The sequence below is a fragment of the Bradyrhizobium sp. CCBAU 11386 genome (genome assembly GCF_028128955.1).
In the GTDB taxonomy this organism is placed as follows: Bacteria; Pseudomonadota; Alphaproteobacteria; order Rhizobiales; family Xanthobacteraceae; genus Bradyrhizobium.
Window position 1 is genome coordinate 2,426 of the sequence record NZ_LBKA01000003.1, and the last position, 40,784, is coordinate 43,209.

A 40,784-nucleotide genomic window follows, 5' to 3' on the forward strand; every position below is an offset into this window, starting at 1 on the left:
GTACCTCTACGCAAACGCAACGGCACGAGCCGTCGAGGGAAACCTTGGCGGCTTTTTGCGTGTGGCCAGAGTAACCGGAGCGAGTTTGGAAANATACCTCTACGCAAACGCAACGGCACGAGCCGTCGAGGGAAACCTTGGCGGCTTTTTGCGTGTGGCCAGAGTAACCGGAGCGAGTTTGGAAATCGGTGATATCGTTGGGGTGTTGAAAGCGTGTGAGGCCGCCCAAGTGAGGCTGGTCTAGCTGGGAGGAAGGGCCATGGAATGGTTTAGCCGGAAAACATCGATAGTGGGTATCCAAATTTCCAATTGGATAGTCGTTCTGGTGGCTCTCGTCGTAATTTGGATTATCTATCGCTCTGCAACGTGACGGTGGCTGCTTCCCCCTACGCCGTTGCTCACGGCGCTCCAGCCATTTTGCGATTTCGCCATCGATGCAATGGATCACGCTGGCAAGGTGCGTGTCGGCGGGCTTGACGTTGCCGTAGCAGACGATGACGTCGACAGTCGGCAGCGTAGCCGACCGATGTCTGCCTTCGGGGGTAATACAGACATCCCATTTCAGGGGCGCCACGACCGTTTTTGACCCATCTGCGACATTGGGCAGCACTCAAGAAAGTGCACGACCTCACTTGATCGGCGGAATGGTTCGCCCAGGCGGCGATGTCCTGAGCCTACCCGCTAATGTTCAACTGCCGAACGGCGCTAAACCGGACGCCACGCGGATAGCCCAATTCGGTCGAGAATGACCCCGCCACTTCGAGCCGCCCTGAGGGGATCTTGGTGGTTGGGCGGGGTCAGGCAGTGTGGTCCGGTAACGAGACAAAGTTGCCGGATCGGGTGCCTGCCTCGGCTGGGATGAACAGGCCGCCGGCAGCCGCTTCAAAGATCGTCACCGCCACTACGTCGCCGACCCCGAATTTAATACTTGGCGCCGGTCGCCGGTCGGGAAACGTTGCAGAGATCGCGCTCGGTCCATATTCTTTCAACAAATCGAGTACGATCGGAGTGAGCTTGCGCAGTCAGCTTGAAACAGACGAGATGTATTGTAAGCGTAGTAGGATCGCGGGGTAAGCGGCGTTCGAGGAAGACGCCGCAAGCCCTTCTGTCTTTTGATTGAAACAAATTGCCCGACGCGCCGCCGCCAACCGAATGTCTAGTCGTTTCCTCGACCACCGTGATGCGGCCGGGAGCTCTGCATGAATGGGTTTGCTCACCGATTGCCTCTATTACTTGTGCTTCTGATTATCCAACTCCAGGTAGCGAGCGTCGGTGCCGAAACGTTGGATCAATCCGTACCGGCGCTCTCGATCTTAGAGCACCCATCGCCGCTAGATTTGCGGCTTTTCCGACCGCTATCTCGATCTGAAGAAAGCGCATTGGTGCCGCCTGATCACTTTAAAGAGTGTGATCTCTGTCCGGTGATGATTGTCGTTCCTGCCGGTCGGTTCACCATGGGCGCAAGCGCGGATGAAGCAGGAAGCACGGAGGACGAACGGCCGCAACACCAGGTGACATTTCCGAGTTTCTCGGTCGGACGTTTTCCCGTTTCTCTCGATGAGTGGAGCGCCTGCGTCATTGGGAAGGGCTGCAGCTTTCGACCGCCGGATCAGACCAGCCGCAGCGAATGGAAACCCGTCACCAATATTCAATGGGCCGAAGCCAAAGAGTACGTCGAATGGCTGTCGCTTGCGACCGGAAAGCCATATCGGTTGTTGAGCGAATCGGAGCGGGAGTACGTCGCGCGCGCCGGAACGACGACCGCTTTCTGGTGGGGCGATTCCTTCGCTATTGATCGGGTCGAAGAGCGCCAACTCGCCGGGGCGAACTCTCCGCCGCCAAGACCGTCGCTTCCTAATCCCTGGGGGATCTACGAAGTGCATGGTAACGTCTACGACTGGGTGGAGGATTGCTGGCACGACAATTACCAAGGCGCACCGGCGGACGGATCGGCGTGGATAGAAGGTGATTGCAGCCGACACGTCCTGCGCGGTGGCTCGCTCAGTCGAGCGGTGCAAACACGCCGAGCTGCGGCGCGCATTTGGTTCGGCTCATCGAATCGGATGCATTACATGAGTGTTCGTGTCGCAAGAACGCTACAGCGATAGGCAAGATGGGCCCGTCGACCACAAGCGCGGCTGCGTCAGTGCGGCGAGATGCAGACGACAGAGGTTTGACCGAAAACATGATCCGGCGAAAAGGCGAGGTGGTGGTCGACCCAGTGGCACGGAGACAACCTCGACTTCGGCGTCGGCTATTTCACCGTCGCGGTCGAACGCCCATAAGCACGAACAGCCTCGATAAACGCGTCCCAATCCTTTACGGAGGAGATCGTGGCTTCGATGTCATCCCACGTAAGGGTTGCCTCGGCGTCTAGCTCTGTCGCTCCGCGGTCCTGCAAATCCTCTTTTGCGGCCAGGCCGGCCAAGCGAGAGGCAACGAAGTCGCGATCGAGGTCGAGCAGACATAGGTTTTCCGAGACTGATGAAACCTGAGCGCCGCTCCGATCACGGATGTCGAGCAATCCGAGCTCCTCTCGTCTGACGGCCGCTGTCTCATCACACCAAATCTTTTCGGCCCGCTGCGCCAACTGGATGAGCCGAATGTAGAGGCTCGTAGGGATCCCGGACAGCTCCGCCTGGGTCTGCGCGATGGCATGGATTCGGTGAGACTGGAAATCGAGCACCTTACCCGATTGTACGTGGGAGCGATCCTTGCTTTCGTCAGTCGGCATCGTAGTCTCCGCGACGACCACTAATGTAACGGCAGTAAAAACAAGTCCAAAAATGCAACGATGGGCGAGCGCCAGCATTTCTACGCTTCGATTCCTCGGCCCAGAACACAGTTGTCCGAAATACCGCTCAGTTGGTGGAGAAGCAGTAAAACAATCCCGCTCCGCCGACGCGCTGCAAGTTCGCCAGGGAACAACCCGGCGTCTTGTGCGAATAGTTCCAGAAATTGGGACCCTGAGTGTTGCCGATCAGGTCATGGTGCCCGACGATCGCGCTACCCTGTCCGTCAGTGCTGCTGGTCCAGTTGCTGCAAGTTGCGTCGGCACCCGGAATGGCCGTGCCATCGTGTTGTGTGCCGGTGAGCATGTCATGTTGATTGGGGTTGTCGACGCGTCCCTTGACCACCATGCCCTTCTCGTCGAGGCCGGTCTCTTTGTTGATCTTGTTGTTGTCGCTGTGCAGGTCGGCCACGTTTGCCGCGATCTGGGTACCCTTGGCGTTGGACCAGGGACCGTTACCGATCCGATCCTTGGCATTGATAGCGCCCGGCCCCTGCGTCGAAAGATAGGCGTGCCATGTTTTGCCGCCCGCGCCTGCGGCCTGGGCGAGGGCCTGGCAATGTCGATCCGCCCCGTCGAGCCCACCGAGGTCGCCGCCCCTCCCAAGCCCGACACTGGTTATGAAGAAACCCATGCTGCTTTGCTGGGCTTCCGCCGGTCCCCGCACACTCAGCGTCAACAATACCATGGATGAGAGTAGAGCCAAATTCGCTATCTTGGTCATGCGGTTGGTCCTTGCCAGTGAGGACTCTCGTCCTCCACAATCACGCGCCGCTGCAACACTGCTCCAACCGGGTATCCCGGCATTCGCTAAAACCTATTATACGATCAGATTATCCATAATCACACTTCGTCTTTCACCCTAAAGTGGAGGAGAGGCCTATCGTCGTGGGCGGCGCGGCCGTAGCGCATGCCGGGATTTAAACGGACTAAAGTGACTGCCGCCCCTGGACAGGGTTTCGTGGGCGGCAACGCATTCAGAGCATTCCTGTCTCTCGCCAACACCTTACGCCATTCTAAAGCCCACCGAGGTCGCCTGTTGGCCCATCGCTTCAGTTGGCGCAGTGCAGCGTCATGTCTGAAGTTGGGGGTAGAGCGGACGTGGCTGGCCAACTGCAAGAATGTCGAGATTGACCCATTCCGGACATTGCGCGCGGTTTGAAATTTGCTCGACTGGATGCCCTCGAAATACATTGTCTCAGGCATTGTCAGTGCAACATGCGGCCTATTGTCGTGACTTCGATGATCGAGGCTGAGACTCATACGACACGCGCTCCATGCCGCAGGCACTCTGTTCAATCCTGTGGCCGAACGGTCCAGTCTGCCCTCAATGCGGTTCGATGGAAAGGATAATGCTAAGCAGCTTCTTTACAAAAGTGGACTCATTGACGGATAGTACCTCCCGGATTGTCAAGGAGGCACTGATGGCAACATGCGCGCGTATTCTCCCGTTCGTTCTGCTTACCGGCTTTCTGAGCGGCGTGGCACGCGCTGACGACAGAGCCGATGTGCTCGCGGCCAATCAGGCGGTGAGCGCAGCGTTCTCCACCCTAGACATAAAGGCGTTCGATCCGCTTTGGGCGCACAACGATAGCGTCACGATCATTCATCCTATCAGCAAGACGGTGTTGGTTGGATGGGATTCCGTGCGGAAAAGCTGGGCAGAGGGAACGCTGACTAGATACAAGGAAATCACGGTTACTATGGACGACCCAAGCATCAGCATAACGAACAACGTCGCGCGCGTTGTGGGGATCGAGAAAGTGCGTGGCACCCGTGCGAACGGCGATGCCGCTGAATTCTCAGCCCTGACAACAAACGTCTATGAGAAGCGCGATGGGCGCTGGCTCATGGTCCACCACCATGGGAGCCGAATGCCGCAGTGAGCGGAACGCTTGGTTCGCGAACAATAATCGCCATCCGCCGCCTGGCCGATTTGTCGATCCAAGCGCCAACCAAGTTTGAGTTGGTGATCAACCTCAAGACCGCCAAGGCTCTCGGCCTCACTGTGCCGCTGGCGCTGCTCACCAGCGCCGACGAGGTGATCGAATAGCGGCACTGTTTGTTGCGATGCATGAGTCTCTTGTTGGCCCAACTCGGACCTCCCGAGAGGTACGGTATTGCGCCGCTATCAGAGGCACAGCGGACCTCACGCGCCCGATTCCGGCGAGGGCCCATGAGCACACTTCCGAGGGCAAGCCTCGCCCCGCAAATCCGGTTTGCCGCGATTTACGCAAGCGGCTCGGCCGGGAGTAGCCGGCGGCCGACAAACTCACCAGTGGCCGTTTACAGCCGAGGCCGTTGGAGGTCCGCCTCGGTCAGCGTCAAGTCCGCCAGCCGCGATACCCTCAGGCCATGCTCGCCGCCGCCATTTTCCCGCATCACTGCCTTGCGCTCTCGGCCATGCGCCTCACGGAGCAAGGTCAGAAACCGCGCCCGATCGGCTCGCGAAAGCGCTCGCCATGCCTGCCACACCTGATCAAGATTGGTCATTGCCTCGGCCTACCTTGCGGATTCCGCTAGATAAGCCCGCCAAGCGAAATGGCAAACCGAAAATCGCAAATATGCGAAAGGGGCGCGGTCGCGCGTCCCCGCGCGGCCCTCCCCAATCGGTAGGACCCGGCGAAGATCAGAGCAGCAAGGCCGGGGGCTTTCCAATTGTGCGGCGCGGGGGGATTACTTGTAACGCTCGCTGCTCGGGTTTCGGGTGCACACTGGAACCATCACCGCACGGGCCCTGTGGCATTTATCGGTGTTGAGAACGCCGGTCGCGCTCCCGCCCAATCCTCGAACGGATGGAGCGGCGCATGCCAGAGCGTCGCCGTTTCATACAAGCCGAACCGCAGCCACTAGAGAAACGACTTGCGGAGGAAGCTGCACGTTTGCGCAAGGAAGCCCAAGGCACCCCGCCGGGCATTGAGCGCGAGCGCCTTATCCGCAGAGCCCGCCGAGCCGAGATAACCTCTCACCTAGAGGTGTGGCTGACCTCACCCGGTCAACAAGCACCAAAATAAGTTCAATAGAGATGGCCATCTAACCGCGCCCGCTGTGCTCGTAACAATACGGTCTTGTTTCAGCACCCGGAGTGCGCTTTAACCAGGTTGCATTTTGTGGCTGCTCTAACCTTGGATTGCCAGAGAAGGGCTAAATGTGCCGCTTATCCTCAACCTCTTGGTGCTGAGCGCAGGAATGGGAGCGGCGACCGCTTCTCTGAGGTTCCGCGCGCAGGCGCTTGTTCCGGTGTCATTGGCAATCGCGTTGGCTGCCGCGCTCGTGCTTCATTCTAACGGATTTGGCTTTCTTGCGTGGGCGTCCATAATTGTCGCTTGCCTTGTTATCGCGCAGCTTGCGTACGTTCTTGCGGCCTTCGTCGTCTACCGGGGGCAAGAGGAAATCGACGACGTCCCAGAACGTCCGCAACAAGAACGAGTAGCGCCAACGGAGCCCAGGAGATCGCACGGCGCACAATGAGCCACGGCAGCCCTCCGTAAGGACAACCGGGGCTTCACGCCGGGCGCGAGGCCCCGTGCGTCGTGGGTGTCGACAATGTAGGCCGACGACGGTTATCGGCTATTGCAAAAGCTCACTCTGGAGCCGGAAATGGTCAGCCGCATCACAGCGGCTTACGAGCAAGCACTTCATATCCTCTGCGTTGTGGACCGCGACGACCCCCTAACGGAAATGATCGCGAAGAAGATCATCAAGGTCGCGCAAACCGGTGTCCATGACCCCGCACAGATTTCGGCGTAAGCGATCAAGGAACTGGAAATGCGCTAGGGCCTTCGTCCTCACTTGAATCAACATCAGCAGGCTCTATGGGCCGCAGTTGAGGCTCAGGTGATAGGCCGTGGTGGTCTGTCGATGCTCGAACGGCTAACCGGAATTCCGGCCCAAACAATTTCTCGTCGAGCTCGCCAAAGCAAGTTGATCAAGAGTACAAAAAATAGAAGCCTTGCACGCGTCGCCAGCGTTCCGCAGAGTCGGACGCGCGACGATCTACATGATCCTCAAATTGCAGCCGCTCTCGAGCTTGTCGTCAAAGAGGAAATCGCTCGCCATCCGACAGGCCGAAAAAAATGTGTGCGCGGTAGCCTTAGGATGCTTTGCAGCGCGCTCAAGGAGCGAGGCTATTGCGTGGAACCGAATATAGTGACCAAGCTCCTGCAAAGGCTTGGCTACCGGCGCAAGACGACGAGGGGAAGAAAGCTGACTGAAATGCTCGATCCTGGCGTCGAGCCAGCTCTTCAGGGGCTGCTCTCCGAGGAAATCGCGGGCGATCCCATCCGCGAGTTTGCTTCGGCTAAGTCGGCCTCCGCCTCAACTTCCTTGCCGATTTCTAAGGCTTTCCCAGAAACCGGCAAGGTATCGAGGCGCCTCGCGAGCCGAGGGTTCCATTCTCTGCGTGGCAACCTTAGCGCATTCCGGCCTGATCGCTTTGGTTGAGTGATTTTTCGCAGCCGGGCTGTGCCTCGGCCGCGCAGCACTCGCGGTTCGCAGAATGAGCGGTTATGGAGTGAACGCTCATGGCGCTTGCCGCACCAATTCAGGCTGTTCATTGCCGATGCGGCTGGTGATTTCGGCTGCGCTGGCAATGGAAAGACGATGCCGGGCAGCCGTGGCCGCGTCGCCATAGATCACGCGTCCCACATGAAGGTTCTTGTTGGCCTCGTCATACAGCTCGTCGCGGTCTGGCTGGAACAGAGACGGGGCGAATCCGATCGCATAACCGCGCCCCCCGTCGCCATATTGCTGCCATTGAGGCGGGTGGTCGCGATGGCTGCTGAGGCTGAGAAGGTAGAATTCAAAGGGGCTGGCGAGGCCGCTGGTCTCGATCATGTCGTCGACGCAGGCACAGAAATTATCCATCAAGAAATCGCCGGTCTGGCCGACTTCCCGTAGCACCTGCCTGGCGACGCCAAGCGCATACTCGAATTCCCGCTTGTCGCTCTGCTGCAAATGGCTGAAGAACCATGGCCGCTGGCCGGTGAGGATGCCGCGCAGGCCTTCCTCGCGCGTGAAGTGGTACAACGGGCTGACGGGCGTACTATCGTTCAGCTCGACCAGCATCCTCTCCCGCGACCAGGCGGTAAACAGCCGCAGCGCCTCCAGCAACGCTGGCGGCAGAGACAGATCGTCAATCCCGGTCGTCGATCCTGATTGATCCTGTCGGCCAGTCCCGCGTTTGGGATGAATGGGTCAGGATGACCCACGAGGCGGTCTCCGAACTCAATACCAGGCTCAACGTTTTGAACGAAGTGCTGGAGAGGGTTTTCCCGTCTGCAACGCGCGACTGACAATAGGTAACGGCCCATTTCCACAGTTGGAAGCTTGCTGCTGAAAGCGATCGAAGCAAGCCAACCGATTAAGAGCCGGTCTTTTCGCTATCCCCGGTCTCGGATGCAGTATTTGCCGCCTGCGGTTCTAAGGGTTGGCTTGGCGCTGGTTTATCGAAGGGAAGCTGTAGCTGTTCCCGGTAAGGAAAGAGGGGAATGAGGCAGAGCCGGAAAATCAGCCAGCAGGCGTAGACGGCATCAGGGCCGTAAGGGTCCCCGTCATGCAGCAAGCCATGCGATAGCGCATGCCGAAGAGACGGGCCGGGCTTCTTGAGGAAGAAGCGTTCGATGTCGGCCGTGATGGCTGTACCGAAAATCGTGTCGAGTTCGTTCCTCATCTGCTCAAATAGGGAGGAGATCGTGCGATCCTGCTGCGTTTGGTTCGCATCGTCGAAGATCGTCACGTCATGCCCATGCGCCTTCAGGACATGGCGCAACGAATTCTCCAGCAGGGGCGTCAAGATGTATAGCGCGCTGACGAAGTCGCCCTGAAGGAAACGCAGGAAGCCGCGGCTGAACGTCCTGACCAGATCGTTTGGAACAAATGCGCTATGAACGAGAATTCGCGCGAAGATATCGTCCGATAAGAAATGATCGGCTCCGATTGCTTGGCGGGCGGTCTCAATCTTTCCAGCCGCGGCGACCTGCCGGCGAATGCGTTCGTCCTGCGCAATTTGATGTTGAATGGCACTTGCATCCCCCTCATCGCCGAAGCCGGCCCCCGCAGTCCGATGGACGACTTTGCCTTCGCTGTCATGATGGGAAGTACCAAAAAGCGACGCCAACGGATGTGCGCGAATGGAATCGGAAGCGGCTTCGGCCAGCTCTTTAGGTTCAGGTGAATTTTCGAGAGCGGCAAAGACAAAGAGCTTGTCGCGCAGGGTCGGCTGGCGCTTGACGCCTTGCTCAATCTGCCGAGCCATATCTTCAAGATTGAACGGAATGGAAAATCCTGACATTTCCTCGCCGATGCCCGCCTGAGCATCGATAAGCCGGTGCCGCAGTTCTTTTCGCCGGTCCTTTTTTCCGGGAACGCCGTGAAGCTCAGCAATGGCATTGGCCAGCATCGACGATGTCATCATCGCCACCGGTTGGCGGTCGGCCATCAAGACAAACTGGTCGGCTGCGGCTGACTGACAGCGGTGCTGGTCGTCAGGCTGCTTAGCGAGATGGTACGCACGTGCGCCAAGCCGCCAGAGTTCAACGATGCTGTGCGCATCGGTTTCTGCGGGCAGGGCGCCAATCAAATCCTCGATATCTTTTCCGATGACGGCGGGGTCAGAGATGCCGAAGTCCAGGTCAAGCTCGCAAAACCAGAACGCGGGGACGGCGAGGGGTTTTTGGATAGCCCTCACACGCAATTCGTTCGCTATCGCGCGAGCCGCGATCGCTTCGGGCTTGTTCCATCCCACGGCACGGCCAAGTTGCAAGGCCCGCCGCAGGAGGTCCCGGGCGTCGTGCTTGAGCGCTCCTTTGCCATCGTCGAAACGGAATGCGAGCGCTCCGCTGTCAACCTTCCTCAGGATTTCGACGTAAGCGGCTACCGCCGCGGTACCCGAGTCAGCTCGCCTTCGTTCGAGAAACCAGCAGAGATCGGAAAGGCGCGCCCGCAAAGCCGGATGCGTTGCGCGCTGAGCCATGGCGGATAGCACTTTGACAGGCGGCCCCCGAAAATCGCCAGCAACGGGCGACCGGCGACCATCGGCCCACACCATCATAGCGCCGAAGGGTTCGCTCCGATCCTTGGGCCGAAACAGCATGCCGGCAACCGCCGACAGCATGCGAAATACGCGTGCGGCGGGGGTATCTTCCGTTTCACCAGCGGCTTTGCGAAACAGATCGCCAAGCTCCTGGCTGTCGGCGCTCTTTGACTCTGCGATCGGGCTCTCGAATTCGAGGTCCGCAAGATCGGCGAGCGTGGCGCGCAGCCAAAACGGCGGAAAGGTTTCCGCCGGGTCGCCGCGTTGTGGTCCTGCGTCGCCGTTCTTATCGTTGTCCATGCTATGCTCGTCATCGTTTCAGCGCGTAGCGGCCACCGACGAGGCTCGCGTTGGCAGTCGACCAGCTTCTCCTGTGAATCGGCGTAGCATTTGACCCCCAAGCGGCCTCCAACATTCGGGGCCGCTACACAAAGGTCGATCCGAATCACAAACTTCGGTTCTGAGCTTAGCCCGGCTTAGACGGTTGGGCCCGAAAGAGATGTGATTCCGGATCGGGAAAACACGCCATTCCGCGTCAGGTAGGCCTGCGAGCAACTTTGCGATTGTGTGTGAAAATGCTCAATTTTGACCACTCGCATGGGGTCGTGGAGCTGACGTTAGGCGCCGAATCCTCCACGCACACTTTTTCAGGCGAACTGGGTCTCTTCCACGGAGTTGGGCGGGACCTGCGGAGCCTTGGGCCCGTGACGCCGAAATTGGAGCTGAGTAAGGGGCCTGATGTCGGCTAGGTGCACATTCGGCGCCCCGTCACGCGTCGGCGCGCTGGTTGGGGGAGTCCCACCGAAAATTGCTGGAAGACAGATGTTTGTGGCGACAAGCAGAATAGCGAGATTGGGCATGATTGTCCCTCAGAACCGTTCCGGATTGTAAATCGGCCCGCCGTTCTCTTGAATCAGCCAAGCAACGTCCGGGCTATCAGCGAGCGGGCGCTCATGGGTCGGCAGTTTCACTCTGAGGTCGACGGCTTCCGCATTCTCGTCGATCATCGCGAGCCACGCGTCCTTTGCGACGGTTTTATTCATGCGAATGCTGGCCACAACGAGCGTGTCACTCGCGACCGTCAGACGGTCGGGATGGCCTTGGCGGTAATCTCGAAGTGTTGCCCAGAGCTGCTGCACAATGTCATCATCGAGATGAGCCCACGCCCCTTGATCGTCGAACACCCAGAAACCGCGGATGTCAGCGAGAGATTTCCGGAAGAGACTGAGCATGGCTAGGTGATTGAGGCGCGCATATAGCCAAAGAACTGCGTACTCCTTATCGCTCCACAAGTCCCGATCTTTCGCCTGTTTCGTACGCGCATGGTGGATGAGCCTGCAAGCGACTGCGGCTCGATGAACTGCAAGCTGAACGAGTGATTGGGCGTCAAGCCGTTCTGAAGTGGGATGCGTGACGGCAACGCGCCACGCCACATGCATGCCGGTCAAATTCAGAAGAGCTCTTCGGACGGTATCCTGGCACGTGTCGGCGGCCGTCTCGCTCACGTCGAGCGTCGCAAAACGGAAAACGGCAGGTGCGTTATAGAAGTCGAGATAGGTGTGGGCTCGGTCTTCCAGTTCAAGCGCGTCGGCCTGGCGTAGCTCGGCAAGATAATCGGCCTCCTGGAGTTTCCAGTTGATGAGAGGCATGCCGTATTTGTCGCAACAGACCTCTGAGGCATATTTGGCAATCTGTTGAGCCTTGGAGGGGCCGATGTTGACTCGTTCTTCCCTCCAGTCGCGCACTCTCGACCGATCCTGATTGGTCAGGGCCTCGGCAACCTCCGTCACCGTCTTCTCCTGCAACACGAGGAGCAGAGCGCGTTTCGGCTCGGCAAGCGGGTCAAACATTGGAAACGTCTCCCGAAAAAACCGCTCCCTCTACATAAGAAGCTGTGCGCAAACGAAACAGGTGCAGGATTGCTCGCGGTGCTCCCCCAGGTGAGGCACTAAGCGTGCTCATGCGCCGGAGCAGAACTCCAAACTATGTTGCTGATCAACAATGAGAATTTCGGGCAATCCTTCGCGGGCCGTGTCGCGACCCGTGGGGGTCACACGGCAACAAGGAGAGGTACCGACCATGAAAAGCAATCGCTTTGCGGCGACTATGATTGCGGGGCTAATGGCCGTGTCGGCTGGGAGCCCGGTAGTGGCCCAGGAGGCGTCCACGACGCGGATCAAGATCGCGAGCGCGGCCCACCGGGAGAATGGATGTTCGGAGAGTTCGAAGAACTTCAAGATCGTTGTCCCCAACGCGGACAAGCTCGACCTGAACTACAAGGGAGTAGTCGCGGGTATTGAGCGGGTCTACACTGAGGGCAACGGAACGCGCAGCGACGGCGATTATGCCTTCGCGGATAACGGCAACGCGCTGACCTTCCGGCTTTGGGTGAAGGGCGGCGGGACGCGCATCTCGGGGTTCGGACGGAATGTTTGTCACAGGGCCACTGGCGCAAACACCGCTATCGATTTCTACGGCCACTACAAGCGCTAGGTGAGGCCCAGGACCGATCCTGCCTGCGCGAGAGTGCGGATCGGAGCAATGGAAAAGTTTGGGAAGGTCGGACGGCGCAAGCCGGCCGACCTTTCTTTCGGCCTTTTGGAAAAAGACGACTTCACTCGCAGCGACCACCATGGGTCTAGTTTGCCCCTCAGCGCGGCCTAACCCCCGATCGGCGCCGAAGGTTGGGTCTGACTCACTTCTGATGAAGTTTGGCGGGCGACTGTGGTTCTCAAACGGAGAATCAGCGCCATGCGGACGGGCTTTCAAATCTCATCGCTAGTACTGAGTGGTTTGGTGTTTGATGGTGTAAGTGCCTCAATGGATTCGTTCATTCTGGCTGTTAGGTCGGAAGCTGCGGAGGCTCGGTGCCCTTTGTGCGCGACAGCATCGAGCCGCATCCATAGCCGCTATGTCCGGCACGTTGCCGATTTGCCATCAGCGGGCAGAAAGGTGCGCCTCCGATTGCTCACGCGGCGCTTCACATGCGAGGTGCCGCATTGCCGCCGGCGGATCTTCGCGGAGCGGTTCGGAGAAGACGTCGTTCCGCTTCGACGGCGTCGGACGGCACGGCTCGAACACATCGTCCATCACCTTGGGGTTGGCGCTCGGCGATCGGCCGGCAGTAAGCTTCGCCAAGCGGCTCATGCTGCCTGTCAGCAACGATACCTTGCTGCGGGTGGTCCGCCGGCGGACGGCGATGCCGACGGATCCACGCATTGCCTCACGCAGAATGTTACTGGACAACTTCTCGCCGATGAATGCAGCAGCGCCACCAAATTGGTTCGGTGGCCTCTATGGCGGGAAAGATCAGCATGGGCGCGCGGCGTGAGGTGTTGTCGGCGGTGATGGCGCGTTACCGGTCGGCCAAACGAGCGGAGAAGGGGCGCATCCTCGACGAGCTGTGCGCGACGACGGGTTGGCATCGTAAGCGTGCGGTGCGCGCACTCCGGCGACGCGCAACGGTTGGGCCCGGAGCAGTCGAGGCACTTCGAGAGCGCAAGCGTAGATATGGTGCGACGATCAAGGACGCGATGACAGCGCTGTGGGAGGCGTCGGATCGCCGGTCCGGCCGCGGGCCTATACCAGACCCAGTTGTACCTACGGCGTCCGCTCTCGGTCTCGCCTCCGGCGCCAGGCACCAAGAAGCCGATGATGTGGGAGTAGGGCATTCGGAAGTATGCGAAGCGGTCGAGCAGTTCCTCTCCCGCGAAGCCAGGCAAAGCGGATTCCGCAAGGAGACCGCGCCACCCGACGTAGCCGGCATAGCAATTCAAGGCTGAAGGGCCGTCCACGACCGCACGCACTACGGATGCTACCCCGTCCGCGCCGACGACCAGGTCAGCCATCGCTTCGTTGCCGTTTTCGAAGCGGAGAACGACACGATCGGCGTCCTCGCGAAGATGTTCGACCTTCTTGCCCAGCAGGTACGTGCCGTCCGCCCTCCGCTCGCGAAAGACTCGATAGACGGTGTCCCAAGATATCTGCATTTGCGGCGGCATCGGTTGGACAAGCGAAGTCCCGGCGTCGCCGAAGACGATGCGCTCTCGCGCGACCACACCGACTCGCGCGACGTGCTCGCATCCGGACGCCCGAAGGATCGCGAATGATTCGCGCTTGCCGAGGAAGCCGGCGCCGCGTCCCGCCGGTCCATGGAGCGATCGTTCGTAGACCGTGACGTCGTGCCCGTCCTGTGCAAGCAACGTCGCGGTGAACAGTACCGCGAGAGAGCCTCCGACGACCGCGATGCGCATGCTTTGCAACCTTCGCAGGGACCGTGGCCTTAGTGTTTCGATGCCTTGCCGGCGCGGGTCGCAAGCGTCGGCAGTTGCAGAAGCAGCCCCGCTGCCGCAAGCGCGGCCCCATAGGCGCAGACGCCGAGCCAGGAAAGGTGCGTATACGCCCAACTCGCCCCGAGGGAACCGAGCGAGCCGCCGATGAACATTGCCGTCATGAACACGGTATTCAACCTGCTCCGGGCCTCCGGACGAAGCGCGAAGATCAGATGTTGGTTCGATACAAGTGCAGCGTTCACGCCGATATCGAGGAACACCACTCCTACGACCAATCCCGCGATCGCGTTCCAGCCCGCGAAAACGGCCCATGAGGAAAGCGAGATGGCGGCTGCGATCGCGACCACCACGTGTGGACCGCGTCTGTCGGCGACGCGTCCTGCGAGAGGAGCGGCGAAGATGCCGGACGCGCCGATGACGCCGAACAGACCTGCGATCTCGGGTCCAAGCCCGAAGGCGGGTTCCTGGAGATGAAGCGAAAGTATGGTCCAGAAGGCGATGAAGGAGGCGAACAGCATAGCTTGCGTCGCGGCGGCGAGACGAAGCTGTGGCTCCTCGACGAGCAAGTGGACGAGCGAGCGCAGCGCGGCGAGATATCCGATGTCTTGCTTCGCATGGTGCTGAGGCAGGATCGAACGGACCAACGCGGCAGCGCTAAGCGCCAAAGGAACGCCCAGCCAGAACATCTCGCGCCATCCGAAGTGCGATCCGACGAAGCCGGCGATCGTACGGCTGAGGAGAATGCCTCCCAGAATTCCGCTGACCACGGTGCCTACGGCGCTGCCTCTGGTCCGGTCGTCGGCGAGCGTCGCGGCGAAGGGGACGATCTGTTGGGCCACGGTCGCTGCCACGCCCAGTGTTAGCGACGCCGAGATCAGAGCAAGCGTAGACGGAGCGATTGCGGCGAACGCGAGAGCAGCAGACAGAACGAGGAATTGCGCCGCGATTAGGCGCCTTCTCTCCACAATGTCGCCTAATGGCACCAGAAAGAGAAGGCCGACGGCGTAACCGAATTGCGTGGCGGTGGGAATGAGGCCGATTGCGGTCGAGTCCGGATAGCTCGCTTCGATCAGGCCGAGCAGGGGCTGGTTGTAGTATATATTTGCGACTGCGATCCCGGCGCAGACCGCCATCGCGAAGATGCGAGCGCGGGTGAGGCTGGGTGCCTGGTGGTCCGTCGTGACGGTTGAAGTCGACATGGCGGCAAAATCCTCTTTGCGCCGGCAACTTCTTTTTTCCGCGCCGGCTCATGACCTCGAACAGGATTGACAGTTAATTATCAATTGATAAATAACAGGGCGTGGCGGCGACTCCAATCTGCAGTATGGTTTTGGACACGTGAGCACTACGATCCTACGGAGCGATGTCATCCGCAGCCTCGCATTAGTCCTGAAGCAAGGCTCTTACCCACGCCTCTTACTCCGTGAACGAGCGGCCGTATTGGATTCCGTGAGCGTGGTTTGGACTGGCTCGTCGAGCAGCGATCTGGAAATCGTGCAAGCCGCGCATGAAACTCAAAAGAAATCGCGCGGCGTCCCCTGATATGTCCTGGGTCTCGATGAAGGATCGGTGATGAAGTTCAGGTTTGTCTTCTTCGCGCTACTTGCGATCGGTGCGTTGGGCGGAACGGCGGCGCTTCTATATGCGTGGGAATCGCCTATTGCTCCGATCGATCCTCGATCGCATGTAACGCCCGATCGCGCATTGGCTCGTCGTGGCGCAAGTCTCGCTCTTCTCGGAGACTGCGCCACATGCCATACCGCGGCGGGCGGACTCCCATACGCCGGAGGGCTCGCGATGCCGACGCCCTTTGGAACGATCTACTCCACGAACATCACGCCGGATCCGGAGACGGGCATAGGTCGCTGGTCGGAGCAGGCTTTCATTCGCGCTCTACGGTCTGGCGTTGATCGCGAAGGTCGCCATCTCTATCCGGCGTTTCCCTACGACCACTTCACGCGCGTGACCGACGATGATGCCAAGGCGTTGTACGCCTTCTTCATGTCGATCGATCCGGTTAAGTCGTCGGCGCCGTCCAACGAACTTCCATTTCCTCTCAACGTCCGTCTCACTCTGGCCGGCTGGAAGCTTCTCTTTCTGCATCCAGCGCGTTTCGTCGCCGACCCGTCGAAGGACGAGAAATGGAATAGGGGAAAATATCTGGTTGACGGACTGGGCCATTGCGGAGCCTGCCATTCCCCTCGAAATCTCCTCGGAGCCGAGATGACATCCTCCGGCTTTTCCGGAGGCGAGGCCGAAGGCTGGCGCGCCTATGCGCTTGGCGGAACTTCGCCGGCACCGGCCGCGTGGGATGAAGCCGCCCTTGCGGATTATCTCGCGCATGGTTTTCATCCGCAACATGGCACCGCCCAGGGCCCCATGGCGAACGTGGTCGACAATCTGTCCCAGGTAGATCCGTCGGACGTGGGAGCGATGGCCTATTATCTCGCCTCTCTCGGAAAGGGGAAGGGGCGGGACGACGTCAAGAAGGTTGCTTCCGGGCCGGGCCGCCTGCCGCAGGCGGCCGGCATGCAGGCGGCTACACCTGCCATCCCGGCCGAGGCTGGCGGCGCGATCTACATCACCGTCTGCGCTTCGTGTCACGAAGGCGACAGACCAGTGCCGTTGGGGGGCTTGAGACTCGATCTCTCCACCGCGCTCGCCGATGCGACGCCAGCCAACCTGGTTAACCTCGTGATAGGGGGAATCCCGGCGGCCGCCGGCGCTTCCGCGCGCCCAATCATGCCCGGTTTCGGTGAAGTTCTCGACGACCGACAGATCTCGGATCTTGCGAATTATCTGCGCACCCGACTTGCGGGAAGGCAGCGGTGGGACGGGCTGGAAAAAGCGGTCGCGGAAGCAAGAGGCGGACAATGAGGGCTATCGGTCAAGGACTAAGGAGGCTCGGCGCAACATTATGACAACTCTGATAGTCAACGGTGAGAGCAGAACGATCAAAGCAAGCGCCGATACGCCGCTGCTCTACGTCCTCAGGGACGAACTCGGTCTTAACGCCGCAAAGTTCGGTTGCGGATTAGGCCAGTGCGGTGCCTGCACCGTCATCGTCGACGGCAAGGCGATATTCTCTTGCGTGACGCCGGTGATGGTTCTGGAGGGACGTAAGGTGACAACGCTTGAGGGGATCGGGAGCCAGGACGCACCTGGTCCGATGCAACGCGTTTTCATCGAGGAACAGGCCGCACAATGCGGCTACTGCATCCCGGGCATGATGATGCGAGCCCAAGCGCTACTCGATCGCGATCCGCATGCCTCCGACGAGTCGATCAAGGCGGAACTGCAGCCCCATCTCTGCCGATGCGGGACGCACATGCGCATTCTGCGAGCGGTGCGAAGAGCCGCGGATGAATTGCGATCGAAGACTACTGTCGAAGTAAGGACAAGGCGATGACGAGAACGGTTTCGCGTCGCAGTGTCCTGGCCGGCGCCCTCGTCGTCGCCTTCCAAATATCCCGGTCGCATGCACAGACCGAAACCGGTACGGGGGGAGGTCCCTCGAAGCTTGGTTTAGCGGGAGGCCTGGACGATACTCCGAGAATCGACGCCTGGATCCGCATCGACGCTTCAGGCGCAGCCACGATTCTTACCGGAAAGGCCGAACTCGGCCAGGGTCTCAAGACGGCGCTCTTGCAGATCGCTGCCGAAGAACTCAAGCTCCCGTTGAGCAGGCTTTCTCTGATCACGGCCGACACGGGGCGAACGCCGAACGAAGGCTACACGGCCGCCAGCCACTCGATGCAGGATTCGGGCACCGCGATCCGGCATGCGGCAGCCCAGGCGCGCGAACTGCTCCGCGAAGAGGCGGCCCGAAGGCTCGATGTACCTGCCGCCTCGCTGCGGGTGCATGGCGGCGAGGTGTCGGGCGAGGACGGTAGGCGCCTCGGCTTCGGCGAATTGGTGCGCGATCAGCTGCTGGCTGTCGACGCCGGTCAGATATCGCATCTGACCCCTCCGTCAGACTTCACCGTCATGAACCGGCCGGTTCCGCGAATCGACCTTCCGGCCAAGGTGACGGGGGGAGCGGCCTACGTCCAGGATCTTCGCCCGGAGGGGATGCTGCACGGTCGCGTCGTTCGCCCGCCGAGCTATGGCGCAACGCTCCGGGACTGCGATGTGGCGCGTATCGAGCGGATGAGCGGGATCGTCAAGGTCGTGCGAGACGGAAACTTCCTTGGTGTCGTCGCGGAGAGCGAATGGACCGCGGTCCAGGCGATGCGAAACTTGGCGGCCTCCACGACGTGGATCGAGCAACAGGAACTGCCCGACGAGAAGGATCTGCCGACCGCGCTGATGAATCTCCCGTCGCGCGACACGACGATTCGTGACAGCGGAAATCCAGGTAAGCCGGGCATCACGGTCGATGGCACCTTCAGCAGGCCCTATCTCACCCACGGATCGATCGGACCTGCGTGCGCTCTTGCGACGTTCGAGGAGGGAAAGCTCACGGTTTGGACCCATACCCAAGGCGTGTTCTTCCTCCGCGATGCGATCGCCGGCATGTTGAAAATGCAGACCGAAGATGTGCGCTGCGTGCACGCCGAAGGCGCGGGGTGCTACGGCCAGAATGGCGCAGATGACGTCGCGGCCGACGCCGCTATGCTTGCTCTCACTGTCGCAGGCCGACCGGTCAGGGTCCAACTGATGCGCGAGCAGGAACACGCGTGGGATCCGTTCGGGCCCGGCATGGTGGTCAAGCTCAAGGCCACGGTCGGAGCCAACGGCGCGATCGCCGATTGGCACCACGAAGTTTGGAGCCAGTCGCACATGATGCGGCCAGGTCCGCCCGGGACATTGATCGCGGCGCGTCTCAAGTCAAACGCCTTCCCGCCGGCGCCTCCTGTCGCCCTCGCGCAGCCCGAGGGAGGCGGCGACCGGAACGCGATTCCGCTCTACGCGATCGAGAACTGCAAGGTGATCAGCCACTTTCTTCCCGACATGCCCTTGCGCGGCTCGTCAATGCGTTCATTGGGCGGCTATCTGAATGTATTCTCGATCGAGAGCGTCCTCGACGAATTGGCAGTCCGTTCGGGGCAGGATCCCGTTGCGTTTCGGCTCAGGCACATGGAAGATCCACGCGCGCGGTCCGTCATCGAAACGGCAGCTTCGCGTTTCGGGTGGAGCGGACGGAAGAAGCTTTCCGGAAGCACCGGATTCGGGTTCGGCTTCGCCAGGTACAAGAATCTCGAAGCCTGGTGCGCGGTGGCGGTCGAGGTCGAACTCATCCGCTTGAGCGGCGCGGTTCGCGTTCGTCGGGTCGTGGCGGCCGTGGACACCGGGCAGATCGTAAATCCGGACGGCGTCCGCAATCAGATCGAAGGCGGCATCCTGCAGGCGACAAGCTGGACGCTCTTCGAGCAGGTCAGATTCGACCGCACCCGTGTCACATCCGTGGATTGGTCGTCCTATCCGATCATGCGATTCGACAGCGTGCCAGAGAGCGTCGAAGTCCATCTGGTGGATCGCCCGGGCGACGGCTTCTACGGCGTCGCCGAGGCCGCGCAAGGTCCGACGGGGGCCGCGCTGACGAATGCCATCAGGGATGCCTCGGGCGTCAGGTTCTCTCAACTTCCGATCACGTCGGCGAGGATAAGAAAAGCGATTGGTGCGTGATTGGAACGCGAGGCCAGCTCACACGACCGGAGGTGACCCGCTTGGCACCAGCCGCGCTACCGGGCCGAATTAAGCGCGCCAGGTCGGGCCATGGCTTGGATCTATCCATCTTTCGCGTCGCGATCTCACGGCGGCGCTATGGAGATCTGGAACGCCCAGCGGTTGCGAGTTTGCAGTGTCGAGTTCACAATTTCGCCGGCAGAACGGAGCGGATGCCGCCAAGGAACGTCGTCACCTTCGCGTCAATGATCGAATTGACGTCGGCTTCCAGCGGCATGGAATAGATGAACTGACGCACTCCAAGATAGAAGATCGCCGCATGAAGTCCCCATACCATCTCGATCTCGAGGACGGTGGTCGGCACCTCTCGGGTGGACGGACGTCCGTATTCGAACCGGATTTCCTCTATCACCCTTTCGAATGCGCGTTCGCGGAGCATCTTCAGGTAGCGGGCGTTCAATCCGAGATCCTTCAGACCCGCGAACATGAACAGGCGGATCCATTCGTACGTGAGAATGACTTCGGCATACTCGCGGTAAAACCGGGTCAGCCTCATCTTGAGGGGAACGGAACGGTCGGCAATGACCTTTTCCCATGACGGCTTCCAGCGCCCGACAAAGACCTCCTGGTAGACTCGTTCGATGAGGGCTTCCTTGCTGGGGAAGTATCGGTAGAGCAGGGGCTGTGTGATCCGCAGTCGCTTGGCGAGCTCGCGGGTCTGCCCCTCGAACCCATGCTCGGCGAAGAAGGAGACCGCCTCGCGTGCGATGATCGCCTCGCGCTCGGACGGGTCTAGCCGCTGCTGCTCTCGGACGGGTGTTTTGGGACGAGCACCGATGGATTTCTTCACATTTGCTTCTTCGACTGGAGTGCCATTTTCCATAGTCATACACCGTACTCCCAATTCGCCCGGGCCGCCAAAAACGATCACTTTATATTTATCAAACGATAAATAATCGTTGACTCCCGTCAATGCTGTCGCAATAATTGATCAAACGATAAATAACGATCTGACGACCGTCCGATTGCATTGAAGGGAGGCCGCCTATGACCAACGATCGCAGCACAAGCGAAGCGCAGCCGAGAGCGCTTGTGATCGGTGGCTCCATGGCCGGATTGTTCGCGGCGTTACTCCTGCGACGGGAAGGCTGGAGTGTCGACATATACGAACGCATCGGTGCCGAACTCGCCGGCCGAGGCGCGGGGATCGTTACGCACCGCGAATTGTTCGACGTGTTGGGGCGGGCTGGCATCGACACCGAAGCGGCCGCCGTTGGCGTAGTCGTCCCGGGCCGACGGGTGCTCGACCGCAGCGGACGCATCGAGGGCGAACTCGGGCTGCGTCAGGTACTTACGTCGTGGGGTCATCTCTACGGGCTTTTGAGGGCGGCCTTTCCGACTGAGAACTACCATCACGGCAAGAACCTTGTGGCGGTGGCCGAAGTGGGGGGGCGGGTAACGGCGCGCTTCTCCGACGGTTCCAAGGCTTCCGGGGATCTGTTGATCGGCGCCGACGGCATTTTTTCGTCCGTCAGGTCCCAGCTCGCTGCGGAAGTCCGCCCCGGATACGCAGGCTACATCGCCTGGCGAGGCCTGGTCGATGAAGGGGAATTGTCCCCGAGGACCCGCGCGGAATTGTGCGACTGGTTCGGTTTCAGCCTCCCGCCGGGGGAGCAGATGCTCGGCTATCCCGTAGCCGGGGTGAACGAAGAGATGGGCGTCGGCGAGCGGCGCTACAACTTCGTTTGGTACCGCCCGGCCGATGCTGATCTCGGACTGGCCGATCTCCTGACAGACATCGACGGCGTTCGCCACGAACTATCCATTCCGCCGACCCGGATTCGTCCGGAGGTGATCGCCTCGATGCGGCGAGACGCCGAGCGATTACTGGCGCCGCAATTCGCCGAGGTCGTTCGCCTCACGCGTCAGCCGTTCATACAGGCGATCCTGGACCTCGAGACGCCGCGAATGGCGCTCCGACCCCGAACGGTGATCCTGGGCGATGCCGCCTTCGTGGCCCGACCGCACGTCGGAATGGGGGTGACGAAAGCTGCGGGAGACGCGGCCGCCCTCGTCGACGCGCTGCGGGACCATCCAGGAAATCTCTCAGCCGCGCTGGCGAAATTCGAATCGGTGCGGCTCCCGTTCGGCTCGGCGGTCGTTCGTCGGGCGCGCGATCTCGGCGCCTACATGCAGGCCCAGATCGCGACCGCAGAAGAGCGGAGGATGGCGGAACGTCATCGCAGTCCCGAGGCGGTGATGGCAGAGACCGCTGTCACCACGGGAATCGCCGCGTGACAAAGTTCAAGAATTCAGAAAGGGAGGACGACCAACCAATGGATCTGCAAGCCATCCAGAACAATCCGGCGTTCCGACAACTCGCCAGCGAGCGGGCACGCCTCGGCGTCGGTATGTCGGTCGTCATGGCGACCACATACTTCGCCTACATCCTGACCATAGCGTTCCGGCCGGGCCTGTTAGGACATCCGCTCTGGAACGGCACTGTCATCACCTGGGGGGTGCTGATCGGAGTCGGTCTGATCGCCTTGGGCTTCTTTCTCACGGCCCTCTACGTCCGACGGGCCAATTCCCGCTTTGATCGCCTCAGTCAACTTCTGCGGGAGAATCTCCGATGATTGTACGCCCTGCTTACGCGGCTTTCGTCGCTGTCGTATCCGCGGTCATTTCAAGTCCCGCCGCGGCCGATGCGCTGGCATCCACGACGGGCGCGCGGCAATCGCTGAATGCGACCGCGATCGCCATGTTTCTCGGCTTCGTCGCCGTCAGTCTAGGCATCACGTGGTGGGCCGCCAGACGAGGTACGAACACCGCAAGGGACTTCTACGCCGCCGGTGCCGGCCTGAAGGGGGTCCATAACGGACTCGCGATCGCAGGCGATTACACGTCTGCGGCGACCTTCCTGGGCGTTACGGCGCTCGTTTATACGTCGGGCTACGACGGCATGATATACGCCATAGGCTTTCTCGTCGGCTTTCCCATGATCCTGTTCCTGATCGCGGAGCCGCTGCGTAACCTCGGCCGCTATACGTTCGCCGACGTCGCGGCGTATCGCCTTTCCGAGGTGCCGGTGAGGGCGGTCGCCGGCGTCAACACCCTTGTCATCGTGGTCTTCTACCTGATCGCTCAGTTGGTCGGAGCCGGGAAGCTCATCCAGCTACTGTTCGGGCTCCCTTACATCTACGCAGTCGGCATCGTGGGCGTCCTGATGATGGTCTACGTGACCTTCGGAGGAATGCTCGCGACGACCTGGGTGCAGATCATCAAAGCTGTCCTGTTGATGTCGGGATCGGTATTGATGTCAATTCTGATTCTCAGTCACTTTGGTTTCAGCCTAGAGGCGCTCTTCCGGGAGGCCGTAGCACTGCACCCGAAGGCGAGCGGGATCATGGCTCCTGGCGGTCTCGTCAAGGATCCGGTGTCTGCAATTTCCCTCGGATTGGCCCTGATCTTCGGCACGGCCGGTCTACCGCATATCCTTATGCGCTTCTTCACGGTGAGCGACGCCCGTCAAGCTCGAACTTCGGTTCTAGTTGCGACGGGATTTATCTCCATCTTCTACAGCCTGCTTTTCGTGCTCGGCTTCGGCGCAATCGCGATCGTTTCGACGGATCCGCAGTTCCGTGATCCGTCGGGTGGCTTGTTGGGTGGCGTCAACATGGTGGCCCTCCATCTGGCCGACGCCGTCGGCGGGGCGCTGCTGCTCGGGTTCATCTCCGCAGTGGCATTCGCGACCATCCTAGCAGTCGTGTCGGGGTTGACGCTCGCGGGCGCTTCAGCCGTCAGCCACGATCTCTACGCACGCGTCATCCGCAGAGGGCGCGCGAACGAGCGCGAGGAAGTGCTCGTCTCAAAGGCTGCCGCGGTCGCGATCAGCGTTCTTTCGATGGCATTGGGCGTCCTGTTCGAGAACCAGAACATTGCGTTCATGGTGGGGCTGGTCTTCGCGATCGCCGCGAGCGCCAACTTCCCGGTTATCCTTCTTTCGATCGTCTGGCCAAACCTCACGACACGGGGAGCGGTGACCGGTTCGCTCGCCGGTCTGTTGGCATCGGTCGGGCTGGTCGCTCTCAGCCCCGGCGTGTGGACCGCCACATTCAAGCTCGGTGCCGCACCGTTCCCCTATGACAACCCGGCGCTCGTTTCTGTTCCGCTGGCCTTCGTGGTGTCTTGGGTCGTGTCGATGCTGGACCGCAGCGCAGCTGCGGCATCGGTCCGCGCATCGTATGGAGCGCAGCATGTTCGGGCCCAGACGGGCCTGGCCGTCGAATGACGGTTCTCGGCGATCCCCAAACAACGGAGGTGCGATAATGGAAACCACTTTCAAAACGGGCAGGGTCGCTTGGCCCGACGCGATTCAGAAGGAATTCGACACCAATCAGTTCAACGGGCGGGTAGGGACCCGCCTCTTATCGGAAACCGAGCGCGTGCGTGTCTGGGAAATACGACTTGCGCCGGGCGAACGCATCGGCTTTCACCGTCATGTGCTTGATTATTTCTGGACTGCGGTCACGCCGGGGCGGGCGCGGTCATATGCGGAGGACGGAACGATCGTCGAAGCAGTTTACTCGGCCGGTGAGACGCGTCACTTCGTCTACGGAAAGGGCGAGTACAAGATCCACGACCTCAAGAACGTCGGAGATGCGGACTTGTGGTTCACCACCGTCGAATTTCTTGACAGCGCGAACGTGCCGCTGGAAATCGGGACGAAGAATTCGTGAAATGACAGCGGACCGCAGCGCGAGGCGTTCGGTCCGTACGCCCGCTATGGGTTGCCAAACTGTCGGCGCCGTTGGCCATGTCGAGCTCGTCGACATAAACCGGGTCTCGATTGCCGAAGCCGTGCAGCGCGCCCGACGATGAAGTTCGTGGCGACCAAGACCGCGGAGCAACTGGATCTGCAGGCGCTGCATCGGGTGCGCGAGCGGCTGGTGTCGCAAAGCACCGGCAGGCCTTCATGCCTGGAACGCGGGATCGCGGTGCGCCAGGGCATCGGCTTCCCGCGCACAGATGCTGGCTAAAGGACGCGCCTTCGAGCTGACAAGGACCAACGATGCACAGGCGTCCGACCCGCTTGATCCTCGCGCCGTGCTCGGCGCGGTCAAGTGGTGACCCAAATGGCCCAATCGAGGCTTGTCCGCTAATGAGAACGCACGCGCGCTGATATCCATGATGGCCCGGAGAAAATGCTCCAATCAAAGGCCGGATACATTGATGCAAGACCACTTACCACCTGATCGACGAACCTCTTGCTACGCACGGCCGGACCATACATGCCGATCACGGCGATCGCAGTACTGGGTGTCTGGGACATGGCGTGCTCCTTGTCTTGGCGCCCCTGGCCAGCTTATCGCTGGCGGGGCAGAAGCACGGTGCCGAGTTGGATTGGCGTCCGGTTCGCCCCTGACAGCCGACATGACACCCAATCGACCTTCGGCTAGGTGTCTGGTCAGATCCCAAGTCGGCGAACTTCGCCTGGTCGAAGCGCATCTGATTTCACGCGCAGGCGGTGCTGCAAGAGCCTAACGTTTTGCCCGTCGCCAACGACCTGCGCGACCGCTTCGGTCGCCTTCTCAGGTTCGACCGCTGCAACCCAGTATGATCTTTCCCCGTCGGGCGCGATGACCGCGACCATAGGTAATCGGACCATCATCAAGAAATTCCATACTGAAAGTCACAACCATAAGTTTTAGGACTTGCCAAAACAAGACCTGGTCGCAGTTATGGTTAGCGTCGGCGTCTGGTCTCGTGTCTGCAGCGCGACGCGCTGCCCGCCGCGCCAGCGCTGGCGCTAGAACTCGCGGCTCATGGCCGGGTGAGACCCGTTCTTGACCTTGATCCACTCCTTCGTGCGACCGGCGATATAGCGACGATCTCGGCGCTTGGAGACGATGCCTTCGAGGCCGAGGTCGCAGGCGGCGCGAAACAGGTCCGGTCCGATCTCGCCGCTTTCGAACGGCGCGATGAAGATGCCGTCGGGTCGGCCGCGCAGCAGCCGGGCGAGATGGGTCTTGCGCATCTCCAGCGGCAGCTGACGCAGATCCTCGCCGCCGAGCGCGAGGATGTCGAACGCGTACAGCTGCACCTCATCGTCGTGCTTGCGCGAGTGCAGGGCGTTGAAGTCGGAGACGCCATCGACGCCAAGGACGACCGCCTCGCCATCGACCGCGAAGCGTTGCTCGCGATTGCGCAGCGCGGCCTGGACCATCCAGGGGAAGCGGTCGGTCCAGTTGTGGCCGTTCTTGGTGACCAGGCGTACCTGGCGGCCGTTACGCTCAAGGCGCAGACGGTATCCATCGTACTTTATCTCATGGACCCATTCAGGCCCGGCTGGAACAGCCTTGGCTGCAGTTGGCAGGCAGAACTCGAACGCGCGGTGCATGAGAACGAGATAGTCACGCGGCCGCGAATATGCGAATCTCGCTCCCGTTTCAGCATCGGAATTCGTCAGTGAGGAACCGATGACAATTGCGTTGCCGTACCTTGGAATTGCGCTCTGCTGCTCGCTCGCGGTCTGGTTGGTGAGTTTGGTGCTTTAGGCGCAGCCTCAGTGTCGCCAACCATCCTTGTCGACCTCGACGCGGAAGCCCTCCGGCATCCGCGGCGCCTCGCCGTCGACCGGAGCGTTGCAGGCCGGGCAGGGCGCGCCAGCGCCGCCGCAGGTGCATGCGCGCGGGCCATCCCATGGGCGGTCCAGATGGTTCTCGCAAACCCAGCCGAGGTCGTCACAGGTCGTGCACTTCACAGCCGCGCCGCCGTGTGGCCTTTCTCCGGCTGGCATCACGCGGCACCTGGCGGCGGCAGCGCGAGCTGCACGTCGAAGCGCCTGGTGGCGTTGGCGGTAATGAAGTCCTGCAGCGCGGACGGGACCTCTGCGTCGGTATCAGTGGCGCGCTGCGCCAGCGCGTCAGCGACGTCGGACGTGGCGTCCCGTGACCAGCCTTCGCCCGGATTGAAGCACACAATCCGGACCGGATAGGCGTAATCGCCGGACAGGAGATGCCTGAGGATAGTCTCGAGGTCGGTGTCGGTTTCATCGGTCTCGCGCCAGGCGCAGCCGGCGCGGGCGCCGACGTCCTCAAGGACCAGATAGATGTCGCGGTCGAGGCGGTCCGCCGGGACGATCGAGGGCGAGAAACGCATACGCAAACTCCAACACAGACGGGTATCGGAGAGACGACCCCGGCTTCAGGGGCTTCCGGCGGGGAGGGCCGGGGTCGCTCCGCCAGCTCGGGGGGAGCCGGCAACGATTCAAATGCGCCGCGCTCGCGTGGTTCCTGCACCTCACAAACGTCGGCTTACCAACGCAAAGTGGAAGTCTGCCATCTTGAGCGTGATCGGCGGCTTGTGACCCTTATCGGAAGTCGGTGGGCCCAATCTCGCCGTCTACCGTTGGCAGGTATCGGAGCCATTCGCCGGATCGGATCCCTCGCGGGTCAATACCTCGGTGCGAAGCGATGTAGTCGATCTCTCCGCGCGTGGTGCCGATGTCCATCAGCTCCGTGTCGCTTAACTTGGACAGGATGGCGCGCAATTTTTGGCATTCGCGGCGCTCCCGAAAGGCATCCCAATATTTCCAGATGAAGCTGGAGACATGCCGGGTCGATACGGATGTCCGTTCCAGCCACGTTGTGCCGTGCGTCGAGCTCATTGCGAAGTCCCCCTGGGACGGTGTTTCTTCCAGGGCTTTAGCGTTCCCCTGTTGCCACCATGGGTCAGGAGCCGTCACAGCCGGCACGAGGGTGCCGCGAGAGCGGCGGGTATGCTTGACCGGCATCTTACATTTTCCTCACCTGCAGCTTATTCTTGCGATGTCCAGGCCAAAGCGCTACCCGGTTATCGGGGGCTCTCATCCAAGGGGATTCGCATCTTGCGCTATCTCTTCGAGGATTACGCATTCGACCCTGACCGGCGCGAGCTGCATCGCGGCGCGGACGTCGTCTCCATCGCACCACAGGTGTTCGATCTGCTTGATTACCTGATCCGCAACAGGGAGCGCGTCGTCAGTAAAGACGACCTCATCAATGCCGTCTGGAATGGGCGCAGCGTTTCGGATGCAGCACTGACGACCCGGCTAAATGTCGCCCGAAGCGCAATCGGCGATTCCGGGGAGCAACAGCGACTGATCAAGACGTTACCGCGTAAGGGATTCCGTTTCGTCGGACAGGTGCGGGAGGCGCGAGAAGTTGCGGGCTCAAATCCGGGCGATGCGCCCGAGAGCGCTCCTGCAGTTCCCGACAAACCCTCCATCGCCGTGCTGCCATTTGAGAACATGAGCGGCGATCCAGAGCAGGAATTCTTCGCCGAAGGCATGGTGGAAGAAATCATCACGGCTCTGTCGCGCTTCAAGTCGCTGTTCGTCATCGCGCGCAATTCGAGCTTCACCTTCAAGGGCCGGGCGGTCGATATCAAGGAAGTCGGGCGAAGGCTCGGCGTGCGCTATGTCCTCGTGGGGGCTGTGCGGAAGGCGTCGGGGAAAGTTCGCATCACAGGGCAGTTGATCGATGCGGTTGCTGGCGCGCATCTATGGGCGGACAGGTTTGAGCGTGACTTGACCGACGTCTTCTCTCTTCAGGACGAAGTTACCATCGCCGTCGTCTCGGCTATTCAGCCAAAGATGCTTCAAACAGAAATTGCAATGGCGACGCGGCGGCGACCAGAGAACCTCACTGCCTATGACTGTTTTCTCCGAGCCATGCACCAGTATCACCTGACGACCCGCGAAAGTTTGGCCGAGGCGATCAAGCTGGCTCATCGCGCTTTGGAGCTAGACCCGAGGTTCGCCTTTGCGGCGGCTTTGGCAGGTGACTGTCATGCGAGCAACGTCGCTCTAGGCTATGCCAACGATCCCCAGTTCGACTGCAAGGAAGCAGTTCGGCTTGCTCGTTTGGCATTGAGCATCGATGATGGTGATCCGGACACGCTGTCAAGGGTTGCAGTAATCTTGGCGGGCATGGTCGGCGATAGCGAAGCCGAGATTGCAATGGCTGACCGGGCGGTCGCGCTCAACCCAAACTCATGGCGCACTTGGAACAACAGAGGCTGGGTCTATATATTGGCGGGGCTTCCAGAGGAAGCGATGCGGAGCTTTGAACGCGCCATTCGCATGAGCCCCGTAGACCCGCTGCTACACATGACGTTTTTTGGCATTGGGAATGCCCTTATGAGGCTTCGCCGCTTTGACGAGGCGATCGTAGTATTTAAGAAAGCCCTTCGTCACAATCCCTCCTTCATGCCAGCTTACCGCGGCCTTGCGTCCGCCTTTGCCCATCTCGGACGCGACGCTGAGGCGCACGAGGCGGCGGCGTGCGTGCTTGAGATCGATCCCGCCTTTACAATATCGGCGTGGATCGCCCAGGTCCCCAAACACTCAAAGCTGTTTGTTGAGGGTCTTCGGAAAGCGGGGTTGCCCGAATAGCCCGCTGCGCAGGAGGAACGAGGCGATCGAATGACTGCTTCTGGCCCATGAGCGAAGTGGCGACACCTTTCATTGAGGGCCGCTTGGTGGGGTAGAGCGGACTGACTTTGCTCACTCTGAGTTCTTCGCATTTTGCCCCCGAGCGGACGTCGTTGCCTCGCGAGACCTGCACCGCGTCGGGACAGTTCTGTCACCAATAGTGGTGCAATCAAGAGCCAAGTTTCAAGCCGTGCCATCCGCGGCTGGGGTCTGTCGCGCCGCTTTCTCTTGCGCGAGAGTTGCTTCCAGCCGCGAGATGTTTTCCTGGAGGCGCTGGTTGTTTTCCAGCAGACGCTGACTGGTGAGGAGGAGGATGTAGTAGCCGAATTGCTGATTACTTTGAAAGTAGATTTCAAGCAACCTTTCATAAGTTATAGTCAGGACTTGTCCGTCTTCTATGCACTCGACCGTTCCGGTTCGTCGCTTATCGGGCGCAAGGAAGCCAAGTTCTCCCATGAGACGCCCTGGCGGAAGCTCGACGCCGATTTCTTTGACGAGAAACTTCCCGGTGACGGTGAGAAACATTTCGGCCGCCGCATCACCCTTCCTAAATAATCGGTCGCCATGGCGATATCTGCGTTCGGTCATGAACGGTTTGAGCCATTCCATCGACATGTCACCTTGCGTCGCGTTACGTGCCTTCTTAACGAGCCTGAGCAGTTGACGGAGACGAACGGCATTGACCGGCAGCAACAGCAGATAAAGCAGAAAGGTGGCGACGCTTCCGGAAAGCGCGCCAGAGGTTGCGAAGAATGCACAGCCGACCATATTCGCGACCCGCAGCGGCACCATTCTCTGCATCAGCAAGGTAGCGACAAAGAAGATTGCGCCGACCAAGGCAAACATGTTGGCGAGCGTGATGTTGGCCAACACAATTTCCAGCAGCCGATCAAACAGTGCGTCGTAGGTGATGTTGTTGGGATCAAGCCCCATTTGAACGAGAATCTTTGCAATCCTGAGATTATCTGCCGCCGTATCAAGGATGCGGTTTAGTATCGTGGAAAGATCTGCACTGATGGGCTCCATTGGATCATCTCTCACAAAGCGGTCAGTATCCCCCGAATATATCCCGGATATTGATGATCGAGGGGCGATATTGAAGGCGCTTTTTGTTGCGGCGCATGAGTCCGAAAGTGGCCCGAATGCGAAGTTCGAGCCGGATCAGAAATCGTCTGCTTGTAAGGGTAGAACGGAAGCGATCGACCGGCCTCAAAATAGCGGTTTTGACCGTGCGCCCTGAAACCTGCGACGCGCGGGCGTCAAGCTCAAGCCTGTGTACCGAAAACGCAAAGGCGAGGCGCTTCAAACGGCTTGCGGCCTTATGCCCGCTCCACCCAACGCGCTGCGTTTGGAACCGAAACATTTTGTAGCCTGAATGAGTTACTCCCGGGGCTTCGCAAGATGCGAGGCATTCATGAACCCTCTCTCGGCGAGCGACGTGTTCCTTACGGTCGCGATCATGAGCGTCACTTTCCTGACCGAGGTCGGGATTTTCATCTTGATTGGAATGCTCTGTAAGGAGCGCGCGATCCAGGCAGCGCGCAGCAATGCGAAGGTTTAGTTCTCCGGGAACTTGATGGTTGAGACCGGCCATCTTCCATCATGACCTTTGATCGAAATCCGAAGCCCGTGCAGTTCATCCAGCCAAACGTTCTCGACCGTGCCTGCCTTTCCGTCGGTAAGGACGACGGCTTTACCGATCAATTCGGCTTGCGCCTCGCCGAACTCGTTCAGAATATTTGACGCATGGACCTTCACCGATGGCATTGTTCATCCATGAAAGGCCGAGCCGTCTTTGGCTCAATGGCGAGGCCTTTTCCAGCGCTCGGCACTGGGAACGATTGACGGTGAGCCTTCCTCCAATTCGCGGAGCTGGTGAATTTGCTTTTTAAATCTTGTTGGTAGTTCCGGCTCTGGTCTCACCGACGCGCGCAATCTCTCGCCGATCTCTCGAACGATGGCCCGGCTGTTTGTGTGGTCGATGTCGACGCGGCGGGGCATAACAAGCCTCCTTCGGGTAAGAAGCGCCAGCAGCGGAGACCCCGCGCCCTACCTCCCGCAGCTTTCACTTTGCGAGCACGACCGGTAATTCTGGACTGAACTGGAGACCGCCGCTTTTGGCTATCTGCGCGAGCGCTTGTTCTGAGAACAGCGGGTCTTTCGTAACGACCTTGGCTATCTGCGACATGCGCCGTGTTGTTACCGGCGAGCGGCGGTCTCACGCTTCCAAAGTCCTGACCGAAGCTTTCGTTCCCCGATCTTTGGTCGCGACGCCGTTCCGGACGGAATGGGGAAACAATTGGAGCGCCGGCCGACCTATTGAGGAACTTGCCGCGTGGACGTGGAGTAGATCCGGGCCCACTTCACCGCGCCCGAACGGATTGACGAGGATGCCTGCCGGACGGCGCGCAAGCGTGCGTTCCAAGGGCTAGGGTCAAACAGCGCTCTCGGAACCATTTCTCGGCGTGTCCGGTTAGTTCATGGGGTCGATGGAGGAACCATCGCCATGAGGATCGAGTATTTTGCTGCAATTGCGATAGCGGCCTTTGCCGTTGGTACTGGACTTGCGGTCCATTCTGTCGGCTCGCTGCCGCCCGAAAAGCAGTCCACGCCTGCCGTCGCCCAATTGGCGACCCGGCTAGTCGAGTCCGTGGATCCGTTTTTGCATCGGTCCGGGAGCTAACGGCCAGCGCAACTCAAAACGCCTTGGCGAGGCTGTCCTGCCTGAAGGCCGGGCATTCAGACGATCTGGCACTGGCAGCCGCTGACTTCGTTCCTGCACCACAGCGAATAGCCGAGCCGAAACGTCTCCGCCTCGATTGTTGCGAACGTGGACGACAATTGCATGTTTCCGCTTTTCGGGGCGCTTTTTGGGTGTCACCATGCTCGTGAAAGGACGGGAGGGCCGCCATGCGCTGGTGTGTCTCGGTCGGGGCGGTGCTTGTTGCGGGGACGATAGTCGGAGGTGACGTTGCTGGCATTGCCGCGCCGAGCCCGAAATCTCGATTCGCCGACACCAAACACAATGCATCATCCGTCAATGTCGAGCTCGTGATCGCCGTCGACGTCTCCTATTCGATGGATATGGACGAACTTGCCATTCAGCGCGAGGGCTATGCACAGGCCATCGTGTCGAAAGACTTCCTTCAGGCGCTGAGGGCCGTTCCGGGCAGCAAGGTGGCCGTGACCTATTTCGAGTGGTCAATGTCAGGCGACGAGAAGATCATCATTCCCTGGCGCGTGATCGACGGCCCGGAATCGGCGGATGCGGTGGCCGCCGAGATCATGAAAACGCCGGTTCGCCGAGGTTCGAGTACCTCGATTTCCGGCGCGATCAATTTCGCACTGCAGCTGTTCGAAGAGAACCCGTATCGCGGGTTGCGGCGCGTCATCGACATTTCCGGCGATGGGCCGAACAACGACGGAGCCCCCGTAACCGGCGCGCGCGACGCTGCCCTGGAGAAGGGCATCATCATCAACGGCCTCCCGATCATGGTGAAGGAGCCATCCCTTTTGACGATCGATATCGAGAATCTCGATCTCTATTACGAGGACTGCGTGATCGGAGGGCCGGGCGCCTTCATCATGACGATCAAAGATCGCGAAAAATTCCAGGAAGCGATCCGGACCAAGCTTGTTCTCGAAGTTGCGGGCCTCACGCCAGAGAGCGGGATCGTCCCAACCGCCGAGAAAGAGCCCCGTGTGCCCTGTCTGATCGGCGAAAAAAACTCGCAGGAGCGCGTGCGGCGGTGAGTGTCGAGACAATCATTCAGAGCTGCCGGACGAACAAACTTTAGACAGCGGTTCATCATGGTCGCAGCCAGCGCCCACGCTCCGGGGCTTTAGAGGTGCTAACGTCCGTTCATGGCCCATCGCGTCAATTGATGCGTCGCACCGATGTGTCCGGAATCAGGGGTGGACCGGAAGTAGCCTGCCCATGGTCAAAAGGGCGCTCGTGACCCCTACCGGACATTGGCAATCACGTATGCCGACCGGGCTCACCGCCACCTCGGCAGGATTGGCTGGATTAGCGCGCCGGCGCTCTTTGTGAGCGGACCATCTACTTGTCGAGCCAGACATCCTCCATGCGCCAGCTGTTGAAGGTGCTGTTGACCATGATCGTCAGGCCCTTGACATAGGGGCGCTCGCAGGTGCCGCCGCGGCGGTAGAATATGATCGGCCGCACATTGTCGTTGGCCAGCTTGCGCTCGATCGTCCATAGGATCTGCTTGCGCTTGGCCGCGTCACCCTCGCGTGATTGCGCCTCGATCATCTTGTCCAATTCGGGATTGCAATAGTTGTCCCAGTTGAGGTTCGAGCCGCAGCCGTAGAACTGCTGCACAATCGGGTCGGGATCGGGCCCCGCCGTCTGCACGTTGAGCGCGACCGTGTATTCCTTTCGTTGGATCTTCGGGAAATATTGCGCCGTGTCGACGAGGTCGAGTTCGCCGTCGATGTAGATCTGCTTGAGCTGACCAATCAACAGCACCGCTGGATCGCGATACATCGACCAGTCACGCGTCGTCACTTTGATCTTGAGCCGGTTGTCGGGGCCGTAGCCGAGTTTTCGCACCAGGGCGAGCGCCTCTTCTCGGTTCTTCTGCACATCGAGGCCGTACCCTGGCAGCTCGGCGATCTGTTCCGGGGGCATGCCCCACAACCCGGCCGGAGGTGGCTGCAAAATGCCGCCGATCTCGCCTTCGCCCTGGCCGAGCGTGTCGATATAGCCCTTGCGGTCGATGGTCAGCGACATCGCCCGCCGCAGATCGGGATTATCGAACGGCGGCCGGACACGGTTGATCAGCAAGTGGGTGCTAAGGGTGCCGGGCGACAGCTCGCACACCGCGTCCGGCACTCGCTTGCGCATCTCCTTATAGCGGGGAACTGAAAGTTCAAACGGGAATGTCATATCGAACTTCCCGGAAACAAATGCCAGGTCCGCAGTCGAGGGCTCTTGGATGATGGTGTATTCGATCCCGTCGAGATACGGCCGGTCCTTCTTCCAGTAATCCGGGTTGCGGGTGACTTTTATGCCTTCATTGGGCTTGAACTCGACAAATTTGAACGGGCCGGTACCTATCGGCTGCTGGCGCATCTGCGTCGCTGTGATGTGGCACGGATAGATCGCCCCGAATCCGCCGGCAAGCAGCATCGGGAAAGCTGGCTGCGGCCGTTTTAGTTTGAAGGTGACCTCGTAATCACCGTTGGTCGTTACGTCGCTTAGGTTCTCATATCCGCTCTTGCGCGGGTTGAGCCGCAGCTTGTCGGGCTGCTTGTCGAGCAGCAGGTCCCAGCTGCACTTGACATCGGCGGCGGTGAACGGCTTGCCGTCATGCCATTTGACGTCCTGACGCAGCTGGAAGGTCAGCGCGGTGTCGTCCTCGTTCCACGACCAGCTTGTCGCCAGATCGGAGACTATCGTGTCGAGGCTGACCTGCGGCTTGTGCTGGTCGAACACGATGAGATTGTTGAACACGCCCATCATCGGCATCTCGGCAACGATGGTCGACGTCTCGTGGATCGACATGTTGGCCGGGCTGGCCGGGCTCGCGAGCCGCAGGATGCCGCCGCGCTTCTGCGCCCAGGCCGGATGGCCGGCGGAAAGCGCCAACAGCAGTGAGCCCACGGCAATGCAACGCAAGGACTGCTTCACCATATTGTCCTCCCTGTGCTCGTGGCTCGGTCGCCCCAGGAAAGCGGTTACCAGCGAGATACCGCGCCCCCTAGAAGCGTGATCAACTCCCGCCGCTTCATTCGATCACCCATCGACGCGGCTGCCCGTGAAATCGCCGCCCGGCTCTGGCCGGCCGGAGGAGTATTCTACACCGAAGAGCACGAGGGCGGGGGGCGTCGGGCCCCGACGCGTGCCCTGGCAGCGTAGCCTACTCGGCCATCTGGATGGCCATCGCCGGTCACGCACGGGAGGTCGGCTACTGGCCCTTCGCGACATATTGCAGCGCCGCGCGATCTCGGTCGCTAACGGGGCATAGCGGAAATTGAAGGGCAGCCGTCTGTTGGCGAGGGCGACGCTGATGACCCATTTCGGACTTCGCGAGGCTTCGTTTCTTCTGCTTCCCGGTCTGTCCGGTGGCCGACACGCCATGAATCGTGATGCGTCTGGGGGACACGGATACAAGCCAAGTCGGCCTCGGCGTGCCTTCCCCGATTAGCGCTGGGGCCGTTTTCGCACCGGCTAGCCAGAGCAAAACGGCCCACTCGCGAAACTGAAAAGGCCCGAGGTCGGAACTTTTTTCTCGGCTTCTTCTTAGTTCGTCAGGTCATCTCGGCTTCAAGCTGCTTGCTGCTTACAACCGTTGGGCTAACCCCCGACTTTACGCGGCAGCTCTTGACCTATCAGAACTGTCATACCGCCTTCACACCGGTGTCTACTTCGGTAGCCTCCACGGAACGCTGAATCATCTGCTGCTGACCGACAGGCTTTGGTTGAAACGATTGACCGGTGAAGGCGACCTTCCAAACGATCTCAATGCAATCTTGTATGAAGACCGCATCGAACTAACCAAGGCTCGTATCGCAGAAGACAATCGGATGGTCGAGGTCACCGGAAAGTACGATGAAACAGCACTGAGAGGTCTTCACAGTTACAGAACCACATCTGGAATGCCACAGTCTCAGGTTCTCGCGGATATTCTGCTGCATCTATTAAATCATTAAACTCATCATCGCGGCCAAGCGCATGCCTGTCTCTCCATCCTTACTGGTGGCGAGCCGCCGTCGTTGGACTTGTTGGCCTTTCAAAGAGGCGGTCCAGCGCCAAACCTCGAAAAACTAATTGCCAACAAACCAGCGGATTGGAAGAAAGACAAAGTGCGCGACAACCGCCGTGGGCCGAAGTCGCGCTCGCAAAGGGATTTGCGCTAGCGGTTGCCTCGCCTTTTCCATCACCCGTTCATTCAACCCGGCAAGAACTCCGCTCTCAGCAACAGCGGGATTCTGGTTTAGGCTCAGCAACGCTGACGTCAGGGAGCCTGCGCTACGACGGCGCGATCCGGATGCCCGGCTCATCGACCCAGGCTTCCCGCGCAAACCACGCGTGATCGGTGCGGCAGATCGGACAACGTGTGCGCGAGAAAAATACCGCGCGGCGCCCAAAGCTCTCGCGATCAGTCTTGATGCCGGTGGGAATCACGTGTCCGGTTTGCGGACATTTGACCATGACCATACCCATGTTGCCTCCCTCGCAATTGGTCTTCATTGCATTTGCAGAAAAGTACCGGCCGGTTGGAATGCGCCTCTTGTCGGTGCGGTTACTTGGGGGGCATGCACCTTGTTGATCGAGCACGGCCAGTGGGGGCTGCATGCTCGCTGCTGGGCTTGTTCCAACCGGCCGGATCCCTCCTCAAACGAACCCTGGACGTGAATTGAGTGCGCTTTCTAGCCGGTTGGGTGGAGAACCTTGGTGAGGTGCTTCCTGATCGGCTCACCCGTTTCCGTCGCAAGCTTCTGGGCAAGCGCCCACAATTCCTTGTTCTGGTCGGATGCGGTGTTGAACGCCTTGCGCGCTTGCGCCTCGGACAAGGCGAAGACATCGGTCGGTGACTTGCTGCCGAAGAGATGGACGAAGAAATCGAGCGCAGAGGCGGCATTGGCGTTTGAGATTTCGAACACCTTGAGCCCGTAGTCGGTCGCACATCTCGCATTGCCCGAATAGGACTCGCGCAGCGCTTCCGTCATTTCCTCCGACGCGGCCTTGACCTTTGCGTAGCCTTCCCGTGCGCGGGCGAGGCCCTGTTCGGCAAGTTCGCCGCTCACGCCAGGCAAGGCGATCTTCGAGAAGTCCAGCAACGGCATCCCGAAAACATTCGTTCCGTTCGGCGTGACTTTCATTTCGCTTTCACTCACGACAACATCACCTTTCTCAAGCGAAAGCATTCCCCGCAACGCAGGCTTGCGTCACGAGAGCTCACGCTCTGTGTTCGATCAGATTTTGGATGAGCCTTGATTTAGCCCCGACCCGATACGACTTTGTTCTAAGAGAAGCGGGACTGTCGGTTCGGTTTGCGACTCTCGCTCAAAATTTTCTTGAGATTGTCAACACAAACGAAAGTATATCTGGGGAGTACTGTGCATAACAGGGATATCCCAAGGAGTGGGAAGTTCCTTCCTCAGCGTCGTTGCAAAGGAGCCCTAGCTGCGTTGTGACGGCCATCTGACCGAGCCGCCTGCCCAAACAAAAACCCCGGCATCGCTGCCGGGGTTTTGCATTTCTTGAAAGTCGCCGCCTTGAGAGGCTGGATCAGAAGTCCATGCCGCCCATGCCGCCGCCCGGAGGCATGCCGCCGGCGCCTGCGCCTTCTTCGGCAGTTCGGCGATCATGGCTTCGGCCCCGATGCAGCCGATCTGTTCCGCCGTGCAGGCGGATACGTCGATAAGATCCTCAAAGGCGCGCCAAGCCTTCCGATCTGCCGGTAGAGCAGCCGACCAAATTCGAACTAGTGATCAACCTGAAGACTGCCAAGGCGCTCGGACTCACCGTGCCGACCTCGTTACTCCTTCGCGCTGATGAGGTGATCGAATAGCAATTCATGTCCGTTGGTGGCCCTTCGCGACATATTGCACCGCCACAGGACCTCGGTCGCGAACGGGGCATAGCGGAAGCTGACGAACTGCCGTGTGTTGCAGAAGGCGACACTCGTGACCCAAGTGAGACATCGCGGTCACTGGCACCTGCCTGGTAACGCAGGTTGGCTCGTCAGTCGTTGAGAACTGCCAAGTGGACCCAGCGAAGGCGCTCGGAGTCGGCAACAACGTCGATTTCGACGATCCCTGCCTGCGCGATGGTGAAGCCCACAAAGCGCCGTCCACGCGGAGCTACGACGACTCCCCACGGCTCCGTTCATGAGCGGGCTGTGCGAACCAGCCACGTCCCCGAGAAGATTGAGCGCCTCGTCGGCCATGCCGGCGCACCATCGACCTCTCTATGCGCCCAGAGGCGCGGCACCGCGGTCGGTTTTGAACACGACGTCCCGTTTTGCGGTTACGCGCCGCGCTCGAGCAGCTCCTTCAGCTTTTGCTCGTTTCTCGGCAGCTGCCTTCGCACTTGCCGGAGGATGAGCGGAGCAAGCACCCTGGCGATCCCGTGGGCTTCTAATTCGAGGGCGATCGTTACGCGCGACCGCTTGCCGTCATCGAGTGGCTCAACTGTGCCTTTGGCAATCGCTGTGAGCGGGCCGCCAACACCGCGCACCGTCCACGTCCTCGGAGGGTTCAGTTCGGTTATCTCCTCCGTCCTCTGCAACTTTCGCGGACCGAGCCGCCGAGTCACCACGGCTTTCAGTGGGGCGTCGCCTTCCCGGCGTGCCGATACGACGCCCCCCTGCCATTCGGGGAAATGCGAAAAGTCCGTCGCGTATAGGAAGACGTCTTCGGGCCGACGGGATATCTCAATGCTCTCTACGATCGTTGCCATCTCTTCCTCCTTTGCTCCGATCTCCTGCGCATGGTGCCGGGCCGGGGCGCTGAGCATCCGTCGCCGAGGCCGCAAGTCGAGCTGGCGGAGGCACGCCGGGTCAGCAAGGGTGTCGTACTCGTCTGGGCCGATGGGCTCATCTCCTTTTCGCTCATGCTCTGGGCCTTCGCATCGTACTCCTCCGATCACCCGGCGGATAGCCGGACGCCCCGAACTGGTCATTGCGGGCGAGAGAAAGTCAGTTCTATACTCTCAAGACGCCGACAGCTGAGGAGGCGGTCATGCCCAAAGGCATCCGTCATCCTTCGGGGGATGCTGTAGCTGGAAACGGTCTGATTGACCGGCGTGCACTTCTCGGGCAGGGCGTCGCTATAGCAGGCGCGCTCAGCACGGGCGTCGGGGCCTCGCTGACAAGCGCCGCGGCCGAGCCACTCAAGGATGATCCATGGAGCCTCGAGCCCGGTTCGAGCATCAAATCGTATGAGCTGCCGTCTCGGTTTGAGAAGAACGTCGCCCGAACGCTGAACAACCCCGACGGCCTGCCATTCGTTCAAACTGCGCGTACCCCGCATCACATGCTAAACGGAATGATCACGCCGAATGGCCTGCATTTCGTGGTCGCCTATGGCGGCCCGCCCGACATCGATCCGGATAAACACCGCCTCGTGATCCACGGCCTCGTCAAACGCCCCTTGATGTTCAAGCTTGAGGCACTTGCGCGCTATCCGATGGTGTCGCGTATCAGCTTCCTGGAATGCGGCGGCAACAGCGCACCGCTGTTTTCCCCCCAGCCGTTGCAGGGCAACGTTCAGGCACTGCACGGCCTCGCGTCTTGTGCTGAATGGACGGGTGTGAAACTCTCCACCCTGCTCGAAGAAACCGGCATTGATCCGAAGGCGAAATGGTTCATCGCCGAAGGCGCGGACGCGCCTCACCTGACACGCAGCGTGCCCGTGGCGAAGGCCTTGGACGATGCCATGATCGCCCTCTATCAAAATGGCGAGCGCCTTACGCCGAGTAACGGGTATCCGGTGCGCCTGCTGTTGCCCGGCTACGAGGGCAACATGAACGTCAAGTATCTGCGGCGCATCAAGCTCGTGGCGGAACCAGCCATGGGCTTCTGGGAGACCAAGACCTACACGCAGCTTCTCCCGAACGGCGAGGCATACCAGTTTTATTTCCTGCAAGAAGTCAAATCGTTCATCACGCAGCCGTCTCCCGGAATGACCCTAAAGCAGCTCGGCCTTTACCAGATTTCAGGTGTCGCATATTCCGGCACCGGCCGTATCGCCAGGGTTATGGTTTCGGCCGATGGCGGGCAGAGTTGGGCCGAAGCGGCGCTGCAGGAGCCGGTATTGGCCAAGGCTTTCACCCGTTTCCGCATGGCTTGGCATTGGAACGGTGGCCCTGCAATACTTCAAAGCCGGGCCTGGGATGAAGCAGGGAACTTCCAACCCACACGCGCCGAGTTCGTAGCTCAGCGCGGCGAGTTGAAGAATGCCCCACCGATCGGGGCGTTTCCCAACCAGCACTTCAACGCGGTCACTAGTTGGGCGGTCGACGCCAAAGGGCAGATCAGCCATGCCTATACATAGAATTTTCGTCTATAGCGCTTCGTTGGTGTTCGCTCTGAGCATCAGCGTAGCGTTCGCCGACGGGCCCAATCTTGGCACGCCTATCGACCCCGCCGACGTCGCGGCTTGGGATATCAGCGTTATGCCTGACGGCTCCGGCCTGCCGGCAGGAAGCGGTACGCCGGCGCAAGGCGAGCCGATTTACGCGGAAAAATGCGTCGCCTGCCACGACAAGGACGGCAAGAACAAATTCGGTTTTTCACCACTGTTCGGAGGCGGCAAGATCACCGACATATCGGCCGGGATGAAGACCATCGCGAACTTTTGGCCTTATTCCACGACGCTCTTCGACTTCATTCGTAGAGGGATGCCGTGGCAGCAGCCCAAGTCACTCACCGACGACGAGGTCTACGCTCTGACCGCGTTCATCCTGGCGAAAAACAAACTCATAGGTGAGACCGACACGATGAACCCCGAGACGCTGCCCAAGGTGCGGATGCCGAACCGTGGCGGCTTCATCATCCGTTTCCCTGATAAAATTTAAGTTGGAATGTCGGCTCG

37 protein-coding genes and 6 pseudogenes are annotated in these 40,784 nt (G+C 60.2%); 24 read left to right on the plus strand and 19 right to left on the minus strand.

Translation table 11 applies throughout. The features are described 5' to 3' along the window. Positions 1–803: 803 nt before the first annotated feature. Positions 804–1,022: pseudogene (locus XI09_RS45885) on the minus strand (polysaccharide biosynthesis/export family protein); the annotation flags it as partial. A 177-nt stretch (positions 1,023–1,199) separates the two neighbouring features. On the opposite strand from XI09_RS45885, the gene XI09_RS01250 reads away from it, so the two are divergent. Then, the gene (locus XI09_RS01250) at positions 1,200–2,108 is read left to right on the plus strand and encodes a formylglycine-generating enzyme family protein (RefSeq protein WP_271565333.1); all 909 of its coding nucleotides are present in this window, start codon (positions 1,200–1,202) and stop codon (positions 2,106–2,108) included. A 146-nt stretch (positions 2,109–2,254) separates the two neighbouring features. Here XI09_RS01250 and XI09_RS01255 read toward each other — a convergent pair whose 3' ends face one another. Next, positions 2,255–2,812: a hypothetical protein gene (locus XI09_RS01255; protein ID WP_271565334.1), complete on the minus strand. Its 558-nt coding sequence runs from the start codon at positions 2,810–2,812 to the stop codon at positions 2,255–2,257. Positions 2,813–2,861: 49 nt separating this feature from the next. Beyond that, the gene (locus XI09_RS01260; protein ID WP_271565335.1) at positions 2,862–3,515 is read right to left on the minus strand and encodes a hypothetical protein; all 654 of its coding nucleotides are present in this window, start codon (positions 3,513–3,515) and stop codon (positions 2,862–2,864) included. Between the two features lie 553 nt (positions 3,516–4,068). On the opposite strand from XI09_RS01260, the pseudogene XI09_RS45890 reads away from it, so the two are divergent. From XI09_RS45890 to XI09_RS01285, 5 genes and pseudogenes are all read left to right on the plus strand, one after another. Then, positions 4,069–4,140 (plus strand): annotated as a pseudogene (locus XI09_RS45890) (transposase); the annotation flags it as partial. A gap of 75 nt (positions 4,141–4,215) precedes the next feature. Beyond that, on the plus strand, positions 4,216–4,677 hold the full coding sequence (locus tag XI09_RS01265) for a YybH family protein (protein ID WP_271565336.1): 462 nt from the start codon (positions 4,216–4,218) through the stop codon (positions 4,675–4,677). Continuing rightward, the gene (locus XI09_RS01270; RefSeq protein ID WP_271565337.1) at positions 4,674–4,844 is read left to right on the plus strand and encodes a hypothetical protein; all 171 of its coding nucleotides are present in this window, start codon (positions 4,674–4,676) and stop codon (positions 4,842–4,844) included. The genes XI09_RS01265 and XI09_RS01270 overlap by 4 nt, the downstream gene beginning before the upstream one ends. Positions 4,845–6,391: 1,547 nt before the next feature. Continuing rightward, positions 6,392–6,541, plus strand: coding sequence for a hypothetical protein (locus XI09_RS01280; protein ID WP_271565339.1), 150 nt, complete (start codon positions 6,392–6,394; stop codon positions 6,539–6,541). 399 nt (positions 6,542–6,940) lie between these two features. Then, positions 6,941–7,234 (plus strand): hypothetical protein, encoded by a 294-nt coding sequence (locus XI09_RS01285; RefSeq protein WP_271565340.1) that lies wholly within the window; start codon positions 6,941–6,943, stop codon positions 7,232–7,234. Between the two features lie 78 nt (positions 7,235–7,312). Here the strand turns inward: XI09_RS01285 and XI09_RS01290 are convergent, their stop codons facing one another. From XI09_RS01290 to XI09_RS01300, 3 genes and pseudogenes are all read right to left on the minus strand, one after another. Beyond that, positions 7,313–7,858: a DUF2971 domain-containing protein gene (locus tag XI09_RS01290; RefSeq protein WP_271565341.1), complete on the minus strand. Its 546-nt coding sequence runs from the start codon at positions 7,856–7,858 to the stop codon at positions 7,313–7,315. Between the two features lie 382 nt (positions 7,859–8,240). Continuing rightward, positions 8,241–10,124: pseudogene (locus tag XI09_RS01295) on the minus strand (DUF7380 domain-containing protein); the annotation flags it as partial. 569 nt (positions 10,125–10,693) lie between these two features. Continuing rightward, the gene (locus XI09_RS01300; protein WP_271565342.1) at positions 10,694–11,674 is read right to left on the minus strand and encodes a hypothetical protein; all 981 of its coding nucleotides are present in this window, start codon (positions 11,672–11,674) and stop codon (positions 10,694–10,696) included. Between the two features lie 229 nt (positions 11,675–11,903). On the opposite strand from XI09_RS01300, the gene XI09_RS01305 reads away from it, so the two are divergent. After that, a complete protein-coding gene (locus XI09_RS01305) occupies positions 11,904–12,317 on the plus strand; it encodes a hypothetical protein (protein WP_271565343.1) in 414 nt (137 codons plus the stop codon). Between the two features lie 258 nt (positions 12,318–12,575). Continuing rightward, positions 12,576–13,038: pseudogene (locus tag XI09_RS45895) on the plus strand (transposase family protein); the annotation flags it as partial. Here the strand turns inward: XI09_RS45895 and XI09_RS01315 are convergent. Together XI09_RS01315 and XI09_RS01320 are read right to left on the minus strand one after the other, a co-directional pair. Further along, positions 12,980–14,077 (minus strand): FAD binding domain-containing protein, encoded by a 1,098-nt coding sequence (locus tag XI09_RS01315; protein ID WP_271565344.1) that lies wholly within the window; start codon positions 14,075–14,077, stop codon positions 12,980–12,982. The pseudogene XI09_RS45895 and the gene XI09_RS01315 overlap by 59 nt on opposite strands. 29 nt (positions 14,078–14,106) lie before the next feature. After that, a complete protein-coding gene (locus XI09_RS01320) occupies positions 14,107–15,315 on the minus strand; it encodes an MFS transporter (RefSeq protein WP_271565345.1) in 1,209 nt (402 codons plus the stop codon). A gap of 373 nt (positions 15,316–15,688) precedes the next feature. On the opposite strand from XI09_RS01320, the gene XI09_RS01325 reads away from it, so the two are divergent. From XI09_RS01325 to XI09_RS01335, 3 genes are read left to right on the plus strand one after another with little or no spacing between them, the layout of a single operon-like run. Then, complete coding sequence (locus XI09_RS01325) at positions 15,689–16,993, plus strand: cytochrome c (protein WP_271565346.1); 1,305 nt, start codon at positions 15,689–15,691, stop codon at positions 16,991–16,993. A 40-nt stretch (positions 16,994–17,033) separates the two neighbouring features. After that, a complete protein-coding gene (locus XI09_RS01330; protein ID WP_202633138.1) occupies positions 17,034–17,525 on the plus strand; it encodes a (2Fe-2S)-binding protein in 492 nt (163 codons plus the stop codon). Next, the gene (locus tag XI09_RS01335) at positions 17,522–19,744 is read left to right on the plus strand and encodes a xanthine dehydrogenase family protein molybdopterin-binding subunit (protein WP_271565347.1); all 2,223 of its coding nucleotides are present in this window, start codon (positions 17,522–17,524) and stop codon (positions 19,742–19,744) included. Before XI09_RS01330 ends, XI09_RS01335 begins: the two co-directional genes overlap by 4 nt. A 184-nt stretch (positions 19,745–19,928) precedes the next feature. Here the strand turns inward: XI09_RS01335 and XI09_RS01340 are convergent, their stop codons facing one another. After that, positions 19,929–20,633: a TetR/AcrR family transcriptional regulator gene (locus XI09_RS01340; RefSeq protein WP_442869510.1), complete on the minus strand. Its 705-nt coding sequence runs from the start codon at positions 20,631–20,633 to the stop codon at positions 19,929–19,931. A 158-nt stretch (positions 20,634–20,791) separates the two neighbouring features. Here XI09_RS01340 and XI09_RS01345 point away from each other — a divergent pair, with 158 nt between their 5' ends. The 5 genes and pseudogenes from XI09_RS01345 to XI09_RS45900 all read left to right on the plus strand — a co-directional run. Then, a complete protein-coding gene (locus tag XI09_RS01345; protein ID WP_271565348.1) occupies positions 20,792–22,042 on the plus strand; it encodes an FAD binding domain-containing protein in 1,251 nt (416 codons plus the stop codon). Beyond that, positions 22,039–22,380, plus strand: coding sequence for a DUF485 domain-containing protein (locus XI09_RS01350; protein ID WP_271565349.1), 342 nt, complete (start codon positions 22,039–22,041; stop codon positions 22,378–22,380). The genes XI09_RS01345 and XI09_RS01350 overlap by 4 nt, the downstream gene beginning before the upstream one ends. Beyond that, the gene (gene actP / locus XI09_RS01355) at positions 22,377–24,035 is read left to right on the plus strand and encodes a cation/acetate symporter ActP (RefSeq protein ID WP_271565350.1); all 1,659 of its coding nucleotides are present in this window, start codon (positions 22,377–22,379) and stop codon (positions 24,033–24,035) included. Before XI09_RS01350 ends, actP begins: the two co-directional genes overlap by 4 nt. A 37-nt stretch (positions 24,036–24,072) precedes the next feature. Next, positions 24,073–24,483, plus strand: coding sequence for a hypothetical protein (locus tag XI09_RS01360; RefSeq protein ID WP_271565351.1), 411 nt, complete (start codon positions 24,073–24,075; stop codon positions 24,481–24,483). A 106-nt stretch (positions 24,484–24,589) separates the two neighbouring features. After that, positions 24,590–24,774, plus strand: a pseudogene (locus XI09_RS45900) (IS110 family transposase); the annotation flags it as partial. Positions 24,775–25,553: 779 nt separating this feature from the next. On the opposite strand, the gene XI09_RS01370 reads toward XI09_RS45900, so the two are convergent. From XI09_RS01370 to XI09_RS01380, 3 genes are all read right to left on the minus strand, one after another. After that, positions 25,554–26,144, minus strand: a complete 591-nt coding sequence (locus XI09_RS01370) for an ATP-dependent DNA ligase (protein WP_271565352.1) — start codon at positions 26,142–26,144, stop codon at positions 25,554–25,556. 398 nt (positions 26,145–26,542) lie between these two features. Next, the gene (locus tag XI09_RS01375) at positions 26,543–26,905 is read right to left on the minus strand and encodes a hypothetical protein (protein ID WP_271565353.1); all 363 of its coding nucleotides are present in this window, start codon (positions 26,903–26,905) and stop codon (positions 26,543–26,545) included. 211 nt (positions 26,906–27,116) lie between these two features. After that, positions 27,117–27,539: a DUF1127 domain-containing protein gene (locus XI09_RS01380; RefSeq protein WP_271565354.1), complete on the minus strand. Its 423-nt coding sequence runs from the start codon at positions 27,537–27,539 to the stop codon at positions 27,117–27,119. Positions 27,540–27,632: 93 nt separating this feature from the next. Between XI09_RS01380 and XI09_RS01385 the strand changes: the two genes are divergently transcribed. Continuing rightward, positions 27,633–29,180 (plus strand): winged helix-turn-helix domain-containing tetratricopeptide repeat protein, encoded by a 1,548-nt coding sequence (locus XI09_RS01385; protein ID WP_271565355.1) that lies wholly within the window; start codon positions 27,633–27,635, stop codon positions 29,178–29,180. Between the two features lie 222 nt (positions 29,181–29,402). Here XI09_RS01385 and XI09_RS01390 read toward each other — a convergent pair whose 3' ends face one another. Further along, the gene (locus XI09_RS01390; protein WP_271565356.1) at positions 29,403–30,245 is read right to left on the minus strand and encodes a Crp/Fnr family transcriptional regulator; all 843 of its coding nucleotides are present in this window, start codon (positions 30,243–30,245) and stop codon (positions 29,403–29,405) included. 388 nt (positions 30,246–30,633) lie between these two features. On the opposite strand from XI09_RS01390, the gene XI09_RS01395 reads away from it, so the two are divergent. Next, a complete protein-coding gene (locus XI09_RS01395) occupies positions 30,634–30,780 on the plus strand; it encodes a hypothetical protein (protein ID WP_271565357.1) in 147 nt (48 codons plus the stop codon). On the opposite strand, the gene XI09_RS01400 is transcribed toward XI09_RS01395, so the two are convergent. Continuing rightward, the gene (locus XI09_RS01400; protein ID WP_271565358.1) at positions 30,777–30,986 is read right to left on the minus strand and encodes a PRC-barrel domain-containing protein; all 210 of its coding nucleotides are present in this window, start codon (positions 30,984–30,986) and stop codon (positions 30,777–30,779) included. The genes XI09_RS01395 and XI09_RS01400 overlap by 4 nt on opposite strands. Positions 30,987–32,129: 1,143 nt before the next feature. Here XI09_RS01400 and XI09_RS01405 point away from each other — a divergent pair. Then, positions 32,130–32,972 (plus strand): DUF1194 domain-containing protein, encoded by an 843-nt coding sequence (locus tag XI09_RS01405; RefSeq protein ID WP_271565359.1) that lies wholly within the window; start codon positions 32,130–32,132, stop codon positions 32,970–32,972. Positions 32,973–33,279: 307 nt separating this feature from the next. Here the strand turns inward: XI09_RS01405 and XI09_RS01410 are convergent, their stop codons facing one another. Further along, the gene (locus XI09_RS01410) at positions 33,280–34,704 is read right to left on the minus strand and encodes an ABC transporter substrate-binding protein (protein WP_271565360.1); all 1,425 of its coding nucleotides are present in this window, start codon (positions 34,702–34,704) and stop codon (positions 33,280–33,282) included. On the opposite strand from XI09_RS01410, the gene XI09_RS01415 reads away from it, so the two are divergent. Beyond that, the gene (locus tag XI09_RS01415; protein ID WP_271565361.1) at positions 34,688–34,954 is read left to right on the plus strand and encodes a hypothetical protein; all 267 of its coding nucleotides are present in this window, start codon (positions 34,688–34,690) and stop codon (positions 34,952–34,954) included. The two genes, XI09_RS01410 and XI09_RS01415, sit on opposite strands and share 17 nt — an antisense overlap. Positions 34,955–35,513: 559 nt before the next feature. Beyond that, complete coding sequence (locus XI09_RS45640) at positions 35,514–35,894, plus strand: DinB family protein (protein ID WP_333939015.1); 381 nt, start codon at positions 35,514–35,516, stop codon at positions 35,892–35,894. 319 nt (positions 35,895–36,213) lie between these two features. Here the strand turns inward: XI09_RS45640 and XI09_RS01425 are convergent, their stop codons facing one another. The 3 genes from XI09_RS01425 to XI09_RS01435 form a co-directional block, all read right to left on the minus strand. Further along, entirely contained in the window at positions 36,214–36,408 is a 195-nt protein-coding gene (locus XI09_RS01425; RefSeq protein WP_271565362.1) for a hypothetical protein, read from the minus strand. A 206-nt stretch (positions 36,409–36,614) separates the two neighbouring features. Next, positions 36,615–37,112 (minus strand): phasin family protein, encoded by a 498-nt coding sequence (locus XI09_RS01430; RefSeq protein WP_271565363.1) that lies wholly within the window; start codon positions 37,110–37,112, stop codon positions 36,615–36,617. 255 nt (positions 37,113–37,367) lie between these two features. Further along, a complete protein-coding gene (locus tag XI09_RS01435; RefSeq protein WP_271565367.1) occupies positions 37,368–37,556 on the minus strand; it encodes a hypothetical protein in 189 nt (62 codons plus the stop codon). 39 nt (positions 37,557–37,595) lie between these two features. Between XI09_RS01435 and XI09_RS01440 the strand changes: the two are divergent. Further along, a pseudogene (locus tag XI09_RS01440) lies at positions 37,596–37,759 on the plus strand (ABC transporter substrate binding protein); the annotation flags it as partial. Between the two features lie 458 nt (positions 37,760–38,217). Here the strand turns inward: XI09_RS01440 and XI09_RS01445 are convergent. Continuing rightward, positions 38,218–38,649: an SRPBCC family protein gene (locus tag XI09_RS01445; RefSeq protein ID WP_271565364.1), complete on the minus strand. Its 432-nt coding sequence runs from the start codon at positions 38,647–38,649 to the stop codon at positions 38,218–38,220. 281 nt (positions 38,650–38,930) lie between these two features. Between XI09_RS01445 and soxC the strand changes: the two genes are divergently transcribed. After that, positions 38,931–40,244, plus strand: a complete 1,314-nt coding sequence (gene soxC / locus XI09_RS01450; protein WP_271565365.1) for a sulfite dehydrogenase — start codon at positions 38,931–38,933, stop codon at positions 40,242–40,244. Next, positions 40,231–40,767 (plus strand): c-type cytochrome, encoded by a 537-nt coding sequence (locus tag XI09_RS01455; RefSeq protein WP_271565366.1) that lies wholly within the window; start codon positions 40,231–40,233, stop codon positions 40,765–40,767. Before soxC ends, XI09_RS01455 begins: the two co-directional genes overlap by 14 nt. Positions 40,768–40,784 lie beyond the last annotated feature (17 nt).

Coding starts and splice junctions, on each gene's coding strand:
- XI09_RS01250 (WP_271565333.1), top strand. CDS start 1,200: ATGAATGGGTTTGCTCACCGATTGCCTCTATTACTTGTGCTTCTGATT.
- XI09_RS01255 (WP_271565334.1), bottom strand. CDS start 2,812: ATGCTGGCGCTCGCCCATCGTTGCATTTTTGGACTTGTTTTTACTGCC.
- XI09_RS01260 (WP_271565335.1), bottom strand. CDS start 3,515: ATGACCAAGATAGCGAATTTGGCTCTACTCTCATCCATGGTATTGTTG.
- XI09_RS01265 (WP_271565336.1), top strand. CDS start 4,216: ATGGCAACATGCGCGCGTATTCTCCCGTTCGTTCTGCTTACCGGCTTT.
- XI09_RS01280 (WP_271565339.1), top strand. CDS start 6,392: ATGGTCAGCCGCATCACAGCGGCTTACGAGCAAGCACTTCATATCCTC.
- XI09_RS01290 (WP_271565341.1), bottom strand. CDS start 7,858: ATGCTGGTCGAGCTGAACGATAGTACGCCCGTCAGCCCGTTGTACCAC.
- XI09_RS01300 (WP_271565342.1), bottom strand. CDS start 11,674: ATGTTTGACCCGCTTGCCGAGCCGAAACGCGCTCTGCTCCTCGTGTTG.
- XI09_RS01305 (WP_271565343.1), top strand. CDS start 11,904: ATGAAAAGCAATCGCTTTGCGGCGACTATGATTGCGGGGCTAATGGCC.
- XI09_RS01315 (WP_271565344.1), bottom strand. CDS start 14,077: ATGCGCATCGCGGTCGTCGGAGGCTCTCTCGCGGTACTGTTCACCGCG.
- XI09_RS01320 (WP_271565345.1), bottom strand. CDS start 15,315: ATGTCGACTTCAACCGTCACGACGGACCACCAGGCACCCAGCCTCACC.
- XI09_RS01325 (WP_271565346.1), top strand. CDS start 15,689: ATGAAGTTCAGGTTTGTCTTCTTCGCGCTACTTGCGATCGGTGCGTTG.
- XI09_RS01330 (WP_202633138.1), top strand. CDS start 17,034: ATGACAACTCTGATAGTCAACGGTGAGAGCAGAACGATCAAAGCAAGC.
- XI09_RS01335 (WP_271565347.1), top strand. CDS start 17,522: ATGACGAGAACGGTTTCGCGTCGCAGTGTCCTGGCCGGCGCCCTCGTC.
- XI09_RS01340 (WP_442869510.1), bottom strand. CDS start 20,633: ATGACTATGGAAAATGGCACTCCAGTCGAAGAAGCAAATGTGAAGAAA.
- XI09_RS01345 (WP_271565348.1), top strand. CDS start 20,792: ATGACCAACGATCGCAGCACAAGCGAAGCGCAGCCGAGAGCGCTTGTG.
- actP (WP_271565350.1), top strand. CDS start 22,377: ATGATTGTACGCCCTGCTTACGCGGCTTTCGTCGCTGTCGTATCCGCG.
- XI09_RS01360 (WP_271565351.1), top strand. CDS start 24,073: ATGGAAACCACTTTCAAAACGGGCAGGGTCGCTTGGCCCGACGCGATT.
- XI09_RS01370 (WP_271565352.1), bottom strand. CDS start 26,144: ATGCACCGCGCGTTCGAGTTCTGCCTGCCAACTGCAGCCAAGGCTGTT.
- XI09_RS01375 (WP_271565353.1), bottom strand. CDS start 26,905: ATGCGTTTCTCGCCCTCGATCGTCCCGGCGGACCGCCTCGACCGCGAC.
- XI09_RS01380 (WP_271565354.1), bottom strand. CDS start 27,539: ATGCCGGTCAAGCATACCCGCCGCTCTCGCGGCACCCTCGTGCCGGCT.
- XI09_RS01390 (WP_271565356.1), bottom strand. CDS start 30,245: ATGGAGCCCATCAGTGCAGATCTTTCCACGATACTAAACCGCATCCTT.
- XI09_RS01395 (WP_271565357.1), top strand. CDS start 30,634: ATGAACCCTCTCTCGGCGAGCGACGTGTTCCTTACGGTCGCGATCATG.
- XI09_RS01400 (WP_271565358.1), bottom strand. CDS start 30,986: ATGCCATCGGTGAAGGTCCATGCGTCAAATATTCTGAACGAGTTCGGC.
- XI09_RS01405 (WP_271565359.1), top strand. CDS start 32,130: ATGCGCTGGTGTGTCTCGGTCGGGGCGGTGCTTGTTGCGGGGACGATA.
- XI09_RS01410 (WP_271565360.1), bottom strand. CDS start 34,704: ATGATGGGCGTGTTCAACAATCTCATCGTGTTCGACCAGCACAAGCCG.
- XI09_RS01425 (WP_271565362.1), bottom strand. CDS start 36,408: ATGGGTATGGTCATGGTCAAATGTCCGCAAACCGGACACGTGATTCCC.
- XI09_RS01430 (WP_271565363.1), bottom strand. CDS start 37,112: ATGCTTTCGCTTGAGAAAGGTGATGTTGTCGTGAGTGAAAGCGAAATG.
- XI09_RS01435 (WP_271565367.1), bottom strand. CDS start 37,556: ATGATCGCCGAACTGCCGAAGAAGGCGCAGGCGCCGGCGGCATGCCTC.
- XI09_RS01445 (WP_271565364.1), bottom strand. CDS start 38,649: ATGGCAACGATCGTAGAGAGCATTGAGATATCCCGTCGGCCCGAAGAC.
- soxC (WP_271565365.1), top strand. CDS start 38,931: ATGCCCAAAGGCATCCGTCATCCTTCGGGGGATGCTGTAGCTGGAAAC.
- XI09_RS01455 (WP_271565366.1), top strand. CDS start 40,231: ATGCCTATACATAGAATTTTCGTCTATAGCGCTTCGTTGGTGTTCGCT.